Consider the following 57,671-nt stretch of genomic DNA (forward strand, 5'->3'; position numbering starts at 1 on the left):
TGCTTGGTTCTGTACTGCTTTCACTTGTGCTTGGTTCTGTACTGCTTTCGCTCGTGCTTGGCTCTGTACTGCTTTCACTCGTGCTTGGTTCTGTACTGCTTTCGCTTGTGCTTGGTTCTGTACTGCTTTCACTTGTGCTTGGTTCTGTACTGCTTTCGCTCGTACTTGGCTCTGTACTGCTTTCACTCGTGCTTGGTTCTGTACTGCTTTCGCTTGTGCTTGGTTCTGTACTGCTTTCACTTGTGCTTGGTTCTGTACTGCTTTCACTTGTGCTTGGCTCTGTACTGCTTTCACTTGTGCTTGGTTCTGTACTGCTTTCACTCGTGCTTGGCTCGGTACTGCTTTCACCTGTCTTATCATCCGTATCTGTGGCAAGAAAAATTTCATTTGGATCCCAACGGTTTGTTGTGGCATTTAAAGTAACATTTTTCCCAATGATCGTTCCATCCTGACTTTGGTTGACCGTGATATCCGAACAAGGGGCAATAATCGTTCCTTGAAATGGTGCATCAATTGTCAGTTGTCCAGTTTTAGTCCCAAAATTCCAAGAAATATTGGCATCAGAAAAATCTTCTGTTTGATGGTTTGAGCGATCATTATATTGGATTTGTGAATGCACAGTGAAATCTTCTGGCACATCCACAACGTTTATGACAATCACTTTCCCATCAGGATTATTGATTCGCAATGGTGTGTTCTTTGCAAGAACCGAAGCATCCACGTTGATGATCAAAGGTTCATCACCTTCAATACTTGTACAATCGATCACACGATTATTCATGTCGGGAAAATCAGCAGTTGTATATGTTTTTGATGAGTCTGATGTCATCAGCTTATCTGAAGCTTCAATCAATCGTTCAAATTCCTTTTCAAAATCAATATATTGTTGACCTGGTTGATCTTGATAGAATTCATCTTGTGTTAGATGATCCAATCTCGTCCCGTTGACCACAACTTTATCATTTTCACTCGTGACCACATTTCCCGAACCCACAATAAATTCATTCACGCGGGTATCAGAAGCAGAGGTCTCGACTGAACTGCTAATGTTCTCTATAACCTGTGCATAGTTGATCTCGTTGTTTAAATCTCCTGTAGTGATCGAGGTACCGAAATTATTTGTGGCTGATAACACACCCGTTGCTACATTGCCCTCTGTATGCGCATTGATCGTTGTTTTTTCTTTTGCGAATACATGGAACTGAGAAGCAATTCCTAGTAGTCCATAATCACCAGTCAAATCATCATAGACACTTCCTGGATCTTGTGGAATAAATGTTTCGGCAATTACTTGGATTGGAAAACACAGATTGATCACCAAAGCCGATAGTAGGAATAGATTCAAAAACTTGTTCTTAAACATAATTTCATCTCTTTTCATAAATATATGAATTTCCATAACATAAAAACATTTGTTATTATAGTCCTAAAAGTTAATAAAATAAACACCTTTTCTGAAACTTTTCTAGAAATTAACAATTTATTGAAATCTTGTTTATAGATGATTCCTATTCACCACCACTTTTATAGCTATTACTTTGTTATAGTTTAAAAATAATCCAGAAGTTTTTAGCTTTGTTCCATCTATTCAAAATAAAAAAACGAGCGAAATTTTAACATCATACGTCAAAATCACACTCGTTCATCATTATTTATCATAGTATCGTTTCTTACTTTTTTAAAAGCTTTTTATCTTGTAATGTATATATTTCGTCACAAATATTAGCTACGGAAAAATCGTGTGTTACCATAATAAAACTAGTTCTTGTTAATTCAATTCTCTGAAAGATATTTAAAACCATCGATTCAGTTTCAGCATCTAAAGAACCTGTGGGCTCATCCGCTAAGATCAGCTTAGGTTCCGTAATAAGTGCTCGTGCAATTCCCACTCTTTGCTTTTCCCCTCCAGATAGATAGAAAGGATTTTCTAACAATAAATCCTCAATAGCTAGACTTTGGGAAACAGCCTGAACTTTTTGGTCAATTATTTTCTTTTCGATTCCTAAATATTTTAAAGGTAAAGCAATATTATCAAATACATTTTTACTCTCGATCATAGGATTATTCTGGAAAATAAATCCAATATTATTTAAGCGATTGGCGCTCAACTCATTCGCGCTCATTTTTCTAAGGTTTTTATCTTCAAAGAATATATTTCCTGTATCTGCTTTGATAAGACCAGCAATCAATTTTAATAAAGTGGTTTTACCACTCCCGCTTTTCCCCATGATCGCTATTTTTTGCCCCTCGTTTAGATCCAAATTCAGGTGTTGAAATAATTCTTTCTTATTCCGGCCATCTCTTATTTTAAGGGAAACATCCTGTATACTAATCATTTGTAATTCTCCATTTTCTAAGAATAATAGTTGATATTAAAAAGAATAAAAAAAGTAAAAGTAAGGACAAGCTGAGTAAACGAATAAAGAGACCAAGTGTCACTTCCCCTAAATAGTTAGCTAAAATTAAACTTACACATAGAACAAAGGATAAAAGCAATATTTTTTCTCCCATGATATAATTACGAATTTCTTTTTTTGTCGCTCCAAACAACAAATGTAATTGGTATATTCTTTTATCTCGATACATTTCTAAACAACAAAAAACAATAGTTATCAACACTAATATAATTATTGAAAAAGAGACAACTAATTTTAGTAATTCATTGTTTTTAGTGATTGTAAATAAGAGTGACGATAAATGAAATCCTGATTCACCTATTAAATCGACTGTCCCCACTTCATATGTCGCAGAAATATCATTTACTAACTTATAAACTTTTTCCTGAGAGAACGATTCTGGAACTTGAAAGTAGCCATTGATCCCATTTAGAAAATGTTTTTGAAAAAATGAAAATTCTTCTTCACTGATTTTTTGAGGTGCATGTTCGATAAATGGCAAAATCATATAATGGTCTAGCACATAGTCTTCGTACTCGTTAAAAGTAATCCTTTCTCCTTTTTCAACGAAACCAATGACCTCTGCCTCAAATTCTTTAAAAAGATAAGATAGCTGTATGTTATCTCCCATAGAAAAATGATCGGAGTAACTATCCCCTAAGATAACTGAGATTTTCCCACTACTATATTGATAATCATCCTGAGAAAAAGAATCTCCAGTGGCTAGTCTAAGCTTGAAGCGTTTCAACGCATGATCGTTTACCTGTAAAGATTTGAAAGGGATCTCTTCTTTACTCAAACTTCGATCAAAACCAACAATTTGCTCGTAATTTTCGATAAAATGAGTTGGTAAATCTTTATCCTGCAAATAATTGATACTTTGACTACTCACTATCTGATAGTTTCCTATTTGGCTGTCCATTAATTCTTTGTACATAGCATTCAGATAATTAACGCTCTGAAGATTCTTTAAAAAGTTTTCTTCTTTTTCCCCAATAAGCGTGTCTACCAACTTAAAGGTTTTTGTGTTTCCTACAGACAGCCTATGCTCTTCATTATGATTCTCTTGAAACATGACAGTTGAAATAGATAGTGTCAAAAATGAAAATAGTAAAAACAGTCCATAAAAGAATAGCAAATACTTTTTTCTTTTTACAGATTCAAGAACCTCTACTATAAGATTATTTAATTTCATCGATGTTCCTCCAATTCCGTATAAAAAGAAAACTAAACAGAAGGACTGAACATCCCACGATAAGCATTTGCGAAGAAATATAACTAACAGCAAATATAGTTATCGAATCATAAATGGACTGTTTGAACGGTAAATAGACTCCTCCCAAAACAAGAATACTCTCAATTATCCAGAAGAAGAATAAGTGTTTCACTTCTTCTAAGAGCACAGTATTTCTCGATATCCCTATCGTTTTTTTCAGCGATCTTGTCGACTGAGTTAATGTTAAATAAAACAAGACACACATCCCAATTGCTAATAAGCATAGTACTTGAAATGAATATCGCAACACTTGATTATTATTTTCTAAATTATTCGCATTATAGGATCTGGTATCCTCCGAATAAGTAATAGCTGCTATATCATTTATCAGCTCACTTTTTAGCTTTTCCATCGTTGCCTTATTTGAATTGATTTGATACACTCCATTGGTTTGATTTCCTTCTAATGAATTGATATTTACCAAAGCTGTTTTTGATAAATTTTTTGCATAGCGACTGTCTAATATACCAATAACTTCGTACTCTTTTTCTTCAATACGTATAGTTCCTGTATCTGTATTTGCCAATCCTTCCCCAATGATTGCTCTGTTTTTTCCATCATAAAAATCCTCTCGCACAAAACTTCTGCCTTCAATCAGCGGAAGATACCAATCATAATTCGTATAAATAGCTTTAAAATAGAAGTTGCTTTCTAAATTTTTAACAACCAAAATATTTTTTTGATCCTCTAATAATTCTCGCCATTTTTCAGAATCTATCTTTTGGTTAGCGATGAGACGAACTGTGTCTTTAGAAGTAAAATGATTCGATACAAAATCTAAATTTCTTTGATTATAAACATAAAATAAAGAAAAAACATTTATCAAAGTAGCAATCAAAAATATCATATTTATAATGAAAAAGAGTATTTTTTTCAATTCGTTTTCCTCTTTTCTAAAAATCGATGTGTGAAAAATGGTTGCCCTACTATCGTATTTTTATCAGCTAGTTTTTCGCCAATCCCCCTTCTCCTTTCATTCATCCATCAAAAATCCCGAAACTGATCCAGTCGCTAGTACAGATTATGTACAATAAAAAAGCCGAAGCTTATTGCATCTACTAAAACCAACGATCAAATCCTTTTCTCGGTCCGTGAAATTTCCCTAGTAAAAAATCTATACCAATCTTACTGTATCACATAAAAGAAATAATTTTTTACATTGATCAGAAATTACTGCTTTGGAGTCATAATCGTTTCCCCTGATTACCTGCTTCTAGCTGAAAAAAAAGAACAACAAAAAAGGCTGTTTACGGATTTCGTACCAGCCTTTCTTTTCAAACGATTCATTTAAAAAATCACTCGACGATTTTCTTTTGCATATGATCATAAAGATGCCCACTGATCGTACGTTCGCCCACTACTTTGAAGCCATGACGTTCGTATAATTTTCTAGCTTGCGGGTTTTGCTTATCGCAACTTAGTCCAATGGCATCGCGGTTTTGTTTTTTTACGATCGGTGGTAATGCTTCTAGCAAAGAGGAACCGATCCCTTGTCCTCTAAATTCTTCAGAAACACAGATTGAATCTAAATACCATTCATCAGGAAAGGTTTCTCTATCCGCAAACATTTCCACCTGTTCATAAATACCATGTTTTTGCAACACTTTCTCTAATGGTTGATCGATAAACGACTCTTCTTCGTCTGTATAACCATAAGCAATCCCTGCTACCTTGCCTTCTCGCTCGTCAACGATCCCTCTTGTATAGCTGTAGCGATAGTCTGGATCTGTGATTGCTTCTTCTAAGATCTCCAATGTTTTTTCTTCTCCGTACTTTAAAAGAAAGGGTAGATCCATATCTTTCAAAATAACTAAAATAAGCGGAGCAATCGCTGCCGCATCTTCTTTTCTTGCATTACGAATCATTTCTGACACTCCTTTTTTTCATTCTAACACAATGAAATCTAAGAGCAAAACAGCTAATTTAGATAATCCTCGATTTTTTGTGTCACAAAGTACCCATTCGAAACGATTGTTTTCGCTTCAAAGCGGCAATAGGGACAAACGATCGGCATCTCTTTTTTTACGTGTTCTACGATATGGTTTACTTCTTCATAAGTGAATTTTTTTCCACAGTTTGGACAAATCATTTTTTGCATGATTTCCTCAATCCCTTCTTTTTTTTACACTTTTAGCTTACTCTTAACTACCAAAAAAGAGAAGTGAAACCCCTTCTCTTTTAAGCGCTGATCAACACGTCTTCTAAGTGATTCTTGCCATCTACGGCTATCCGATAATACAACTGACCACTTTTTGTTGTGATTTCCCAACTTTTTGCTTTTCCTTGCTGTTTTCCGACTTTATGGACCGCTTCTTTCATAGCAGTCTGCGGATGTTTCACTTGCTGGATCGTTTTTAAACTAAAGAATTGCCCTGGCTCTTTCTGACTTTCTTCCACAACTCTTGACTTTCCTGAGATTGGGTTCACTGTTACGACGCGATCAGGAGTATAAAAAATATACTCATACATTTTTTTGTTACTTTGTTCTTCCTTTAATTGGTTGAACTGGATACGGCTGACTTTCTCTTCTTGGTATTCGTCTCGTAAGATAGTCACTGCTTTTTGCAATGAAACTTGATATTCTTGGTCACTGATGTCATCAAAGGAAAAGTTTGCATCCAATAGTCCTAATAGAGCGGCTAAGCTGACAATGATGGCGATCGACGTTGCAATGATTATTTTTTTCATTCGATTCTCTCCCTGTTTTCTTTTTAGAATAGCAAGAATCATAAAAGAAAAAAATCGAATGAAAGGAAGAAAAAGTGACAAATTTGTTACCTATTCATGTAATTCGAGGGGCAAACCGTCTGGATCAAAAAAGAAGGTCATTTTTTCTCCTGTAAAGGTATCGATGCGGATCGGTTCAGTTTCAATGCCCAGTTTTTGCAATTCAGCTACGGTTTCTTCAATTCTTTCTACTTTGAATGCTAAGTGTCTCAAGCCGCAAGCTTCTGGATAACTTGGTCTTTTAGGTGCATTTTCAATGCCGAAAATCTCAAGCTCCATCTCACCTAATTTCAAATCTAATTTATAATCTCCACGGTCTTCTCGATAATTCTCACGGATAACCTCAAACCCTAATAAATCAACGTAAAAAGTGCGTGACTTTTGATAATCTGACACAATGATTGCGACATGGTGGATCGTTGTTAAATTCATCTCTACACTTCCAATCTCTTTGTTTCCTTTATCTTATCAGGACTTATAGGAAGAACAAAGATTTTTCTCCCTCAACACAAAAAAACAGGAGCCACATCGCGTGGCTTCCCCTGCTTTTTCATCGTTTGTAATGCAAATGTATTTTTTCAGAAAACAATCAAATCGAATAATAACATATATTTTTTTAAAATGAAAGACTAGAAATATTTTTTTAAAGGAATACAATAATTTGTGTTCAGAAAATAATAAAACACTATATATTGTGTTCCAAGGAGTTTTTTACATGCGTAATTATCTAAAATTTTTAACTCATCAATTGAAAGGCTGGCCTCAACAGAATTATTATTTATTCTACTTTAGTTTAGGATGCCAAGTGATGACTCTAGTCAATCAGCCAATCACTTGGTTAGCGATCATTACCTTTATCGGTACTAATTTAGGTGTATTATGTATTTTATCGATCAACGCCGCCAAATCAGTCAATGGTATCTTAGGGATACTTTCTGCTCTTTGTTTTATTATCGTTGGTTTTTCTGCTAAAAATTACTTGAGTATCGGTGAACAGATTGCCTATATGGTTACTTTAGATATCCCTGTATTGTTAAGTAAAGAATGGAACCATAATATGGCTTCTAAAATTCGACAATTTAGTGGAAAAAGTTGGTTGATCGCCATAGCTGGTACTATTTTGGTTTACTTGGCGTCTGGTTATTTGATTGGCACGTATACAGATGATCCTCGTCCTTGGATCGATGCGATTGCTTTTTCAATTAGTCTGTCTGCTGGTATCATTAGCTTCCTTCGCTACAACAATCAATATTATTGGTGGCTTGCTTCCGGTCTTGCACAAATGGTTCTCTGGTATGTCTCATATACTCATGGTTCTGCTAGTTTAGCGATGTTTATCAATAGCTCAGTTTACTTGATCAACGACTTATTAGCCTTTACTGTATCCCCTTGGTACAACAAAAAAGAAAGAGAACGAATGCAACGAATGGAAGCGGAATACTTTTCACATCATGTTTCTTGAGACTTGCACTAGAAATTAATTTGTTCTTTCAAAATCATTAGCAAAGCGAGAAAATCACCAAAAATAGATTGGGACTTTTCTCGCTTATTTCTAGGTATCGACACGTTATGATTCTCTCAATAGTTCGAGACCACTAGAACAATTCCTTGATCAACATTCTAGTCTCTTCATCCATCGTTTGTATCACTGATTCCAATTCTTGGAATTTTTTCAATGCAAGCTGTTGTTCTGAAGTAAATACATAGTTTGCTTGTTCATATGCTTCCATCAAAGAGCGGACGGATTGCTGTTTGAGTTTCTTTGCAAGTTCTTGCCATTCTATTTCTGACACTGTTTTTGTTGCAGCTTGCTGTTTTTCTTCACGTTCCTTGCGTAAAGTCTTTAGAAAACCATTCCTCATTACCCGAGGAATGCTATCGAAAAAACCAGTTGTAAAGCCATAACGTTGATATTGTTGCCAAACAAAATGATAAATTTGTGGTTGGATAAAACGTTGCTCTTTTGCTAATCGGTTAACATCCAAATGCTTTTCTTCCCTTGATCCTTCTCTTAGATCAGCAATAAACTTTTCAAAAAAAGCAACAGAAGGGTGGCTTGCTTCTTCAAATGAAACAGACGACCAATCTTTTTGGAGAAATAGTTGATAATTAGATAAGAAATTCTCAACATCTTTCGTCAATTCTTCTGAAAAGTCCTCAAACAATGTTTTTTTCCCAAGGAATTTTTTCGGCTTATCTTTCGTTTGATATCCCACCTGCTGGATATATTTTTCCATTGCTTGATAGTCTGCTAAATAAATCGGTAATTGCGCTTGGCGAAATTCAGCGATTCGTGTAGTCAGCTTTTTGTCGGGAAGAATGGGCTGTTTAAGGCGCCGATTATGATACAGCATCAAACAATATTCTTGCCAAAGGCGCTCTGGAAAAGCAATATTTTGTTGTTTTAGCCATAGGATCTCATCAAGTGCCAGATCCACTTTCGTCATCCCTTGATTAATAGATGCTGCAACTGTAGGACTAACATGTAAATGTTCAGCAAAATGATTGATTCCTAATTTTAGCTCTTTGCCCGTTTTCGACGAACGAACGATATATTGCACTTTCAATTCACGCCCACATTCACAATACAGTTTCTGTTGCCTTCTTGATGTACGAAAAAAAGGATTGATCTTGAAGTCAGAAAAAACCCAATCTGTAGCTGCCAAATAATTTTCTTCCAAAAAACGAGAATGGATCAAATAGCGGCGATGTTGATCAATGACGATTCGTTGCTCTTTCGTCAACCGCTCGTAGATTTCCCATCGTTGGCTACTTGTATACTGTTTTGAGATTTTTATTGGATAGTGTTGCTTGAGTTCTTTAGGAAACCACTCGTCAAAAATGACTTGCCAACTTTCATTCATCGCTTGCACCTGCTTTTCTAAATAGGGATGTAAAATAAATCAAAAGAGCAACAAAAAAGCCGAAAATAGTGTTTCGGCTTTTCGCTGTCTCATACGTGACATTTCTAAACTAGCGTTCAGTCGCATCAGCCACTTCTATTGATTCAACTTGCGATCAATGAGTTGTTCCTGCATTGCCTGAAATGTCTTCTTTGTTGTTTACTGCCGCTTCTACCGCATAAGTCAATGAAGATGCAATATCATCAAGTGACATCGCTGGTGTCCCTACAGGACGATCAATGACTTGATCTGGTGAAAATGGCACATGGATGAAGCCGCCACGAATCGTTGGGAATTCTGTTTCGATCAAGTGTAGCAATCGATACATGATGTCATTACAAACAAATGTACCGGCTGTATAAGAAATATAAGCTGGTAATCCATGTTCTTGTACATTTTTTGTCATTGCTTTGATCGGTAATGAGGTAAAGTAAGCAGCTGGTCCGTCTGCTTCTAATGGTGTATCAAAAGGTTGGTTGCCTTCGTTATCTGCAATACGTGCTTCTGCAAGATTGATTGCTACTCGTTCAAAAGAAATTGCTGAACGTCCCCCTGCTTGACCGACACAAATCACGATCTCAGGTTGATGTTCTTGGATGGCTTCTTTCACGACTTGCCCACTCTTACCAAAGACAGTGGGAACTTCCAATTTAATGATTTCTGCGCCGGCAATCTCAGACGGCATTTTTTTGACTGCTTCATAGGCAGGATTTACTTTATCTCCACCAAATGGATCAAAACCAGTTACGAGTACTTTCATGTTCCATTCCTCCATTATTCTATCAATTTAATACGTCATTTCATCATCAAAAGATTTACTCAACCAACAAACAAAAATTTGTTAGTTGTGACGCGATCCAGCACTTGGAATCATTCGTTCCTATTCGAATGGTTCAGTGTCTGTCCATTTTAACAAAAAATGGACAATATTGAAATGTTTTGATGTTCGGAAAAAGAATCAATCTTCTCCATATTTAACGGAAATCGTTGATTCTTTTTCGCTCAATAAACTTATTTAAATAAAATCATATATACGATTTGGAAAACGAGCATGAATACAGCAACAAACAATTGATTCTTGATCACGCCGTATTTATCTTTCATTTCCAACATTGCTACTGGTACCACATTAAAGTTGGCAGCCATTGGTGTTAGCAATGTTCCACAGAAACCACATGTCAATGCGACCATTCCGATCAGCGCTGGATTAGCTCCTTGACTAAAGACAAAAGGAGCACCGATACCTACTGTCATGACGGTGATTGCCGCAAAAGCATTCCCCATGATCACTGTAAATAGAACCATTCCTAACGCATAGATGATGATCCCAATATTGACATTCCCTTCAGGAACGATCGTACCGACAGCACTGGAGATCACTGTACCAACTCCTGCACTCGTGAAGACCGCACCAAGTGAAGCTAAGAGCATCGGCAACATACTTAAAGGACCAACTGTCCCTAACATGTCTGATGCATCATCTAAGAAGGTTGTTGGGCGGTTGTCTCTTGAAAAGAACATCAAGATCAGCATCGCTACGAATACCCCCACACCAACACCGACTAAAGCACCTAAATCAGTGAACAGGGCGAATAAAATGGCAAAGATCCCGATACTCAATGCGGGAATAAAGATTTTCATGCCTAACTTGTCTGACATCTTTTCCATATATTCTTTTGATGGCAAACGACTTGCACCCTTGCTCACCTTTTTCGTGATAGCTGGGATCGTCATCGCGAAAATCAATACCCCATTGGCAATTGGCGATATCCAACGACCAGCAGCAATCACGACACCCAAAACTGTCCAGAAAAAGGCAGAACCAAATCGATGAGGGTTACTTTTATCAAAAGCATTACGAAGACCTGTATAGATCAAAACTAGCCCCATCAAGATATATAAGATTTCTAATAATTTTTCACTTAGTAATACTTCAGAATTTGTAAAAAAGTCTAAAAAACCCATCTTATTTCTCCTTTCCTGGATAGTATTTCTTCGCTAATTTCTTTTCTTTTAAATAGAAATAGACACTCGCTACGATCAGCGCAGTGATTGCGACTGGTATTTGCACCAACGCCAACTGACCAAGGGTAACTTCGTAGCCTAAATCTTTCAATGTGGATTGAACCAATAAAGCACCCGCACCACCGATAAATAGCACTTGCCCAAAGAACCAGCAGATATTCTCCATTGCTGAAGACATCCCTTTTAATTCCTCTTCATGTTCAGGATTAACTGTTAATCCTTTTGATTCCACAGTACCTAACGCCATCGGCATGATGATTGGACGGACAAAGCCGGCTACACCACCGAAACTAACGTTGAAGGCTGCAAAGATCATTCGGAAAACACCATAAATATCGATGATCATTCCAGCTGATACCTTCTTGAAACGTTTGATCAACGTTGCAGCAGATTCCTTCAGACCATTGCGTTCTAACGTACCAGTTGCTAACATAATGATAATAAAAATTGCCATTCCTCGGTTATTTACAAAGCTTGTACCTAAAGTTTCTAGCATTCCTTCAAGTCCTAAACCACCAGTAAAAGCTGTCACGACTAACGCAACCATGACGATCAAAATCGAATCTAACTTGAAAGCAAAACCAAGAATAACAATCAGTACGCCTAAAAGGCTAAGATAATTTTCCATCCGTTTTCCTCCTAAAAATTACATGATATTTTTTCATTATAAAATAAAATCGACTGAAAATATAGAGAAATCTTACAAAAAAATTTTTATATTGCAAAAATTCTGTCAATTCTATAACAAAGAAGCCATTTTATGCGTACTCTACGGCTGTTCTCTTCCTTACACTACATAACGACCCTTTGTTATTGACTACTTAACTAAAATATAGTCATTAATATCGATCATAAAAATAAACGAGGAGACTACAAATAGTAAAAAACTATTTCTAATCACCTCGTTTGTTTCATTGAATATAGCTTAGTTGATCAAGGTATAGATCAAGTAAATGATCCATAGATGTATCGGATAGAACAAATAGAAGAAATACTTGTCAAATGCGCGTCCAGTCCCTCCTAGTTTTCCATTGTACAAAATAATGAACGGAATGACTGTTACCATCATGAATTCGTTATCGAACGTCAAAAACTGATACAATGATTGGTAATCAGGCATTTGTGTATAAGATAAGATAGCTAAGCAAAATAGAATCAGCGTATATACAAAAATACCTACTATCAATTTCCCGTGTTCTTTTTTCTCACGGAAGAAGTACATCAGCAACAACATCGGAACTAAATAAATGCCCCCTTCAGAAAAAGCCACAGTGATGAACATCAACACAAGTGCTGCTACTGAAAGTATTACCTTTCTCCAAATCGTCCCATTCATTATAGAAAGAACCCACATCAAGCAAAATAGTAAGAATAATGTCAAAAAGATATTATGTGGCCCTAAAAATAAAAAATAGTTTGGCTGATTATTGTACGAACTAATGTAATTTCCTGTTGCTAAATTATAGATAACATTTCCAATAGCCACTACAAAAGCCGCCATTCCTAATCGTTTTGCATATTGATATTTACTGTGCGTATACTTGAAACCTTCAACTAATAAAAACACAAATAATGGCGCAACGAAACGTCCTAACCATGAAACCCAACTAGGCAACCCTAATTGCATCCCGAAATAACTATTGATATGATCAACGACCATAAAGACAATCGCTATCCATTTCAATTGATAGCTCGTCAACCCTTTTACCCTCATATATTTCCTCCTTTTTTCTGTGACTCACAAAACAAGTATAGACAATCGTCTTATCTTTCGACCATCTTTCTCTCAATATTTTCCCTTACAAAATTGTTTGTTTGATCAATCATTACAATCGTCCTGAGAACGATCCTTCTTTTTATCCTTTTATCGGGTAACAGACACGAAAAAACATCTGAGAAATGACCATGATCTGGACAATCTCTCAGATGTTATTGAGTAAAACAAAAATAGTAACTTAACTTTGCTCTAAAGATGTAACACTCCAGTCGCAAATAATGCCGCTGCTACTATCCCAAAAATCGATACTAATGAAAGCAATAGATAATCAAGTTTTGTCTGTGGAGTAGCTTGTTGTTTTTCTTTTCTTGCTTTGAGATAAAACAAGATACCTGGTAAAAACAATACAAGAACGAGCATCACTTCATTGAAAGCGACAAATAACATCGCCCAAACTTGAAAAGCACTTGCTAATAGCCCAACAAAGAACTGGACCCACTCTTTTCTTTGATAAGAAAGTTTCATTTGATACAATCCTAAAAACAGCCATGTAAAGAAGATCGCTGCTGTTCCGAGTGTGTAAGCAAAGTTATAGGCACTATCGGTAAACAATAGAGAAAGTAAAAAAGCATTTGTACATATAGTCGTTAATACGATCGCATATGTTGGTGCCCCTTTTTTATTGACTTTCCCCCAGCGTGCCGGCAATAATCCGTCATCCGCCATATTGCGCATCGTTTCGATCGGTAGGATCGTCCAAGACAACCATACACCGACCAAGGAAATGATCAAGCCACCATTGATCACGATGGCGCCCCATTTACCAACCATCATCTCAAACACATAGCCCATCGCAGGTTGCGTTTGTATCGTCTGTAGTTCCTGCATCGACATCGTGCCATAAGGTAACATGGAAACTAACACATAGATAACAATCAAGCCAAAAATACCTAAAATCGTGGCTTTTCCAACATCTGATTTTTTCTTTGCTCGTGAACCAACAACAGAAGCTCCTTCGATCCCTACAAATACCCATAGCATCACCATGATACAACTGAGAATCTGTCCTGAGAAAGGAACCGGTTGTCCATTCGCATTCAAGATGATCTCACTTGAAAAATTATTGATAAATTGTTGCAGTGAGAAGGTACTGATTGCAACGATAATAAATAAAAACAGAGGGACTAACTTACAGATCGTCACGATTGCATTGACGTAACTTGCATTTTCGACGCCGCGATTGACAAGCCAAGCATATCCCCATAAAAAAATCGTACTGACAATGACTGAGGCAATATTTTGCCCGCCATCAAATATTGGAAAGAAGTAACCTAGCGCACTCATCAATAAAGTAGCAAAGGCCACATTTCCTAACCAACAAGTCAGCCAATACCCCCAACCACTGATAAATCCTGCAAATCGACCAAAACCAGCTTCGGCATAACTAAAAATACCACCTTCTAACTCTGGTCGTTTTTTATTGATATTATTGATTGACAACGAGAGCATCATCATGGCAGACCCAACTAACACCCAGCTGAATATTGCCGGGCCACCAGCCGATCCTGAGATGTCGGTCATAATACCGAAAACGCCACCTCCAATCGCCGACCCAATCACTAAGGCCGCTAACGGGATCAACCCAATACCTTTTCTCTGTTGCTCTGTGTCCATGTACCCATCCTCCAAAATAAAACGCTTTTATATGCAAAGTATAGCAAATCTTCGTTCCATTTATTTCTTTCAAAAAAATTCTAATTGAAATTTAATTGTAACTACTTTTTTCTAATTATACAAGGAAAGTGAATGCTCATTTCATTTTTCTTCCCTACCTAAGAAACAAAAAAATGCTATACTAGTTAAGAATGATTGGAGGACGAGATCATGAATATCTTATATATCTCAATTTCTGGTAATACCCGAGGATTCGTCAAAAAATTAGCGGCATTTGCTGCGGAACAGCATGACATAGATGCTTCACTTCCCTTAGTCGATTTGAAGGAGATCCATGAAAATAGCGACTTTGAAAAAGAAACTGAACCTTTTTTTACCTTTGTACCTACTTATTTAGAAGGAGGTAATGGCATCGATAGCGGTGATCAGGAGATTTTGACAGAGACTATGCGTGAATATTTGGAATACCAAGAAAATCATACGCTTTGTCTTGGTGTCATCGGTAGTGGGAACAAAAACTTTAATCATCAATATTGTTTGACAGCAAAACAATATGCTGAACAATTTGGCTTCCCTATGGTAGAAGACTATGAATTACGTGGTACACCAACAGATGTCGAAAGAATCTATCGGGCCTTAGTTGACCGTTATAAAGCATAACAAAAAGCGCAAAATCGAAAGGATTTTGCGCTTTTTGTTATTTCACACTTTCAACATCCATTACTGGTGTTTTTGCTTTTGCTTCACCTGTATGTGTCAAAACAAACGTATGGACATGTTCCATATTAGTCAATAGAACCATCATAGCGGTTTCTTTTCCGGCATCTTTGATCGCAGCTAGATCAACTTCGGCTAACAACGTATCTTTTGTCACAGACTGTCCTTCACTCACTTTTATATCGAATGGGACTCCACCTAATTCAACCGTATTGATGCCCATATGCACCAAGATCTCTAACCCATCAGAAGTGGTCAATCCGATGGCATGTTTCGTTGGGAAAATCGAGCTGATGACCCCTGAAGTTGGGGCATAGATCTGACCGTTGATCGGTTCAACGAAATAACCTTCTCCCATCATCTTTTGAGCAAAAACAGGATCACTCGCCTGTTCGATTGGTTGCACCGTACCGTCCGCTACTGCATATAGTTGAACTGCTTGTGTTTGACTAGGCAAAACAGTCGAAGATTCGACATAATCAGAAGTTTCTTCTGCGATTTCTTCTTTCAGCAATTGTTCTTTTGGAATACCGAAAAAGAAAGTAGCTAAAAATCCGCCAGCATAAGCGGCCAATAACCCAAGAACGTAGCCAAACCATTTGCCATTTGAAATCAAAGGAATCAACGCTGCACCAGAAGGGCCAATGGCAATCGCACCAATATTTCCGATCAAACCGATCACCGCACCACCGATACCGCCTCCGATACAAGCAGTGATAAACGGACGGCCTAAAGGTAACGTTACACCGTAGATCAACGGTTCACCGATTCCTAAAATCCCAACAGGCAAAGCCCCTTTGATCATCTCAGTCAATTCTTTGTCTTTTTTACATCTAACCCATAATGCTAAAGCTGCCCCAACTTGTCCTGCACCTGCCATCGCCAAAATAGGTAATAGTAATGTATAGCCTGTTTGATCGATCATCTGTGCATGGATCGGAGTTAAAATCTGATGCAAACCAAACATCACCATTGGTAGGAACAATGTACCTAACACAAATCCGGAAAAGGCTCCGCCCACGCTAAGTACCCAATTGATTCCACCAACCATGCCATCTGAGATAAAGCCTGCTAATGGCATGATCAAGAATATCTCGATCAAACCAATCACGATCAATGAAAGGGTTGGTGTGACAATGATATCTACCGCATCGGGAACGATTTGGTGCAATTTCTTTTCGACGATCGAAAGCAACCAAACCGCAAAAATCACTCCAAGGATACCACCTTGTCCCGCAGCTAAGGGCTGACCAGTGAATAAGTTCGTTAAAGGCGCTTCTGGATTCATTCCCAACAACATAACAACCGCACCGATGACACCACCAAGCGTAGGAGTTGCGCCAAATACTTGAGCCGCATTGATCCCAGTGTAAATGACAAGATAACTAAACATCCCGTTTTTAAGAATGTTCATGATATCGATGTACTGTTGCCAAGTCGCACCATCAATTGTTCCAGCTGTTACGAGATTGGTCAATACCGCAGCAATCCCCGCAACGATCCCTGTACCAACGAAAGCTGGGATCATTGGGACAAATATATTAGAGATATCTTTTAAAACTGATTTGATTTTCGATGGCTTCTGTTTTGATTTTTGCGCATTTTTCATCGCTTGCGCCCGTTCATTGACTTTGTCTTTCCCTGATAAGCCAACAGAAGAATCAGGGGTTCCAGGGATTTTTTCTCCTAATTTTACACCAGCTTGATCCACCATTTCTTGTGCGACTTTGTTCACTTTTCCCGGTCCGATGATCACTTGTAACTGTTCATCCTCTACTACTCCCAGCACTCCTGGTATCGCTTTCAACTCTGATACATCAACAAGCGATTCATCGATGATCTTCATGCGAACTCGGGTCATACAATGGACAACGCTGTCTACATTGTCCATCCCACCTGCTCCAGCATAAATTTGTTTTGCCAGTTCTGCTAAAGTCAATTCATTTTTTCCCATTTCCACTTCCCCCTTACAACGTTCGTTTTACAAAGCCGTCTGCCTCAGCTAGTTTTCTTTTTGCTGTTTCTTTGTCACTATTCGTCAATAACATAACGATGGCTAGTTTAACATTTTGTTCCGCTTCATGAAAGTATTTTTCCGCTGTTTCATAATCCGCTTCTGTCGCTTCCATGATGATCCGTTTCGAACGTTCGACTAATTTTTCATTTGTTGGCTTAACGTCGACCATGAGATTATTGAATACTTTTCCGATACCGATCATACTGATTGTAGAAATCATATTCAAAATCAATTTCTGAGCAGTTCCAGATTTCAAACGTGTCGAACCTGTTAAAAATTCTGGTCCGGCATCCACTTCAATCGGAAAATCAGCATGTTGACTGATTTCAGCCTCTTTGTTACAAGAAATCGTCGCTGTTTTTGCACCAATCGAACGGGCATAATCTAGCCCGCCAATCACATAAGGCGTACGACCACTAGCAGCGATACCTACGACTAAATCATTTTCCGTTAAGTTCAACCGGATCAAATCTTCTTTCCCTAATTCAAGTGAATCTTCAGCGCCTTCAACTGCGACAGTCATAGCCGCTTCGCCACCTGCAATCAAACCAACGACCATTTCAGGTGAAACGCCAAACGTTGGTACACACTCCGCAGCATCCAATACGCCTAATCGACCGCTTGTCCCAGCACCCATATAAATCAAGCGCCCCTCTTTTTTAAAAGAAGCAATCGCTGCTTCAATCACTGGTTCAATACTTGGTAATTCTTTTGCGACTGCCTTAGCAACTTCGTGGTCTTCTTGATTCATTAAACGAGCCGCTTCTGCAACACTCATTTCATCTAAGCCAAATGTTTTTTGATTTCTACATTCTGTTGTTAATTTATCTAAATCGATATTCATTTCTCAATTCCTTCTTTACATATAAATTTATAGATCGTCCCTGCGTGGATATGTTGGATCAATGGTAAATCAGCCGAGATCACTCGTGCCACACAATTGACCTTTTCATCTGCTGGTAAATCTTCTTTCATCAATTGGATTTCTCCCATGTAGCGCAGATACCTTTCATTATCTAACGTGATCGTCCCCTTTATCCGCTCATCAGTTTGACGAACAGGAATATGAGGAATTTCCTTAAATCGAGCATCCGCGCTACGCACGACTGATTTAGCTTCATCTTGTCGATTCGTATGTGTGCCTAAAATGGTTGGTCCAAATTGTGTATCCAACAATGCGACATGCAATAAGATACCGCCTGTTTCTTGATAATAGGCAAATTGTTCGCGCACAGTCAGTGAAAGTCCGCCGTCCCCAATATAGATCAGATCTGTTCCGCATGAAGCCAAGTCTAGTGCGGCTGCTAAAGGATGTTGATTACGATGCTCTTCTAACGTCGGAAGTCCTTTGTATAGCGGTCCTCTCAACACCTCATCACCAGGTACAAAGCCTTGGACTGTAAATCCTTGCTCTACTAACCATTGATTTTTTCGCTTGTACCAAGATTTGTCCAAACCTGTTTCCGGACGTGGATAATAATTGTGCCAAGCTTCCATCTGATTAAAATCAGCACCCGCTTCTTTTAACTCTTGCACATCTTGTTCAGTGATCGTACTTGCATTCAAACTGATTTTTAATTGATGCGACCACTTCGCAATCTGCTCATTCGATAGATGATAATCCATCCGCAGACCTGTCACACCAATCTCTTTTAGTGGCGCAAGATTTTCTAAGGAGAAACCTGCCAACTCTAATGCCTTCCCCGATATATCGACCATCAATTCCAATCCGTGTGATTTCGCTACTTTTCCAAGTTCCGTCAAACGCCTTTTATATGCTGAAGCATCATCTTCTGGAATATGCATCGAGGTAAAAATACCGATAAATCCTTTCTCCGCCATCTCATGGATATACACTTTCGTTTCATCAGACATTTCTTGATTCATAAATACAGAAAATCCAAACATGTACTCCCCCCATTCATGTATCCGCATTCATTTATAAACTGATTATACTTCTTGTGAAATGATTTTTCAACCTAAATATAAAATATGTTAAATTTTATTTCTTTCGAGTGTAAAAAATAAAGACTATCCAACGAGATCCTATAACAATTCCACACAAAAAAAGTGTCTGGAACAAAAATAAAATTCATTTTTGATTCTAACCTTAAAAACGAATAAATGGTTTTCCAGAAGCAACTCCTTCAGAAATAAGCCGAGAAACCCAAAAATTTGAAGAACAATTTTCGGGTTTCTCGGCTTATTTCTCAGAGTTCGACACTTCTGTCACAACCTCTTTGATCGATTATTCAGTTGATTATTTCTAATAGAATCCTTTTTCAGTTTATGTAATTATAAGATGATTGTATTTCTTTGACTAACCCTTGTCTAACGCTTTTTCTTGTTCATCCAAAGCTAACGACACTTTGTCGCCGAATTGCCCTTTAAGCGCCTCCTTCAATCCCTTATTTGCTGAAGAAATCGTGCGTTTTGCTCTATTGGTTTCGTTCTTTCCAGATTGATTTACGCTTCTCCTTCTGCCCCCCTTCTCACTTTTCAGTGCGATTCCAAGTGAACGAGTTAGGTATTTCTCCATATCTTTCTGATAATTCTCCCACCATTGATCAATCATTTCAAACATCTCAAGACCTCCATTCTTTTAATTCAATTGCGCCAGTTTCTTACGATAGCTCTGCTCATTATCTTCTAAATCAAGCTGGATTTTTTTTCGCTGATGGATCAATTCCGTCGCCAGATCCTCTTCTAAACGAGAAATCATGATACGACCATAATTTAGCGCCTCTTGTGGTTCAGAAAAAGATTGTAAAATCAATCGGAGATCTTTATAAGTCACTTCTGCTAGCTCATGGACTTTTCTTTCTGTTGTAACCAATACTTCTTCTTGCTCTGATAATCTTCGTTTCGTTGCTTGATATGTTTCATAAAGCTGTATTTCCTTACTCAATTTTCCTCTCCTCCTTTTATACGCCAAACAATTGATTCGCTAATTCTTTGTCACGTGCCACCATCTCATTGATTTTTTGGGTAATTTCATCAGCAAGCGATTGAAACTGTTCCGACAGCTGATCGATCTGGCGGATTTTATCCCTAAATTCCTGGGTTGGCTCATCGACGATCTCCCATTTTGTACAATCAACTTCGGCTAATGTTTCAATTACCTCGTTATACGTCAAATGGGGCGTATAATTGCGTATTCTTCCCAACCAGTCATTCCACAACTCTTCCAACTCCGTGATCCCGTTTTGGTAAATCACGCGAACATTAACCATCGCCTCATCAAATTTACTTGCTGCGGTCCGCACTACAGCCAACGCTTGACTATCCTCTAAATAAATTTTTTCTGATTGAGAAAGCCCGCCGCCACTTCCAGTCAGCTTCTGCCGTAACTCTTGTAATGTCAAGAATTCTTTGATTTGAACTTTAAGCCACTCATTTTCTTCTTTCAAACGCTTGATTTCATCTAGCGTATGCTCGCCACTGACTGCTAGTAGTTTGATCCTTGCTTCGTTTTTTAAAAGTGTTTGTTGCCACAAAGTTGGGGCTAATAAGATATCTCCATTGGCATCGACGTATACGATGATCTGGCCATGCTTATCGATATAATTTCCCTCTTCATCAGTTTTGAATTGGTCCAGCGAATGGCCAAATGTTTCCCAGCCCGAATTATCGATTCCAATACTATTGATTTGAAGCATCCCTTTCCCACCAGTCAAAATCCCACTCGTGACAACATCCGAGGTGTCGTAGATATTGATCAAAGTACCGGGATGATTATCCAATAATGCTAGCGCAAGCCCTGGTCCTGCCGCACCGTACGTCACGCTGTCATAACCATTGAGTCCTGCGACAAAAAGTGCTTTAGCTCCACCTAATGAGTGCCCCGTCGTTGAGATCGTGTACCCCTCTGACTTAGGATACTGCTTTTCAATTTCACGGGCATAGTTCAAAGCGGAAAAAAATGCTCCATCTGGATGTTTATTACTTCGACCAATTTCCTCAAGGTTTGTATGCCAATCTTTGAGCGAAGTCGTGCCAGCATAGGCAATCGTAAGGTTTTTGGTGATGACGGAGTCGGGGAAACCAGGTACTTTTCTTAATTGCTGTTCAGTATAACCAAGATATTCCTCTTTTATTTTAGCAACTACCATTGCTTGCATACTATTTTTCTTTGGCTTAGATTCATTGCCGATTTTGTCTTTATTTGTATCTACTGTGTTTATAACTATATAGGGGATTTCTTTTACTAGATGATTTACTTTTATTAATCCATGTTCAACTTCATATACAGAGTCAGATAGCCACCTATTTGGTTCCATCAATCTATCCCTCCCTCGTAATAGACAATTTGCTCATCTGCCAGAATCGAATTTATTTTTTCTTTTCTTTTTGTTATATAATAAGGACCATTTCCAGTACTATCAGAAATCATGTATATAGGTTTATTTGTTTCTGCAGAAATAGTACTTAAACTTACCTCCTCCTCATATACTCCATTTACTGTGAAATAAATGGTCAAGAAATTCATGGGGCTGACCGAATAACCCGTAAACTCAATTTTAGTTATCGCAGAATACTCTCTGACCTCCAATAATGCTTTCAAGTATTCTTCCGTTGTCATTTCTCCTTGTCCATAGTCATATTTCCTGAAGACTTCTTCTTCTTTCTCCCGGTTGTTTATATAGAGCCAATAATTGTTATACACATAATTCGCCAAATCTTTCTGTATTTCCAGCAATTCTTGGCGATCTTCTTCTCTTTTATCCATCTGCATCTTCCCTCCGATTCCTCCTAAAATAATGATTACTAACACACCTAGCCAATGCCATTTCTTCATATATCTTCCTTTCAGATTTCATTTAGTTTTATATATGATCAGAATAAGCTTCTTACTTATTCTGGAATTTTTTTATGTTAGATATAACTCTTTTTATAGTTATGTATGGCCACATAAAAATTAATTATTTTAGTAAGTACTTTGTCATTGCCTTTGATTGTTGCGACAAGAAGTGTGCTTAGCTCCACCTACTGAGTACCCTGTCGATGAAATCGTATAATACTCTAACTTTGGGTAACGACGGAGTCGGGGAAGCCAGATAATTTTCTTAATTCATTATCATTAAGTTTTTTGAATTCTTCTTTAATTTCTGCTACTACCATTGCTTGCGTACTATTTTTCTTTGATCGAGATTCATTACCGATTTTGGCTTTATCTGTATTTAAAGTTCCTATAACGATATGGTTTGTTCCAAGAGGTCTATCGCCATAATGTACATTGCCACTTTCTAATTGATATATAAATTTAGATAAGTATCTATTTTGATCCATTAATTTATTCCTCCTGTATAATAAACAATTTGATCATCTGAGATATCTAGTTTTTTTTCTTCCTTTCTTTCATCAATAAAATATGGTCCTTTACCTCTGCTACTAGTTATTCTGTAAATAAACTTATCTGTTTCTGCAGATTTCGTATCTAACCATACTTCTTCTCGATAGACATCATTTACTGTGAAATAGATAATTAATGAATTCATTGGGTCAATAGAATATCCAGTAAATGTTATTTTGTTTATATCAATATATTTCCTAACATTGACAACTTTTTCTACATATTCTTCTGTTGTCAGATCTCCATTACTATATTGTTGTGTAAATCTATCAGTTTCCTTATCATTCGTCGTATATAACCGATAGTTATTGTACACATAATTCGCCAAATCTTTCTGTATTTCCAGCAATTCTTGGCGGTCTTCTTCTCTTTTATCAATATATATCTTTCCTCCGATTCCTCCTAAGATTATGACCACTAACACACCTAGCATAAGCCGTTTTTTCATATATCCTCCTTTCAGACTTCATTTAGTTTTTTATATAATCAGAATAAGCTCCTTACTTACTCTGGAATTTTTTTATGTTAGATATAATCTTTTTTATTGAACACTCTGATTTTGATAGTTATGTATGGCCACGATAAAAATTAATTATTTCAGTAAGTACTTTGTCATTGCCTTTGATTATTGCAACAAGAAGTGTGCTTTAGCTCCACCTACTTATCACCATGTCGTTAAAATCGTATCCCCCCTCTAACTTTGGGTAATGCTTTTCAATTTGGCGACATAGTTCAAGGTGAAGAAAAATACTCCATTTGAGTGTTTATTGTTCTCCCAAATTTCCACGAAGTTTGTATGCCAATCTTTGACCGAAGTCGTGCCAGCATAAGCAATCGTAAGTTTTTTGGTGATGACGGAGTCGGGAAAGCCTTTGATTTTCTTTAGATCTTCATTATCAAGTGCCTTATAACGATCCTTAAGTTCAGCAACAACCATTGCTTGTGTACTATTTTTCTTTGGTTTAGATTCATTGCCGATTTTGTCTTTATCTGTATTTAAAGTTCCTATAACGATATGGTTTGTTCCAAGAGGTTTATCGCCATAATTTACCTTGCCACTTTCTAATTGATATATAAATTTAGATAAGTATCTATTTTGATCCATTAATTTATTCCTCCTGTATAATAAACAATTTGATCATCTAAGATATCAATCCCTTTTTCTTCCTTTATTTCATTAATAAAATAAGGTCCTTGACCTCTGCCACTAGTTATTCTGTAAATAAACTTATCTGTTTCTGCAGATCTTGTGTCTAACCATACTTCTTCTTGATAAACATCATTTACTGTGAAATAGATAATTAATGAATTCATCGGGTCAATAGAATATCCAGTAAATTCTATCTTTTCAATATCTGAATACTCTCTGATACTCAACATTTTTTCTAAATATTCTTCCGTCGTTATTCCTCCTTCTTTTTGATATTCCTCTACGATTTCCTCTTGTTTCTCACTATCTCTCGTATAAATTCGATAGTTATTGTACACATAATTCGCCAGATCTTTCTGTATATCCAGCAATTCTTGGAGATCTTCTTCCCTTTTATCCATATACATCTTCCCACCGATTCCTCCTAAGATAATGACCACTAATACAACTAGCCAAACCCGTTTCTTCATATATCCTCCTTTATTTAAAAGCATCTTTTACTCCATATTATTTTCTAGCATCGAGTTATCCTCTTTTTAGTTATGTACGTCTTTTCTACTGAATCGTTTTTATGTAATCTTTCTCACGATTCATAAGTTCGTATCGCTAGGATTGATATCAAATGTTTTTTAATAAAAAAAGACATCTAAAACAGAAGGATTTCTGCTTTAGATGTCTTTATTACAATCTGATTATTCGCTAACTGTTACGTCGCCTGTTACTGATGCGTCGTTTTCGTCAAGTTTTGCTGAATCTTGGTATTCTTGTTTTTCAAATGTTACGTTACCTTCAACTTTTGCTCCGTCTAATACAAAGCCATTTGCTTTAACTAGTACGTCACCTTTGATTGTTCCGTGAACGATATTTGTGTTTTCTGATTCAACGATCAATGTCGGAACAGTCACTGTGTATTCAGCTGTTACGTTACGGTCATCGTCTTGTGAGTACAATGCGATTTTACGGTAGATGTCTGCACTTGCATCGTCTTTGTCATGGAATTCACCCGCGATTGTTACATCGTTTGAGAATGTCACATCACCTGTTGCTGCAACGATCCAGTTGCCGTCAGCTGACATTGCTTTTTCTAAAACAGTTGGGTCATCACTGATTGAAGCAGTTGATACAACATCTGCTGAGCTTTCTGTTGTACTTACTTCTGTTGTTGATGAAGCTGAGCTAGAATTAGATGAATCATTGTTGTCAGCACCACACGCTCCTAAAGCCAAAAGTGCTGTTGCAGTTAAACCTAATAAAGATAATTTTTTTGATAGCATGAAATTTCTTCCTCTCTTTTTGTATTCCTATGGAATTATACCATGAAAGCGTACTTATGTGAAATAATCTTCATGGAAAGAAAAAATAAATTATTTTAGAAAAAAGTTTTACGATAACATTCTCTAGTTATTTTGTTACATCCCTGATAAATTACAGCTATTCAAAGGTAACCAGTTCCGTATTATCAACAAAAAAGTCAAAGAATGTATCATTCGGCATAGGGTGAAAATACGCATTGATGATTCGGATCAGTGCATTATGGCAGACAAGCAAGTAAACATTTTCCTCGTCTTCTAAGCACTCTTTTAGTAACGGTGTGATCCGTGCATATACATCTAAAACCGATTCCCCGTTTGGGAACCGTACTGCAAAATTTTGGCGAGCTTCTTGAAAGTCTTTGTCTTCGCTAGGACGTCCGTCGTAATCGCCAAAGTCCATCTCGATCAAACGATCATCCACTGTCATTGGTAGATTGACTTTTTTTGCTACCGCTTGCGCAGTATCGCGCGCGCGTTGTAAAGGGGAATGAATGATTTTTGTGATCGGCACTTCCAATCCTGCCACTTTCTCAGCAAGTTTTTCTGCTTGTTGTTTGCCTTTTTCAGTTAATTCGATATCTGCATGACCACAAACTAACCCTTGAGCATTCCAAGTTGTTTCTCCGTGTCTAGTGATATATAACATTAAATAACTCTCCTTTGTTTTATGCTCATTCAATTCTATCATACAATCCCGATTGAAATGAACCATCCGCTTAGAATCGGTCTCGGTTAAGCTAGTACCAGTTATTTAATAGTATCTTTATTTTATTCTTTGTAAGTCGATCCTTTGCGTAGCAACTTTTTCTAAAAATCGCTGATCATGGTCGACGATCAACATCGCTGGTTTGACTTGCAATAATAATTGTTCGATTTGTTCTTGATTGAAGACATCTAAATAATTCAATGGCTCATCCCAAATGTAAAGATCAGTGGATTGCGCAAATGATTTGGCTAATTCGACTTTTTTTCTTTGACCCATACTCATGTTTTCAATGCGCGTATGGAATACGTCTCTTTCCATTCCTAATTTACGTAGATTATTTAAAAAGAGTTCAAGGTCTAGCTGATGGTTTTGTGCAAAGCTTGTTAATGTACCGGTATTATCTTCATAGTTTTGACGAACGTAACTGATACTAACTGTTGCTGGACGCAGGACTTCTCCCTTAGCTTGACCGTTAAAGTCTCCTAATAAATACTGGATGATCGACGATTTCCCACTACCATTAGGCCCAGTTATTGCGATACATTGTTGCTGCTCGATACTAAAGCTAACGGGTTCAAAAAGCATCTCTTCATAACCAAGCTGTAGATTTTCCACGGTCAATAAGCGTTTATGATGAGACTGATTCGGAAACATATTCAATGGATCGATATACTCTAAATCTTTTAATAATTTTTCTTTCTCGCTAATTTGGTTCTCCATACGATTCACGATCGCCTTGGATCGTTTCATTGTCCGTGCAGCATCCGCTCCGATTGAGCCACGGTCGACTCGCCGTGCTTCGGTATCAATAAAACCGACACGTTTTTTTGTTTTATCTCCTTCACGTGAACGTGACCACTCAGCTTTTTCAGCTGCCGTTTTCTTCAAGCGAGTGACTTCTTTTTTGATTTTTTGATTTTGAGCTAATTCAAATTCGTCTTTTCTACGCTTTTGTTCTTCATAGATCGAATAGTTTCCTTGATAGATTTCTAACTGACTTTTTTCGATGACCAAAATATGATCGACAACTTCGTCGATAAACTGGCGATCATGACTGACAACGATAAAGCCTTGTTTTTTCTTATGCAAGTATTCTGCTACTTGACGGCGACCAAGGACATCGAGGTGATTCGTTGGTTCATCGATCAGTGGGAAATGTTGATCATCCGTAAACAAGAGCGCAAGTAATACTTTTGTTTTTTCTCCACCAGATAAGGACGCATACGGCCGCCAGAGTATTTCGGGATCAGTTTGCATCAACATCAATTCACGTTCGATCTCCCACAGCTCACAGTTTGAGAGTTCTAACAAGACATCATAGGTCAGTTGGTTTGTTTCCTTTACCTGTTGCGGAAAATAAACAAATTCTTGTTGATGGATCACTTGTCCCTGATAGGGTAATTTGTTTTGTAAAATGTTCAGTAAGGTTGTTTTCCCTCGACCGTTTCGACCAATCAGCCCTAGTTTCCATGTCGTATCAATATTTAGCTCAGCTTGATCGAATAGCATATTTTCTTGGCTATCATAGCCAAATGTTAATTGTTTTATTTCGATTTTAGACATTTATCTTCACCTCGTTATAAAAAAGACCAGTCCTATTTTCAGAACTGGTCAAAGAAGATGAGTACAAAAAAGAGACCCACTCATTGAAACTAGCCAATTCTGAAAATCTGCATACTACGCCCTTGATCGAACAAGGTATAGTTAAAATGCAGCTTCAAACAATTGACTTAGTTTTTCAATGCGCGGATCCCTCACTTTGTCTTTATTTGCCATTAGATTACCACAGACGTTTTAAGACTGTCAACTGGTAGATCATCGAAATATTCCGCTGATTGCTTGTGAGAGTAATCTGGCGCTTTCTAATGTTTCCTGATGATCCAATGCTTTTTCAAGAGAGATCGGGCCTGTCTGAATACTAAATACACTGGGAAGAACCGACGCTAGTTCACCTAATTCTTTCTCACGGCTTCCGCAGATCGCCACGATTTTTTTGCCGTGTTTTTTAGCGAGCAATGCTACACCGTATGGCACTTTTCCATGGATCGTTTGTTGATCGATTCGGCCTTCTCCTGTGATCACGATTTCTGACTCTTTGATTTTAGCTTCTAAGTCGACTAATTCAGAAACAAGCGTGAAGCCCGATTTCATCTCGGCTCCGACAATCGCTAAAGCGCCACCGATCCCACCAGCGGCACCACTGCCAGCTAGCTGATTCAAATCGATTGCTGTCTTTATTTTGATTTGTTCAACGATTTTTTCTGCTTGTTCTTCTAAACAAGCTAATGTCTCTGGTGATCCGCCCTTTTGTTTGCCAAACATTTGGGTAGCGCCTTGTCCGCCAGTATAAGGATTCGTTACATCTGCCGCAATCGTCACAGTTTGATTGATTTTCATTAATTGCGACAAGTCGAGTTCATTGATCGTTAATAGAGGATTCCCTTCTGTGACACCATTTAATTTGGCTCCTAAAGACTGTAACAGACCTAAGCCGCCGTCAGAACATCCACTTCCGCCTAGTGTAACAATGATCTCATCGACGAACTGATTCAAGGCATCTTTGATCAGCTCTCCTAACCCAAAACTAGAGGCTAGTCGGATCGTTTGATCGGTGGGTTTGGTCAGCAAGTCTAAGCCAATCACTTCTGTGGATTCAATGATCGCTAATTTACGGTTCTTTTTTTGTGTCAACAAGTAGCGGCACTCTTTTTTCCGAAAAAGTAAATCTGGACAAGAAAGTGTTCGCCACTCACCACCTAATGTAGCGTAAATGGCTTCAGCAGTTCCTTCACCGCCATCAGCAATTGGTTGATTGATTTTTTGTTCTGCCTCACCCCAACCTTCCAATACTGCTTGGTTGAGTTCTTTTGAAGTTGCACTGCCTTTGAATGAATCGATCGCCGCAAGTAATTTCATACTGAAACTCCTTTTTTCGTGATTATTGAATGAAGTGTTTTCTTTTACTATATCATATCTAACGTGCTTCAATACCACTGTACTCATAGATTGAAAATACTTCAGGATCAACATCAACAAAGCGCTGTACCCAATTTTCCGCATCAAAAAATTCAATGATTTCGCGATCGACGGTTTGATAAGGGCTACTTAAAAACGCCGGAAGTTCTTCCAAGTTTCTTTCTCCCAATAAGAAGATATTTTGTGGGTTATAGAAACGATAACCAGAAATCGCTTTGTTATCAGTAACTAATTTTTTATTGAAGAAAATTGATTCGAATGTTCTTAAAGTTACACCGCTTTGACCTTCCCGCAACAATTCCAAGATCCCTTTAGAACCATTCGTCTTTTGCAAGTATTCTGTATAGGTCAAATATCCCTCTTGATCATTTCCACGACTTGGTAAAATATAAAAATTGGTTGAGACACCTAACTGTTCAAATGCTGATCGGTAATCATCTGCTCGTTGTTTTCTGCCGTTATCAGTGGCTCCAAAAAATAAATCAGTCGTGACTTCAGCTTTTGGCAAAGGCATGTCTTTTGAATAAAAAGAACTGTTATGCTTGATTCCCAATTTTTTGGCTTCTAAAATATCGAAATGGAAAATGTCATCAATTGCTGTTTCTGCTTCCGCTTTCTTCAATAACTGATGATGCTCTTCTTTAAAATGGTTCCAAAAGAATAGAATGATCTTCGCCTGTGTGTGTGGCCGAATACGAGAAGCAAATGCGACATCAAACCCATAATCTAAAAAGATAATTAGTTTATATTGCTTGAGTTGCTGTTGGAACGATGACATAAATGAATCATCCATTAAATCTTTCGCTGAGATGACATCCATCGTTTGCAAAGATGGGAAAAAATATAATGCTTTATTTTTCGCTACAAGTAATCGTTCGTGTTGGGTCATAGTCATCAACTCCTTATTTATACTTCCTTGAATCAAACCGATTAAGTATGGGTTTCCTCTAATAATAGCCCTGTATGAAAGGAAAAAGCGAATGAAACGCTTTCGTTTTAAGTGATTTCCCATAGAAATATAACAATAATTATCTAAACAAATAAGAGTTCTATGATTTTTTCATTAAAAGATACAAAAAAGTTTTCAGAATAGTTGTAATTGTCAGATAATTTGTTATGATAGACAATATTATTTTACGACCGATTGATTTTTTTCATTCATGTTTTAGAAAAGAGGATGTTTATGGAAAGTACAGAACAAACAAAGTTAAAAAAACAACTTAGTTCCAGACATATCACCATGCTTGCCCTTGGTGGCGCGATTGGTGCTGGTTTATTTAAAGGAAGTGGAGAAGCCATTGGTATCGCTGGTCCTGCTGTTTTATTTGCTTTTTTGATTGGTGGCGGCATTTTATTTATTGTCATGAGTGGCCTAGGTAAGTTGGTTTTAGACGGTGGCGATACGCAACATGGTTTATCTGGTTTGATTCGTCCTTACTTGGGCAATCATTCCGCAGACTTCGTTGACTGGGTCTATTACTCGATGTGGATGATCAATATCATCGCTGAAGCTGTAGCGGCGGCATCATTTTTACAATTATGGTTTCCGCATGTCCCCGCTTGGTTTTTCATTTTACTTTTGGCGATTTTAACAACTTTGATCAATCTTTACTCCGTTCGTTTGTTTGCTGAAACAGAGTATTGGTTAGCTTTTGCGAAGATCAGTGTCATTGTTTTAATGATTCTTTTTGGTCTTTATCTCGTTGGACAACAAATGCTGGGAACTGGGATTTTTCCTACATTAAGTCAGCTGACTGATCACGGTGGTTTCACTCCTCACGGATTAAAAGGGGTTGTTAGTTCTTTACTTGTAGTCATCTATTCATATGGCGGATCAGAATTGATCGCAATCACAGTCAGTGAAGCAGATGATCCTAAAAAAGCGATACCTAAAGCAATCAAAGGCGTTATGGGCCGAATCGTTTCCTTCTATATTATTCCACTTTTCTTATTACTGATTCTTTTTCCTTGGAATACTTTAGCTGGTTCATCGGTTAGTCCTTTTGTCTTAGTTTTTGAACAGATGAATATCCCTTTTGCTAGTGATATCGTGAATTTTGTCATTGTCTTGGCACTATTTTCATCAATCAATTCGGGGGTTTACGCCTCTTCTCGGCTATTGTTTTTCCGTTTGAAAGACAATAAAGGATCAGCTAAAAAGCTGGCAAAATTGAATAAGCATTCGGTTCCGCAGCGTGCTGTACTATTTTGTACAAGTGTTTTATACCTTGGCGTTATCCTTTCTTATTTCGTTGGTGATAAACTCTTTAGTTATTTAGCTGGTTCCCTTTCTTATACGGTACTGGTGATCTGGTTGATGATCAGTGCAGCCGCCTTTCGTTTGGCTTTAAAGAAAGGCACTTGGAAAGCAAAAGGCTTCAACCTATTTGCTTTAGTTGCATTGACCTTGATTTTGATAGGGATCCTAATGACAAATTCAATCGGTGTGACCGTACTAACTGCTCTACTATATGCTGGTATTTTCTTTAGCTATCAAAAGAAAAAGGATGTCTTTGTCATAGATAATGAACCCTTCTCTTCTATTTAAACAGCTGAAATATGATTAAAACTTCCCCTTGAACGAGCCAGGACTATCAAAAGTCAGTCACTTGACTTTTGATAGTCCTGACTTCTTTATAGGCAAATCAACAAAAAAACTGCTCGCTCATTTTTTGTGTGCACTTCATTTGCTTTGTGCATTTATTGCTGAGATGATAGTCTTGTAAAAAGTAAAAAGGGGTTTTATTTATGAAAAAGTACGGGAAATTTTTGTTAATGATCATTGTTTCAACAGTTATTATGTTTGGGATGATGTATCTAAATGTTTATTCGATCGACCATCTCTTCTTTAGTCGGACAAGGGTCTTTATGGCATTGATGATGGGTGCTGTCATGGCAATCATCATGTTACTTTTCATGTGGAAAATGTATGAACATAAGAAGCTGAATATCATGATCTTAACGATCAGCTTGTTGGTGTTTGGTGGTTCGTTATTCATGGTCCGTAGTCAAACGACGGTTGATGATGTGGCATGGATGAAAGCAATGATCCCTCATCACTCTATTGCTATTTTAACAAGTAAGCGTGCCAATCTAGAAGATCCTGAGGTCAAAAAGTTAGCAGAAAAAATCATCGAAGCACAAGAAAAAGAAATCGATGAAATGAAGGAATTGATTGATCGCTTGGATTGATATAAAAATAATTATTCCTGTCAAAAAAACAGCCACCTGATCATACTGGTGACTGTTTTTTATTTTATTTTTTTACATCGTATCCTTCACATCGCTCAAGTTTCCCTTTTCTTCTTTCTTTTTAGCAATCCCTAGTCCAGTCATTGCACTAACCATTGAAAAGACTGGAGAAAGCAAGCTGAAGAAGACGAATGGTAAGTAAGTCATGGTTGGGATACCAAACGTGCTGGCGACAAAACTGCCGGCAATGCCCCAAGGAATGAGGTAGTTGATGACTGTTCCTCCATCTTCTAACGTACGACTCAAAACAGTTGAATCAAGGCCTGCTTTCTTGTACGTTTCTTTAAAGGCATTTCCTGGTAGAATCACCGATAAAAATTGTTCGCCGATAAATAAATTCACACCGATACTTGTCATCAGTGTCGTAAAAATCAATCGAGGAGTCGTTGTCATTTTTTTCGATACGACCTCCATCACCGTAGAGATCAAGCCGAATTCAATCAATAGTCCACCCAATGAAAGCGTAAGAATAATCAACGAAACAGTCGGCATCATACTTTCGATCCCCCCACGACTAAGTAACGCATCGATTTGTGCGTTTCCAGTCTCCGAAAGAAAACCAGATTCAAGAACTGTTGCTAAGCGTGTAAATGAAGTGCTTGGTGTCTGGATAAAGATCATTCCAACGGCGACAGCTACATTCAATAGGATCGTTAAGATTGCTGGCACTTTTTTCCATGCACAAATCAGCATCAAGAATAAAGGTAGTAATGACCAGACTGAAATCGTAAAGTTGTTTTCTAAAATCGTGGTCACATTTTGGATTTCCGCCAAACTCGCACCTTTATCTGTGTGCCCTAGAAATGCAAACAGAACCAAAGAAACAAAAAATGCGGGAAGCGTTGACCACATCATATGTTTAATATGTTTGAAAAGGTCGGCATCAACGATTGCTGCTGCCAGATTGGTCGATTCAGATAATGGCGACATTTTATCTCCAAAAACTGCCCCAGACACGATGGCACCCACTACTAATGCTGGATTCAATCCCAAAGTTGTACCGATTCCGAAAAAGGCGATCCCGATCGTTGACATGACTGTAAAGGCACTCCCAACTGCACTTCCGACGATCGCACACACAACAAAAACTGATGGCACAAACCAAGGAACGCTAATGATTTTAAACCCATAGACCATCAATGTTGGAATGATACCAGCTTGGATCCAAACAGCGATCAATGCGCCGACTAAAATAAAGATAAAGATCGGAATGATACCCGGTTTTAGTCCGTTGATGATTCCTTCATGCAACATATCTGTTGGATGCTTTTTCACTACTGCATACACCATCACCATACCAATGGCAATCAAAATCGCGATATTCGGTGAAATCTTAAATCCTACTACTCCAATTGCAATCGTTGCTACGATAATTATTAATACACTTACTGCTTCAATAAAGCTAGGTTTTCTTATTTTTTCCATATCCATTCTCCTTTTTTAAGTTACTTAAGTCTTAAAAAAGAGTAGATATCGAATGACTCCGCCACAATTCATTTTGCGTTTCCTCCCTAATAAAAATACAAAAAGATCTGTTTTCAACTAAGGACGAATTTCTCCGCGGTACCACCTTAATTAAAAACAGATCTGTTTTTCACTTTGATTTGAATGATTTAATTGTTAAAACTTTTCCTGTAATTCATAAATTTGGCTTGATCGGTTCGCAGCAACCACCGACTTTCTGAACAAAACACCAAACCTACTACTGGATGAAAAGTGAACTTTCATGAAGTTTACATGTATCTTTGCAATTTGTCAATCTAAATGTTTTTTTACAAATGTTTTGATTCACGTTCATCCAATAGCTATCTTCTCTTATTTCGTTGCAAGGATTGCTTGATGTTCCTGTTTGATTTTCTCTAGCAATTCTGGCTTTTCAAATAGATCCAAAGCAGTGTTTGCCAACAATTCAGCAGCAATCGCAATGGAAGCTAACCCTTTTTTACTGCGAGCAGCCGCTTTGAATTCTTCGGAGTGACCGGCGATATATTCATCAGAAATCGACACGGTTGGTTGGATCGTCGGAATCACATGGCTCACGTTCCCAACATCAGAAGAACCAAGACTTGTCTGTTCTTTCGTTTCGATTTCTTTATCAGGTACGCCCGCTGTATTGGCATGACTGAAAAACAGTTCATCAAAGGATGGTGTCACGATCACATCATCCACAGAATTTTGGAATAACCCAAATTCATAACTTGTTCCCGTACTTAAAGCCGCGCCTTTTACAATATTTTCGACTTTTTGATACACTTCATTCAATGTCTGACGATTTTTTGCTCGCAAGTAAAATCGTCCTGCGGCATATTCGGGGATCACATTCGCAGCTACACCACCATCGGTGATGATGCCATGGATATTGACGTCTTTTGGCAGTTGCAAGCGCAATGCATTGATACCATTAAAGACTTGGATCAACGCTTCCAAAGCATTCACTCCTTTTTCCGGTGCTGCAGCAGCATGGGAAGCTACGCCATGAAACTTGATATCCACCGGATCATTAGCTAATGATTCAGTCGTTTTACCATAACGGTAAGCTGGATGGACACATAGAGCCGCATCTACATCTTCAAAAAAGCCTTCTCGAACAAAACTTCCTTTTGCAGAGCCGTTTTCGCCACCCTCTTCTCCAGGTGTGCCATAGACACGGATCTCTCCACCGATCTCAGCGATTCGGTCCCGTAAAACACTTGCGGCTAATACAGAATAGGTGCCAAATAAGTTATGCCCACAAGCATGACCGATCCCTGGTAACGCGTCAAACTCTGCTAAAAAAGCAATCGTCGGTCCTGGTTTTCCTGAACTGTATCGAGCATCAAACCCTGTTCGATGACCAGCAACATCTTTTGTAACAGAAAATCCTTCTTTTTCCAGTTGTTTGATCAAAGCGTCTGAAGAATAAAACTCGTAGTTGCTTACTTCAGGATGGTCATGGATATCTAAAGCTAATGCTTGATATTCAGCTAACCGTTGATTGATTGCTTCCTTAAATGAATGTGTGGTTAATGTAGATGTTGTCATAGTAACTTCCTCCAGTTCGATTTTTTATTTTTTACCAAATGTTTCCCAAGCGGGTACGCTCGACCCTTTTGATGTTTCTTCGATGACTTTAGCTGTTTCTTCGGTTTGATAAGTGTCAACGATCTTCTGATAGATTTCGTTATTTTCATCTTCTTTTCTTGCCACAATGATATTGACATATGGTCTAGCACTGTCATCTACTGGTTCTAAAAAGATCGCATCACTTGTTGGTGTCAAACCTGAATCTACTGCGACACCACTATTGATCACTGAAAGATCAACGTCGCTCAAGGCACGAGCTGTCTGTGACGCATCTAATTCAGAAATATCTAAGTTCTTGGTATTTTCAGTAATATCTGAAGTGGTCGGCGTTTGTTCTTTTGCTGGATCTACTTTGATCAAACCAGCTGTTTGTAGCAATAGCAACGCACGTCCTCCGTTTGTTACATCGTTAGGAATAGCTACTTTTGCACCATCCTTTATATCATCGATCGATTGGATCGTGTTTGAATAAATCCCTAAAGGTGCATTCACTGTATTACCGATCGAAACGAGATCTGTTCCGTGTTCTGTATTATAGTTATCTAAAAAGAACTGATGCTGAAAAGCATTGAGATCGATCGAGCCATCTGCTAATGCGGCATTTGGTTGATTATAATCCGTGAACTTCACATACTCGAGTTCAATGTCTTCTTTTGCTAACCGTTCTTTGACATCATCCCAAACATCGGTATCTTCTCCGATGACTCCAAGCTTCACTGTGGTTTGTTTAGTTGTATCTGTTTCGGCATTTCCTTGGCTACATCCCGCCAACCAAATAAGTGCAACAAAAGCGAGTACTGTATAACGAATGATTTTTTTCATGATGATTCCTCCAGTTTAATGTGATATTTTTTTGATCAATAAATTGCTGATCCACTGACTTAAAAAAACAAGGATCAAGATCAGCAACGTCGCAACGATGGTCACGTCGGTTTGAAAACGATTATACCCTCGAGAGATAGCTAAGTTCCCTAAACCACCAGCACCCACTGCACCTGCCATGGCCGTCAAACCAATGACGTTGATGATCGTCAACGCAGAGACACGAATGATTCCCGGTAATCCTTCGATCAAGTAGACTCTAAAAACGATCCCTAAAGGACTTGTTCCCATCGCTTCTGCGGCTTCGATGACTCCAGGGTCCACTTCAAGTAATGCATTTTCCACTTGGCGAGCAAAAAATGGGACAACCCCAAAGATCAAGGGGACTAAAGCAGCCTTAGCACCGATCGTCGTACCAACTAAAAAGCGGGTCGTCAATGCTAGTAAGGAAAGTAAGATGATAAAAGGGATCGAGCGGACAACATTGATGACTTTGTCTAAAAGCTCATAAAGCAGCCGATTTTCAAGCAGTCCTTTGGGGCGTGTCACGACTAGGACGATCCCAAAGCCAAGACCAATCACGCCTCCGATCAAAGCGGTCCAAAAAGACATATACAACGTCTGTTTCGTCGCTTCAATAAATTCATCCGGTATCGAGTAGACATTCGGTAAATAAGTTTCAAAAAAATTAGTCATATCAGCGGCCTCCTTGGATAACTTTCATTTCTTTACTTGCACCATTTTTTTGCAGGATCGTCGCTTGTACTCCTGAATCTATGAGATAAGTCAATGCTTTTTCTCGTTGATGGACTTCTCCTGATAAAGTGACGATCAAACGTCCTAATGGCGTTTCTTGTAACAGTTCGACATTTCCATATAAAATATTCGCACTGACTTGATATTTGCTATAAAGTTGCGCGATCAACGGTTCATTTGTCTGTGTACCGACATAGTTTAATTCGACTAACCATTTATTGGTCAACTGATCTGCGAAAGCACTGTGTGAGCGAATCGTTTCTAATGCTTGATCAACGTGAGTAGCTGTTCGAATAAACTCTTTCGTCAAGACTTCTTTTGGTGCGCTGAAAATTTGAACACTACTTCCTTGTTCAATCACTTCGCCATTTTCCATCACAGCGACTTTGTTGCAGATTTCTTTAACCACTTGCATTTCATGTGTGATCAAAACGATCGTCAAGCCTAATTGCTGATTCAATTTTTTCAATAAAGCTAAAATCTGGTGAGTCGTTTTTGGGTCTAAGGCACTCGTTGCTTCATCACAAAGCAACACTTGTGGATCGCTGGCTAATGCTCGAGCAATGGCGACTCGTTGTTTTTGTCCTCCTGAAAGTTGTTTTGGATAAGCCGTCGCTTTTTCTTCAAGTCCGACCAATGCCAAGAGTTCATTGACTTTTTGACGACGCTCCTGTTTCGATTTTTTCGTGTATTTCAACGAGAAATCGACGTTGTCAAAAATCGTACGACTTTCCATTAGGTGAAAGTGTTGAAAAATCATCCCGATCGATTTTCGTTCTTTTCGTAATTCTTTCGGAGATAGTTTCCCTAACTCTGTGCCATTGATAATAACTTTGCCGCTTGTGGGTTTTTGCAAAAGATTCATGACCCGGACCAACGTACTTTTCCCTGCACCTGAATACCCAACGATGCCGTAGACATCTCCTTTCGCAATCGAAAGATCCACGTTTTTCACTGCTTGGATCGTCTTTTCTTTTTGTTGGAAAGAAACATTTATTTCTTGTAATTCAATCATTTTTACTCCTCCTTCGATTTGACGATAAAAAAGGCATCCTCAAGAAAATGACTCATCACTTTCTTGAGGACGCCTTTTTGCGTGTTACCACCTCATGTTCAAGTTACACTCACATGTAACTCCTTTTCAAGTACAAACATACTCTAGCAAGCTAACGGTTGCGACCGTCACCGCCTTACAAAGTTGCTCGGGGTGAATTGCTCAATAGCCATTTTCCAAATCTTCCACCTTGCTTCTTCTCAGCTACCGAAGCTCTCTGTTAAAGGTTTTTGTATCTGTACTTACTATTTCAACGCAAAAAATATATAAAAAAAATCCTTTTATCAGCAGATATATCTGCTGATAAAAGGACGACGTATCGTGGTACCACCTTTATTCGGAAGTTTCCTTCCCTCAATCCAACATCTCTTAACGAGAGATTGGCTGTTCGTTTTAACGGTCGAACATTTCCGAACTTGCCTACTTATCGACAAGTTATTCTCCAAGGCCATTTTTCAACTTTTCTTACTTGACTCTTTACACCAACCAGAGTCTCTCTTTGAAGTTTCCAAGCTTACTTTCCTTATCAACGAATCTATACTTTGTTGTTGAGAACACTTTATCTAAGTAAAAACAAAAAGTCAAGCAAGAAATTTAAAAAAAATCATTTGCTTGATCTATAAATGGATAAAATCCTTGATAATACTACATTTCCAGCATTTTAATTTTTTTCTTTTTGCTTCTCTAACATCTCCAACACTGTCAATAGATCCTTGCCTTCCGCTAAAATAGACAAATCTGCCTTTTCACTTTCAGTATAGGCTCGATCAAAGCTTGAATCTGGAATCAAAACGACACCCATTCCTGCTCGTGATGCTGAGGTTGCGCCAACTAATGAATCTTCGACTGCAAATGCTTCTGACGCTATTAATCCAGACCGCTCTAAAGCAGTTAGGTAAGGAATTGGTGAAGGTTTATTTTCAGACACTTCATCCCCAAAGGTATATGTATGAAAATAAGGCTTCAAAGAAAATTGATCCAAAATATTTGTTGCTCGTTTTGTAACTGTTGTGGTTGCTAAACCAAGGATAAGTTTTTGTTCCCTCAATTCTTTTAGTACTTCTTTTGCATAAGGTTTTAGCTGGATTGCGCCACTATGCAGTTGTTGATAAAAATACTCTTCTCTTTTTTCACGAACGTTTTGCACCATCTCTGGTGTTCCCGCCATTTTTATCAACAGATCATAGCTTTGTTTCCAATTTTTTCCGCCCCACGAATCAACGACTGCTTTAGGTATTTCAATGTCAAATTGCTTGAACCCCCATAACCATCCGTCGCGGTAAGTCTTTTCTGTATCAACTAATAATCCATCTAAATCAAATATTGCACCCTTCATATCCACTGATCCTTTCAAAAAACAATACATCTAGTGTATCATGTTTTCACATCCAAACCAATGGACTTCGTAGCATTTTTGTTATGGTCGATCATTACGCCAGTCAAGAAAATCAGTTATTCAGATTCATTTTAGTTATTTTATTTCTACGTATCCTTAATAATTGATTCGTAAAATTAGCCCAATCGACTGCTCGCGGAGGAACTAACCAAATGATCTGGAACAAATCCCCAGAAGAGCAGATTTCTTTATCTGTTAAAAGAAGGTCAGTTTCTTCATCTGCTTTCGTTTGATAGATGATATTCAAATCCGAGATTTTCTGGATGTTGCCTTTGATCAACGCATTGAACTGGGGACCAAAAGAAAAATCAATACAAATCCGAAGTGGTTTCAGTTGTTGATCGATCGGTAATGTATCCATCATGACTAGCACATAGTGGAAAAACAGAAATTCTTTTGCCGCCCAGATTTGCTTATTCGCTTTATGTTTTTGAATATACTCTCGACAAAACAAAAAGTACTCTGGATACATTTCATAAAAATAAGTGACGTCCAAATTGTTATTGTCATCCACATTTTCCTCTTTGAAATATTTGATTTTCAAATGTAAGACCGTCAACTGTCTTCTGATTTCCTTTAACTGATTTTCTGATAGAATAAATGATTGCCCAAGTTCTTCAAGAAATAACTCGTTCAACGCGAGTATTTCCTTTTGCGCTACTCCCTCAATAAGTTCAGGATCATTGATGGCTCCTTCGACAACAAGATAAGCAAAAATTTGTTGTGCTTCAATCAACCGCTCTTTTTCCGTGTCGATCTTCGCCTCTTTTTCCAGCCAAGAATAAATGATCCCAAAGAAATCATTTTTTTGTAACGTTTTTTTATTGAACGTCAATCGAGCTTTTTTATTATCGGACATTCGCCAGCCATTCTTTATGCGAATCAAACTCACTGAAAGAAAATGCTGAAGTTTGGATTCACTAAACCCAGTAAATGAAGCGGCAAATTTCGGCTCTAGTGCCCGAATCAATTCTTCTACTTGTTTCGTGATTTCTGCTGGGTATTGAGAATAAGACCGTCCGTATAATTTAGTGAAATAAAACGTCACTAATCCACGTACAGCCCCTTCTTCTCCACTTAACAAAAATTTCTTTGTGACCGTTAAATCTTTAGCGTCTAGTCGTGTGCGCATGTCTTTCAATTTTTGATAGACGAGCGGATGACTGATATAATTTTTGATCGCATAGTCGTTCACAGATTCGAACGTCTCAAAAAAGATTTCTTGCAGCATCAAAAAACCGAAGGAATGACGAACATACATTTCACCTAGAATCGTCGAATTTCCTCGACCACTCTCGATCAGTCTCACATTATTTCCTTCAAAAAATAATTGAAATTCATCCGTTAGCCCATAATCCACGAAATCATGCGACAATTCTTCCATTGACTTATTCAGCAAAAAATAAGAGATATCCAATTCTTCTAACACTTTTTCATGATTTTCAACTAAAAGCGGCTTTGTTTCCAAATAACGTAGCAACTCTAACTTGCGTTGTGCTGACTTATCTAAAAATAGTTTGAACATTTTGATTTCCTCTACCTTCTGGTTTTTCTCCATAGAGTATCGTACCTGAAAATAAATAACTCATTGCTGCCAATTGACCATTCTCTGAATTAGCGGAACCAGCCCCACTTGACTGCGGTAACATCACTTGATTATATGGGTGGTTATCAGAAAAAAAATCATCATCTAAGGTTATTTTACGTGATGTACTAGCTATTTGGCTAATAATATTATTCTGGTTATCCAATAATTTTGGTCTAGGTGATTTTTTTTCTTTAGGGATTGAAAGATTTGGATAGAACAATTCATTTTCTTCTTGTTTTTTCACTTCTTGCTTATCGTTATTTATAATTGCAATATCTTGTGATTGTTCAGTTTGTTCAACTTCCGTCTCTTCCTCGTCTGTCACAGGTAATTCGGGAGTGAATGGTTCAATTTGGATATGTTCTGTCGGATTCAATGGATCATAAATGATCGTTTCTGCATGTGTGTATACTGAAGATTCGAAGTAGACGACAGCAAATAAAAGTGTTCCTAATATCGCGATTTTTTGTCTTTTCATTTTTTCTCCTCTTTTTTGATCAGTCGTCTTAAATAAATAAAATTATGTGATTCAAGCAAAAATTGTCTGACTGATCTTGTCCATTTGATCAGTCAGACGTTTTTTTATCAGGGATTGATATTATTTATTTTCAGATTTCTCTTCATCTTTTTGTTTTTTTCTTTTCCAAATAATAAAAATCAGTAAAAGAAGCAATAATAATAAGATACCGAATAATACATACATCCACGTATTGTCTTGTTCGATCGTCACATCTTTTTCATTTAACTCTCTAGCCACTTCGCCTTTTATTTCAAAGTCTTTTTCAAATTCCCATTTATATTTATAGGTTTCCTCAGTTCCGCTAGAAGTTTTAACTTTATACTCCCCGTCTTCTGCTTTTTCACCGTATGCAGTCATCTTCATCGTATACTTACCCGCTTCCAACTTTTCACCGTTCAATGAAATCGGATAATCAAAGTGAGAATTAGGTGCCATTTGCATGCTTTCCGTTTGACTCTCATATAGCGTTTCATCTGATCCTTGTTTCGTGATCGTTGTTGCTACATTCAATTGATTCAAATAAGCTGCTTCAGGATTTTGCAAATGAACATTGATCACATTTCTAGCATTGACTTGTGCTGGTTCCACTTTCGTTGCTTTCAGGTCAGGTTGGACTGCTGTCATCGTTTGACGAATCAATAACGCCACCACATAAGAGTATTCATTTTTGATCGCTAATCCCTTATCTTCTGACGAAGAATCTTGGGTATCATCAGACTTTTCTTTAAAAGTGATCCCGCCTGCCATAACGCCATCAAATTTTTCTGCTGGCATAGTCACAGTGATTGGCACTGTCACCTCTGCATGTTTTGGTAAAGTTACTTCAGGTTCAGCTTTCGCATAATCCTTTAAATTATAAACTAAACTGTCATCGGGTTCAATTTTATTTTCACCATACTCCACCACACCATTCAAGTTGGTCGTTGCACTATTGATGGTCGTTTCGATCGTTAAATCTTTGTCTGTATCATTGCGTAATTGGACTTCGATTGTTTGCTGCTTATCTGGCTCCATCAATAAATCAAAATAGGTTTTTTCTTTATCGATCTGGTTTTCCGGAATGACTGGCGTCACGGCAAAATTAAATTCTGAGGCAAAAGCTGATTGACCTGGTAACACACTTATCATGGCAACAAAGAGACTGACAATAAGGATAAATCTTTTTTTCATAATTTTTTTAACTCCCTGATAAATTAGATGTTAGGTGAGGGTATAGAAGAAGTGTCTAGCTCCGAGAACGGCAACTTCTGGCACTTCTTCCTCTCGCCGTGATTAAGGTCAAAACAAGTCTTTTACACTTGTTTTGACCACGATTATTTCTTTTAGTTTCCTGGTGCGTCTGTTAAAGTCCAAGTGAAAGTTGTTTTGTAAGCTTTCGCGTATTTTGTTGTTGAACCTGGCACTTCTAATGCAATACTGTTTTTTGCAGTATCAACTGAATTTCCCCAGTCCATCAAATACGTTCCGGCACCTTCACCGTCTTTTGCGCTCATAACTAATGATTCACTACCGCTTGGGTCTAAGCTGAAAGTTGCAACGCCTGTTGGTTTTGCTGATTGTGAACCAGTCACGACATTACCGTTTGATAATGTGATTTTTGCACCAGTCAATTCTTGATCTTCTGCTGTTTTGAATTGTGCATTTTGTTTCACTTTCAATGTCCAACCTGTTTCAGTTCCGCGGTTGTCAGATACTTGAACAAAGTTTGGTCCTTCTTTTTCAACATCACTTGCATCTTTATATTTTTGTGCTGCAGCATAGTATGTTTGTGTTGTAGATGTGATTTTTTGTTCCCCAAATGCTAGACTTGAAGCAAAGTCGATTGACAATGGACCGTTTGTACCTGGTTCTGGTTTACCGTCTGGTGTTGTTGGGTCAACAGGTGTCACCGGTTGTTCAGGATCAAGTGGATCAACTGGATCAGTTGTATCTGTATTTGGTACATAATTGATGACACCGTTTGATGTATATTCCCCACCATCAGCTGCTGCTACGCTAACTGTGCTGAATACTCCGCCTAATAACATTGTTGATAATAAGATCATTTGTGATTTTTTCATTTTGATTTTCTCCATTCTTAATTTCCTGGTGTATCAGATAGATTCCAGGTTAATATTGTTGAATATGTGACCGCATCTTTTGGTGTTTTACCTGGGATGGTCAATGACACACTTTTTGTGATCACTGAGGACACATCTTTATTTCTTTGGTCTTTTGTTGTGACTGTCTCCACTTTGTCACCCCATGCTTCGATCCATGTCCCTGAACCAGCATCTGATTCTGCACTTAGTACGATCGATTCTGCCCCATTTGGATCTAAGGCGATTTCAGTGGTAGCAGTTGGTGCAGCTACACCTTCTGCATTTGATTTAACGACTGGATCCAGTAATTGGATCACTGCACCAGTCAAAGTTTTGTTTAATGTTTCATCATTCTGGAATTGACCGTTTTGACATACTTTCAATGTCCAACCGGCATTGTTGCCTCGGTGATCAGACACTTGAACATAATCCGGTGTCACTAGATCAGAAAGTGAGCCATCGTCATTTACATACGTTTGTGCTTTGGCATAATACGTTTCTGTTTTGTTCGAGATCTTATTCATACCGAAATCAAAGCTTGAAGCAAAGTCAATCGATAGAGGGCCTTTGGTTCCTGGTTCTGGATCCGTTCCATCTGGATTGGTTGGATGAACCGGTTTATCTGGATCTGGGTCTATCGGATTGACTGGCTCAGTTGGATCAGTATCCGGTACAAAATTAACGGTACCATTACTTTCGTACTTCGCCTGATCGACCGCTTGGACGGTAGTCGTTACTCCTGTCAAAAGACTAATGATCATTAAACCACTTACTGTTTTTTTCATGCGATCCTCCAAAGTGATTTATTTCCTAAGTCTTTTGGTTTATGGTGCAGGAGTAGATTTAAGGCTCCATGTCAACGTTGTGCTATATTCTTTCGCCAATTTGACTGTTTTACCTGGTACATTAAGTTTTACAGCACTTGCACCTTCTGTAGAATCTGTACCAAATTTGTAGATCCAAGTCCCCATTCCTTTACCTGCATCCGCAGTCATCAAAACTGATTCGCTACCAGGTGTCAATGTGTTTTGAGTCACTAGGTCTGGTTTGTATTGATCATCCATGATCGATGCGCTTGCGCCATTACTTAATGATAGAACCGCGCCAGATAATTCTTCGTCTGCGGCAGTTTTGAATTGGCTGTCTTGAGTCACAGATAATGTCCAACCTTCTTGTGTTCCACGTTTGTCTGTTACTTGCACGTAGTTTGGACCGTCAGTACCATCTTTGAATGTTTGGATCTGTGCATAGTAGTCTTTAGTTACAGTAGTGATTTTTTGTTTCCCAAATTGAAAGCTTGAAGCAAAATCAATTGATAGAGGTCCATTTGTACCTGGCTTTGGTCCAGTTGGATCAGTTGGATCAACTGGCTCTACCGGATTTGTTGGATCAGTTGGGTCAACTGGATCAGTTGGATCTGTATCTGCTTCAAATGCGATCACACCGTTTGTTTCATAGCTTGCAGTTTCATCTGCAGCAAACACTGTGCTTGTTCCTAATAATGTACTGAATAAAATAATCCCCGCTGTTAACATCGTTGTCTTTTTCATTTTTCTCTTTTTCTCCTTTTCATAACAATAATTAGCAATACGATCAATAGAAGGAAGCTTCCAATCATCGTAAATTGTTTACTCACATAATCCCCAGTTTTTGGTAACTGTTTGCTATCTCCTTGCGACACTTCATTTGGATTCGCATTTATTTCATTTTCTCCAGAAGGTGATTGATTTTCTTGGGAAGAACTAGGCGAAGTAACATCACCTACTCCTTCTTCAGAACTTGAACTGCTTTCATCCTCTGGATATTCGTAAGTGCCATAAAAACCTGTAACACCTTCACTTTTGATTGATTGATCCTCTTCTGCGAAACCAATTGGTGTCAGACTGAAAAGTAGTCCTAACATCAAGAGGATCTTCCACCTTTTTTTCTTCATTTTACCCACCTTTTTCTCTAACGTTATGCTTTTTCCTATGGATTACCTGGTGCTGAAACTAACGACCATGATAATGTTCCTTGGTAACTTCCGACTTTTTGTTTTTCCGGAGGAACAGTTAACTTGATCCCTTTGTTTTTCGCTTGATCCCATTCTTGATTCACAAGATATTCGCCATTTGTCGTTAATGTCTTTTCTTCCACGATCACTGCATTTGGTCCAAGCACTGTATTTGTTGTCCCATCTGTGAATGAAAGTGCGTTAGAAAGTTGGGTGTTTCCAGAAGTCAAAGGTTGTTTTTCAGTGACTGTCAATTGCCAGTTGTCTCGTTCGGAACCTCTTGTATCTTTTACAATCAAATCACCTTCGATCAGTGGCCAATAGGTTTGAGTCGTTGACTTGACTTTTTGCGTTTCGAAATTCATCGTTTTTGGTACTTCTTTTAATTCCAAAGTGCCGGTAATTGCTACATTGACTGTTTTTTCAGCCGTTATGCCATTTAATTGATAGCTATACGTCGTTGAAACATTTTTTAAGACTTCTGCTTCGGTCGTATTCTTGATCGCTGAAAACGTCGCGTCCGCTAACGTTGGCACTTGATTGGCACTACCATCTGCTAAAATGACTTGCGCCATGGTTCGTTGAGCCAAATCTTGTTGTGCCGACAAAGCATTGGCATCTGCTAAGCTCATACGAACATCCTTTGCATAGACTGCAAAATAGCGATCGCTTGAAATCTCTGCTTCATTTTTCACAACGATCAAGTTTGCTTGTTGTTCCTTTTCATTTCCAGTCGTGCCGACTTTGTAATCAATGACATGTTTTCTTGAAACTTCATCTGTCGCTAATGGCTGTTTGATTTCATCCATCACATCAGCTGTGATTGAATCGGTAAAGAACGGACGCCCTTTGGCTTCCATTAGTGATAAGATGGATTGTTCATCAACTAAATCGGCTGCTTCTTTTTCAGAAATGATCACATTTCTAGCTGAAAGCTCTGCTTCATTTGAATATTTTACTTTGACTTCATAGCTGTATTCGCTATCTGGCGATTGCCAATCAATCGTTGAAGAATCTTTTTGTTCCCCAATCGTTGTAGGCGCCTCACCATTTTTTGAACTAGTGATTTCAGCTTGGTACAACCATGAACCAGTTGCTTGTGTTTCAGGCTCAAAGCTCAATTTTGGCGTAATACCCTTTCCTGAGGGAATCAGCAAACGTCCTTTTTGAACTTTCGTACCCGCCGTTTCGGTTCCCCAAGCATTCAAGACTAACGGTGCATTTCCTTCTTTCACTTCACTGACATTGTGGAAAATGCTTCCTTCACCTTGCGCAATTCCTGGATTTTCTACTTCATAATCGATGATCGAACCAGGAATCGCGATACCATAACCACTACCCGTTTTCGAAACATCATTATCCCCGATGAAGCTTTTTCCAGTTGCTTTTTCCGTCCCTCTAAAATTCAAAGGTGTAAGTTTCGTGGCATTCGCAATCGTTGGATTGATCGTCAAGACTTGATACGCTTTATTTGCACCGAACCACGTACCGGTACTATCTACTTGTGTTGCTGAATCTCCAGTAGTTGGTTTGATCCAGACTAATTCATCTTTTGCTGGATCAGGAAATTCGATATCTGAAATATTGACTTTTCCTGTTCCCGGAATCGTTTCTAAAGTAGCTTCATCTTCAATAGTCAATTTAGCTGCTGAAACTAAATTACTAGAATTTGACACGCCGATCCCTGCATTTTTTGAAAGATGGATATCCCCAAATGAATGATAGGTCGTTGCATGATTGGCTGCCGTAGCAGATAACCCATTTTTGATATTTCCGCCGTTTGCCATCAATTTCAATCCGTTCGTGACGTTTAGTTCAGTAAAATTGACGATTCCTAAGCCAGTAAGATTGAGTGGATCTGTTTGATATTTGCCCGTACCGTCCACATTTTCACCAAAATTGAACACTACTTTGTTTGTGCTGGCACTAGCAATCGTATTTGTAAAGTTATCACTTGCTGAACCACCAGATAAACCATTGATGCTAGCAGCACCTTGAACATTTGCCGTAACATTTCTCAAAATTTTTCCACTGCTGATGTTTGAATATTGTGTAGCATAGAGATTACCGATACTAGAACCGTCCGCTTGGATATTCATCTTGATCGACCCATTTTTAGTGTAAGTAGCGTTCGTTCCGCCATCACCATAAATGCTCGCACCGTTTAATGAATCAACACCTGGTTTGGTAAAAATATTCAAGGTAATCGTATTATCGGTATTGGTTCCCAAGGTCGTGTTTTGTCCATAAGGTCGCCCACCTGTAATATAGGTGTTACCCGGTAATTTGAATTCACCATCATAGTTTCGTAAATCAATGAGTAGACTTGCATTTCCAAGTAGTGTACCAGAGTTCGTAATACCGCCGGAAAATCCATTAGAACCCGTCCGCGGAGTACCAGAGAAGTTACCACCATAGATTCGATTATCTGAATTCCCAGTAATCGTATGATCACCACTAGCTCCATATGAAGCACCCATCGATGCATTGATGACTCCTTCATAGACTGTGACACCAACATTCCCTATATCTTTGGCATCATTCCAACCACCGCCGGATAAGAACCAGTCTACTTGCCCATTATAAACAGTCGTTTGTCCGTTGCCGTATACACGAGCTCCGTTATATCCAGTACCTTCCAATGTATCTGTGATCCCGCCATTCAGCGTATTAGAACTATTTCCTTCGATAACTCCAGAATAAGAGCCCCCATACGTCCAACGTGCGATCGTATTATTCAAAACTGTTTTGGTATCTCCTTTGATGTAGATGTCCCACGTATTGTTCGTAGCAGGGTAGCCACCGCCACCTACAATATCCCAGCCAGAGTTATTTCCTCGACTTTTATTTGTTGTCGAATAATCAAAGCTAGTTGGTCTAGAACCAGAATAAGCTAAGCCATCTCCTCCGGCAGAACCATCCGCATTCGCTGTACCTACTTCAATCGTTGTGTTTCCTTCTATATAACCACCACGCCCAGCTGCTGTTGAATAGATAGAAGAATTATTAAACGAACCACTAACTAATTTTGAAGTAATATTTCCAAATACTTTAAATGTAGCCGCAGCTTTTGCTAGATTGGCTCTTTGATCCGGTGTGTAGGCGTCATAGGTTGCCTCATTCGATGCTCCAATACCGCTTTTATTAAACTTTTCGACATTGTTTCCCGCTCCTCCGTTAAAATCATTGATTCCACCGGCAGATGAGGTGCCTGCTTTGATCGTATTCGTGATATTCCCAGTGACCGTACCGCTGTAACGATTGCCACCTTCAAATTCTGCCCGTCCAGCACTATATGAGCTGCTATCTAAATTCGTTTCGATTCCGTCAGTTGAACGATTGGTACCGATATTTCCTCGAGAAGATCCACCGATAAATCGCTCGCCATTTCCATACCAGCGACCATAACCAGAAATGTTGTTCGTTACTTTTCCACCAATGTCCCCATAGATGACACCGCCATAATAAGTACTTAGTTGAAAGGCTGTCCCACTATTCTTGATAGCAATATTCGTGGATACATTTCCAGTAACATTCGCTGTATTCGTCGTACTTGTTCCATTTCCACCACCGTATAGATTCGTGATCCGTCCGCCAGCATTATTGATCACAGTAGAGACGTTACCATCAACGGTCCCGATGTTCGCTCCCCCAGCCAGTGTAGCGATACCACTGTTCGTGTTGTTGATGATGATGCTCGTGTTTCCTTTCAGCGTTCCACCATTTTGGTTTCCACCAAAGATATTCCACGTACCTGAACCTGTCGTATTGACCGTAATGACCGGATTTCCTACGACATCCCCTGAGTTTGCTCCACCATAAATTGAAATACCGTTACCGACTGATCCGCCGTTTAGATTCAAGCTATGCCCGTTCATATAGAAGTAAGTGCCGGTATAATTGATATTTCGTAAAGTGATTGTTGAACCAAAGTAAGCATTCGCAGTAAAAGCAAGTGTTTTTGCGCCAGATGGCACGGTTAAATCTTGTGTGATCGGATCGTCTGAATGTCCAGTGATCACTAAGTTGTTCACTTTATCTTTTAATGAAGCAAATGTAGCATTTGTTGCATCAACTGTACTTGGAATCGTGTTCGCAACTGTACCAGCTGTTAAAGTGACGTTTGCCCCGACATACATGACATAATCTTGCATATTGCCTGCCTGATACAAATCATTTAACGCCGTTTTCACTCCAGCATCTGATGCTGCATAGGTTTGGTACGGCTGAGTAGCATCTGTCGGACTTGGTACAACGAGTACTTTTGTCTTATCTGCTGTTGCAATCGTATCTTTGATTGAAGCATCTGTACTTGTCAATGCACGGATTGCTTGCTGTTTGAATATCGCTTTTAGTTGGAGATCCTTCGTCACCGTTACTTGGCTAAGTTCTTCATTTGTGTAAAGCTTGCCATCCATTTCCCAACCACTGAATGATTGTTCTGCTGACAAACTTGGTATATCACTACTTGAAATTTTTTCGTTTTCCTTAACTGTCAGTTCTTTGACTTCATCACCTGATTCGAATAAATGATTGCTGTCTGTTGTGAATGTTAAAGTAAAACTTTTTTCTTCAGTCGTAGATTCTTGTGTCTGTTCCTCTGAAGAAGGTGACGTCTCTGACTGTTTCACCTCCTCTTTTACTGTTTCTGTTGTCTGTGTGACTGTCTCTTCACTTTGCATAGTCGAATCAACTGACTCATCTGTTTGAGTTGTGGGTGATTGAGTAAGTTGAGTATTTTCAGTATCCACTGCCTGTACGACTGCCGGCAATGGAGAAGTTACCCCTGCAAAGAGAAGCATTGCGGCAACACACATAACAATATTTTTTTTCATTTTATCTTCCCTTCTGCTTCACACAACAAGATCAACTTGTTGATAATTATTATTGCTTGCTTGATTCTTTTTGTATTGTATACTGTTGGATCTGGTTATTTTTAAAAAAAATTTCTCTGTTTCAGAAAAACGATTAATTTTTCTTTGAGCATATTATTTGACTTTTAAAAATAACAAGTGATTTTTAAAAGGGTAAAAAAATATAAAAAAAGCTGATATATCAATATTTACCGAACATGGTGAATATGCTATATTTTTAATTTCCTTCTTATTTAATTTATATTCATGAAAACAAAATGATAGTTTCATGAATAATGAAGGATTAATTTACAAATGAATTTTTTAACCACAGATTTTTTTGATAAGTTTCTGTTGTTTTTTTATTCAATTTCAGCATTGTTATGTTACTCTTTTTAATCAATAATTTAAAAATAACCATGATACCTCTTCTAAGAATCTAGAGATTCACTCAAATAAACATAAGGAGACAGCCAAATCACTTTCAGCATTTTTCTTCGGTTGATTGCTATTTTTCTAAAAATCATCCATCAGCCCCTATCTTTAAACACAATACACCATTTTAGAAACAAGGATTTCAGAAATAAGCCATCATTCATAAAAATTTGTAACACACAATTTTTCATGAATGATAGCTTATTCCGTTTGGATACTTCAACGTCAAGCTCATATGCTCAACCTTTAATCTCTGACGTTCTTGACTCAAATATTTGTAAATACCTTTTCACACACATGTTGCAGAACGTTTCTCTGCTATCTAAACAAACAGACGTAATCAGTAAAACCTATTAAAACTATTTGTGTCCGTATCCCCAAATACACTCACTAATAGCATCTATTCTAATCGATACATCATTCCCGCCTTTGCCGAATAACCGATTTCAAGCATACTCTTGCTATTGTATCTTCCAAGAGCATTTCCCCAATGGATTTCTTCGTTTTATCCGCCCTTCACCTCCTTGTCCCGTTGCGAGTAGAGACATGAGACAAATGATCTATGTAATACAATGGTTGATCTAGTTGCTGATATCAATGGTTTATGGTTATCTAGCGTTTTTTTAAATTAAGCAATTTGATCATTCATCGCATAATAGATTGTTTATCCAACTTAGCAATAGCTGGCAACGGGTAATATTTGATTGTGTTTATACAATCGCTCAAACATATTGTATAACGCATGTTTCCATTATATTTAAATATAATTTATCAATTTTTTTAAAAATCATTTAAATATAACTATTGAAAACGCTTGACTTTTATAATAAGGCGGATAAAAAAATAGATTAGGCATCTAAAATACCTAATCTATCAGCTTTTTATTTTGAAGTTATCCTGTCACATTCCACGAAACTCTATATATAATAAGTGAGATAATCAAAATGAGAATCGTCTTTTCACTAGAAATACATCTAAAAATTCTCTTTTTTTGGACAAAAGCACAGAATATGCTTTTTTATAGTAATTCGCCAAATTTATTGATATAGATTTTTTTGATGAATGTAACTAATCCTAAGTAAGCGATGACGGTCACGATCAACCAAATCCAATAGTTTGCTGGTAATGGTAGTAAACCTAGTCCTTGACCAAAATTAGTAAACGGTAAAACAGAACCGACTAGAATACCTAGTGTGGTGATTGAAAACATGATAAAAGTAGCATTACTTTGTAAGAATGGCACTTTAGGTGTACGTAACGCATGCAATACAAGGGTTTGAGTCCATAAAGACTCAACGAACCAGCCCGCATGGAACAATGCGATAAATAGGACTTGTTGTGAACCTGTCAATGTATGGTAACTGCCACCAACGACCGCTGGACAAATCACAAAGTACATCAATAGATACGTCGTGATGTCAAAAATAGAACTCGTCGGTCCGAAGTATACCATGAATTTTCCAATACTTGATGCTTCCCATTTTTTAGGTTCATGCAAATACTCTTTGTCCATTCTATCCCACGGTAATGAGATACAAGAAACATCATATATCAAATTCAAAAATAGGATTTGTAGTGGGAGCATAGGTAAAAATGGAAGGAATGTGCTCGCAACTAAGACAGAAAACATATTTCCAAAATTTGAACTAGCTGTCGCTTTGATATATTTCATAATATTACCAAACGTTTCTCTACCAGACAGTAACCCTTTTTCTAAGATCATCAAATCTTTTTCTAATAAGATGACATCTGCTGATTCTTTGGCAATATCTACGGCTGTGTCTACTGAAATTCCAATATCCGCAACTTTCATCGCTGGCGCATCATTGATACCATCTCCTAAGAAACCTACTGTATGCCCATTATTACGCAACGCTGTCGTTAACCGAGCTTTTTGTTGAGGATTCAATTTAACAAAGACATCATGCGCTTCAGCTACTTTTCCTAATTCCTTGTCAGACATCTCAGCAATTTTCTCACCAGTGATCAATTCATTGATTTGCAAGCCTACTTGACGACAAACAGAGCGGGTGACTAATTCGTTATCACCTGTTAGTACTTTGACAGCAACGCCATGATCTTTCAACGCTTTCAACGCTTGCTTAGTTGTTTCTTTTGGCGGATCTAGGAAAGCAAGATAGCCAATCAAGACCATCTCTGATTCGTCTTTCACTGAAAATTCCCCAACTACACTTGGATTCGTTTTTTGTGCAACACCGATGACACGTAAGCCATCTTCATTTAAATCTCTAACTTTTGCCAAAACTGTTTCTCTTTGTTCTGCGGTCAATGGTTTGACTTCACCACCAAGGTCGATATAAGAAGAGATGCTTAACATTTCTTCGATCGCACCTTTTGTGATCATTTGGGTTTTCCCAGCTGGATCTGCTACCACGACACTCATTCTTCTGCGTTCAAAATCAAAGGGGATCTCATCTACTTTTTGGTAACGGATCTGCTCTGTATCTAACGACTCAACAGCTTCGTCAATAATCGCAACATCTAAAAGGTTTTTTAAGCCCGTTTGATAGTAACTATTCAAATAGGCGTGGCGCAATACGCGCTCGTTTTCATTTCCTTCACAATCCATGTGATATTCTAAAATAATCTTGTCTTGCGTCAATGTTCCAGTTTTATCTGTACAAAGTACATCGATCGCACCGAAGTTTTGAATGGCATTCAGATTTTTGATGACTGTTCCTTTTTTCGCCATCGCACTAGCACCTTTCACAAGGTTTGTCGTAACGATCATCGGCAACATTTCTGGTGTTAAGCCAACAGCGACTGACAAACCAAACAAGAATGCTTCTAACCAATCTCCTTTTGTAAAACCATTGATCACAATGACAGTTGGTGCCATCAACGCCATAAATTTGATCAACAACATCGATGTTTTTTGGATACCTAGTTCAAAGCTTGTTTTCACAGGTTTTTGTGATAAGTTTTGCGCCACATGACCAAACATCGTATCGTTTCCAACAGAGATGATAATGCCTTCTGCACTACCACTGATTACATTACTTCCCATAAATGCAATATTTTCATAACTTGTTTCACTTTGTGTTCTTCCAGAGCAAACAGTTGCATGCTTTTCAACCGGATAGCTTTCGCCAGTCAATGCAGCTTGTGAGATAAATAAATCTTTGGCAGAAAGTAACCGCATATCCGCTGGGATCATATCCCCTGCAGATAAACGTACTTGATCCCCACAAACGATTTCTTCCATGGGAATTTCTTTGTATCCACCATCTCGTTTAACTGCCGCTGTTACCTTGACTAATGATTTCAACTTTTCAGCAGCTTGGTTTGAACGGACGGATTGGATCAAAGTCATCGTGCCGCTGACTAGCACCATCGCGAAAATGATGATCACACCAAACAAATCTTTATCTGCTGGAGCGGCTAATACATACTCGGTGATATAAGAAATAATTCCTAATGCAATCAATACTAACGTAAAAGGGGTGATAAACGCTTTGATCGCTTCTACAATAAAAGGCGTTTTCTTTCCATATGAAATACTATTATTTCCATAAGTTTCTCTTAGACTTTCGACTTGTTCTGAAGACAAGCCTTTTTGTGTTGTATGAAATAAGTCGAATAACTGTTGCTTGTTTTTACTAGCAAAACCAGCATAGACTTTTCTTGTTTCTTTCTTTTTTTCCATCTTGTGATTCTCCTTTGATCTTTAGGTTGTGAGAAAGCCGTTCAGTTTCAAGTATTAAGGCAGGAATTGAGAAAAATAGCTGCTCGCATTTTTTCAATTTTAGACTTGATATTGAAAGAACTGACTTCCAAACACCGTTTATTTGGTTTTAAGAGACAAACAAGACTGATGCCCCTGAACCATTTTTACTTAATCAACGGAGACAGAGTGTTTCAAAGGCGCTGAGAACAGATAGATAATAGTCTCAACAGACCAACGCTTTGTCTCCTTGTACTCCTGACTGTCATCCATTTGTTCTCATCTCCTTTCGTTTACTAACTTTACTTCCTTGTCTGATTACTTGATACTTCAACTTCCCAACTAGATCACCCTCAAACACTTCTTTATTTGAAAAACTGGTCGGTGACAAACAAAAAACCTTTCGCCAAAACTCAGCGAAAGGTCAAAAAAGTGCACAAAAAAAAGCGTGGTTGATCTACTCGTTGAGTTTTGGCACTATACAACGTAAAAAGCAAAAGAGCTTTTAGCTACCTTATGAAAAGCCTTATCTCGACAATTCCTGTTCTACCCATTGGCGTCTCTCGACATTTTTGGGCAGTAGCCTATGTTTGTATAGGAGCCTCACCTAACAAATCTTATTCAGTTTTTCCTCACCTAATGTAACAACTATTTGACGGAATGTCAAACACATTTTCAAAAAAATAAATGAAAGTATAAGGGATTCGTTTGTCATGCTTTCTTTCTCTAGGTATAATGAGCATATCACAACAGTTAGGAGTGAAGGATATGGAACGTACACTTGTTATTATCAAACCTGATGGGGTAAGACGTCATCTGGTCGGTCGAATCATCCAGCGATTTGAAGAAAAAGGATTCGCCATAGCTGAAATGAAATTCGCTACGATGACTGAAAAACTAGCGAAAGAACACTATCAACATCTCTCTGGTCGAAGCTTTTTCGAGGACTTGATCGACTACATGACTTCTGGACCAGTCGTTTTTCTGGTATTAACAGGTGAAGATGTGATCGATCTCGTGCGTAAAATGGTCGGTGCAACAAAAGCAGCAGATGCCGTTCCTGGGACGATCCGGGGCGATTTTGCCTTACCTGGTACAGAAAACATCATCCATGCTTCGGATTCACGAGATGCAGCGAATACTGAGATCACACGTTTCTTTCCACCATTCGATACGAAAAAAGTAGAAGAGCCAAAAAAATGAAGTCTTTGGCCGTTGACTGCTTGATTTCGTGAAATTTATTTTTGTTTTTTACCAGTACTTCTGAGATAGGTCACGCTTAACACGTTCAGTGAGAGCTTTGACTTAATACTAGAGGTACTGGTTTTCCTTTTGCATTAAGCCAAATATCCACTTGGATCTACTCTCTCTAACGTCCTATCGTTTGGTTTGGATCGACAATAATTTCTTTTCCAACTCTTCTCGTTCTTCTTTTCCTAAAGTATATTCGATCACCGCAAACAATGACTGACATTCCGCTTCTTCCGTCGGTTCCCCTAATGCAGTTGCGATCAAATGCCGATAGTAATCAGACATCAAACTCTCGTAAATAGCTGCTCTTTTGGGTTTTAAAGCTAAGCAACGATACATATCCTCGTTGATACTTCGAGCTTTTTTGTATCTTTTTTTGTCGATATAATAAACAGTCAAATTCTTCAAAAAAAGGAACAAACACTGATCATATCCTGACTTCATGGCTTTACGCATTCTTTTTTTGATTTTCAAGTAATTGTTTTCGATAAATGAATCACTGAAAATAAACGGAAATTCTGCTAACAAGTCAAGTTCATATCGACCAAATTCTTTCATTTTCATAAAATAATCTTCGATCATCCGTATCTCATATCCTAAAAACTCCACTTGGATGTCTGGCTTCACATGTGATTTCCAATACATATGTATATTCAGTACGAGATAATACAGATCAGCTGTCCGTTTGAATTGCTTGCGATTATCTGCGATTTCTTTGTAAGGATCAAAATCTTCCTCCTGTACCTTGTTCAACAAATTGCGTGTTTTTCTCGTTTTACGTGGTTCTTCCAATTGGTTTCTTAGAGATTCATATTCTGTCAGCGTGATATTCAATCGATCAAGAAAAGCCATTAGCGTTAAAAAAGAAATTTTTTTGATCGTCCGACTCTCGATGCCAACTAGTGAAGTTTTTGAACAGATCCCCTCTGCCAATTGTGACTGTGTCAGCTTCCGACTCACCCGTAATTTTTTGATTAATTCTCCATCGTGCATAAGATGATGCCTCCTTTTGTGTGTGCATTTTTCAATAAGATTCTCTTAGTAAGATCAACGATCGAAAAAAGAAAAGAACTATCGAAATATTTATTGCATTCACTAATTAAGTACGCATAAATGAAAAAATATTTGAATATCAATAAAAAAACTTCTAAAAAGTGAGAAAACTCAACTTTTTAGAAGTTTGGTAAGGTTGTGAGAAAGCCGTTTATCATAGGTTGTGAAAGGAGCGGTTTGACCTGAGCAGTAAGATAGAAAAACAGAAAATAGCTTTTCATATTTTTTGTTTTTCTAGCTTAGTGTTGAAGGTCAGCTCCTTGAGCACCGTTTATCATAGGTTGTGAAAGGAGCGGTATTTATCCGAGTCTAAGGATTATCCACTGCCCCATTATCTGCTGGGTATAGGTTCGTTGTCGTCTGATCATGATTTTTAGAATAGACACTCGTTGAAGCGGAACCCTTTTCTTTTTCGATTTGTTTATTTCGTTCAACTTGGTTCTTATAGTCATACTGTGTAGGATCGATTGTTTTAAACCCATTTGGCACATAGAAGCGCAAGAGATTTTCTTGGTTGAGTTTATCCGAAAGACTCAAAGCTGTTTTTACTTGGTTTTGTTCTTTTTCTACCTTTTGTTCGGCTGTTTGATTCGCTTCAAGCAGCTGTCCTGTTTTCGTATCGTAGATTTTCCCACCTAGTACTGTGTAGTCTGGAGCAACAAAATTCCCATTTCTAAATGCCACGACTTGATCATGTTGCGGTGAAAGCAGATCCGTACCGAAATGGATGTAATTATTGTCTTCGACTCCTAGTAAGTGGAGTAAAGTTGGTAGAACGTCGATCTCGCCACCATACTCATGGTTAACTGTTCCTTTTGTGTAACCTGGGATATGGAACATCAACGGTACTCTTTGCATTTGGGCATTGTCGAAATCACCCCATGTTTCTGGATCTTTCCCCAGTGCTGAAGCAAGGTCT

52 protein-coding genes, 1 riboswitch and 2 other annotated features (1 of these 55 running past the window's edge) are annotated in these 57,671 nt (G+C 38.1%); of the genes, 5 read left to right on the forward strand and 47 right to left on the reverse strand.

Features of this window, described 5'->3' with window-relative positions:
• The 8 genes from JZO83_RS12005 to JZO83_RS12040 all read right to left on the reverse strand — a co-directional run.
• The coding region (locus tag JZO83_RS12005) for a choice-of-anchor A family protein (protein ID WP_207115884.1) at positions 1-1,363 on the reverse strand (1,363 nt) is incomplete at its 3' end.
• A 307-nt stretch (positions 1,364-1,670) separates the two neighbouring features.
• A complete protein-coding gene (locus JZO83_RS12010; RefSeq protein WP_207115885.1) occupies positions 1,671-2,336 on the reverse strand; it encodes an ABC transporter ATP-binding protein in 666 nt (221 codons plus the stop codon).
• A complete protein-coding gene (locus JZO83_RS12015) occupies positions 2,329-3,591 on the reverse strand; it encodes a hypothetical protein (protein ID WP_207115886.1) in 1,263 nt (420 codons plus the stop codon). Before JZO83_RS12015 ends, JZO83_RS12010 begins: the two co-directional genes overlap by 8 nt.
• The gene (locus JZO83_RS12020) at positions 3,578-4,549 is read right to left on the reverse strand and encodes an ABC transporter permease (protein ID WP_207115887.1); all 972 of its coding nucleotides are present in this window, start codon (positions 4,547-4,549) and stop codon (positions 3,578-3,580) included. The genes JZO83_RS12015 and JZO83_RS12020 overlap by 14 nt, the downstream gene beginning before the upstream one ends.
• Positions 4,550-4,967: 418 nt before the next feature.
• A complete protein-coding gene (locus JZO83_RS12025; RefSeq protein WP_206853965.1) occupies positions 4,968-5,537 on the reverse strand; it encodes an N-acetyltransferase in 570 nt (189 codons plus the stop codon).
• A gap of 53 nt (positions 5,538-5,590) precedes the next feature.
• Positions 5,591-5,770: a hypothetical protein gene (locus tag JZO83_RS12030; RefSeq protein WP_019723704.1), complete on the reverse strand. Its 180-nt coding sequence runs from the start codon at positions 5,768-5,770 to the stop codon at positions 5,591-5,593.
• An 80-nt stretch (positions 5,771-5,850) separates the two neighbouring features.
• The gene (locus JZO83_RS12035; RefSeq protein WP_206853967.1) at positions 5,851-6,360 is read right to left on the reverse strand and encodes a hypothetical protein; all 510 of its coding nucleotides are present in this window, start codon (positions 6,358-6,360) and stop codon (positions 5,851-5,853) included.
• A gap of 90 nt (positions 6,361-6,450) precedes the next feature.
• Positions 6,451-6,831, reverse strand: coding sequence for a VOC family protein (locus JZO83_RS12040; RefSeq protein ID WP_206853970.1), 381 nt, complete (start codon positions 6,829-6,831; stop codon positions 6,451-6,453).
• 283 nt (positions 6,832-7,114) lie between these two features.
• Here JZO83_RS12040 and pnuC point away from each other — a divergent pair, with 283 nt between their 5' ends.
• Positions 7,115-7,861: a nicotinamide riboside transporter PnuC gene (gene pnuC, locus JZO83_RS12045; RefSeq protein WP_206853973.1), complete on the forward strand. Its 747-nt coding sequence runs from the start codon at positions 7,115-7,117 to the stop codon at positions 7,859-7,861.
• A 133-nt stretch (positions 7,862-7,994) separates the two neighbouring features.
• On the opposite strand, the gene JZO83_RS12050 is transcribed toward pnuC, so the two are convergent.
• From JZO83_RS12050 to JZO83_RS12075, 6 genes are all read right to left on the reverse strand, one after another.
• Entirely contained in the window at positions 7,995-9,263 is a 1,269-nt protein-coding gene (locus JZO83_RS12050) for a hypothetical protein (RefSeq protein WP_207115888.1), read from the reverse strand.
• 154 nt (positions 9,264-9,417) lie between these two features.
• Positions 9,418-10,062 carry a pyroglutamyl-peptidase I gene (gene pcp, locus JZO83_RS12055; protein WP_206853976.1) on the reverse strand — a complete coding sequence of 215 codons (645 nt, stop codon included), beginning with the start codon at positions 10,060-10,062 and terminating at the stop codon, positions 9,418-9,420.
• 251 nt (positions 10,063-10,313) lie between these two features.
• The gene (locus JZO83_RS12060; RefSeq protein WP_206853979.1) at positions 10,314-11,267 is read right to left on the reverse strand and encodes a DUF979 domain-containing protein; all 954 of its coding nucleotides are present in this window, start codon (positions 11,265-11,267) and stop codon (positions 10,314-10,316) included.
• Position 11,268: 1 nt separating this feature from the next.
• A complete protein-coding gene (locus JZO83_RS12065; RefSeq protein WP_104776690.1) occupies positions 11,269-11,955 on the reverse strand; it encodes a DUF969 domain-containing protein in 687 nt (228 codons plus the stop codon).
• Positions 11,956-12,252: 297 nt separating this feature from the next.
• A complete protein-coding gene (locus tag JZO83_RS12070) occupies positions 12,253-13,041 on the reverse strand; it encodes a TraX family protein (RefSeq protein WP_206853981.1) in 789 nt (262 codons plus the stop codon).
• Between the two features lie 252 nt (positions 13,042-13,293).
• Entirely contained in the window at positions 13,294-14,718 is a 1,425-nt protein-coding gene (locus tag JZO83_RS12075; protein ID WP_206853984.1) for a basic amino acid/polyamine antiporter, read from the reverse strand.
• A 210-nt stretch (positions 14,719-14,928) separates the two neighbouring features.
• Between JZO83_RS12075 and nrdI the strand changes: the two genes are divergently transcribed.
• Complete coding sequence (nrdI, locus tag JZO83_RS12080) at positions 14,929-15,378, forward strand: class Ib ribonucleoside-diphosphate reductase assembly flavoprotein NrdI (protein WP_206853986.1); 450 nt, start codon at positions 14,929-14,931, stop codon at positions 15,376-15,378.
• A gap of 37 nt (positions 15,379-15,415) precedes the next feature.
• Here the strand turns inward: nrdI and JZO83_RS12085 are convergent, their stop codons facing one another.
• The 16 genes from JZO83_RS12085 to JZO83_RS12160 form a co-directional block, all read right to left on the reverse strand.
• Positions 15,416-17,389, reverse strand: coding sequence for a glucose PTS transporter subunit IIA (locus JZO83_RS12085; protein ID WP_207115889.1), 1,974 nt, complete (start codon positions 17,387-17,389; stop codon positions 15,416-15,418).
• 13 nt (positions 17,390-17,402) lie between these two features.
• Positions 17,403-18,296: an N-acetylmuramic acid 6-phosphate etherase gene (murQ, locus tag JZO83_RS12090; RefSeq protein WP_206853989.1), complete on the reverse strand. Its 894-nt coding sequence runs from the start codon at positions 18,294-18,296 to the stop codon at positions 17,403-17,405.
• Positions 18,293-19,360: a MupG family TIM beta-alpha barrel fold protein gene (locus tag JZO83_RS12095; RefSeq protein WP_207115890.1), complete on the reverse strand. Its 1,068-nt coding sequence runs from the start codon at positions 19,358-19,360 to the stop codon at positions 18,293-18,295. Before JZO83_RS12095 ends, murQ begins: the two co-directional genes overlap by 4 nt.
• A gap of 412 nt (positions 19,361-19,772) precedes the next feature.
• Complete coding sequence (locus tag JZO83_RS12100) at positions 19,773-20,036, reverse strand: hypothetical protein (RefSeq protein ID WP_207115891.1); 264 nt, start codon at positions 20,034-20,036, stop codon at positions 19,773-19,775.
• Between the two features lie 18 nt (positions 20,037-20,054).
• Positions 20,055-20,360: a hypothetical protein gene (locus tag JZO83_RS12105; protein WP_207115892.1), complete on the reverse strand. Its 306-nt coding sequence runs from the start codon at positions 20,358-20,360 to the stop codon at positions 20,055-20,057.
• Positions 20,361-20,376: 16 nt separating this feature from the next.
• Positions 20,377-21,732 carry a triacylglycerol lipase gene (locus JZO83_RS12110; RefSeq protein ID WP_207115893.1) on the reverse strand — a complete coding sequence of 452 codons (1,356 nt, stop codon included), beginning with the start codon at positions 21,730-21,732 and terminating at the stop codon, positions 20,377-20,379.
• Positions 21,732-22,250, reverse strand: a complete 519-nt coding sequence (locus JZO83_RS12115) for a hypothetical protein (protein ID WP_207115894.1) — start codon at positions 22,248-22,250, stop codon at positions 21,732-21,734. The genes JZO83_RS12110 and JZO83_RS12115 overlap by 1 nt, the downstream gene beginning before the upstream one ends.
• 224 nt (positions 22,251-22,474) lie before the next feature.
• Positions 22,475-22,741, reverse strand: coding sequence for a hypothetical protein (locus JZO83_RS12120; RefSeq protein ID WP_207115895.1), 267 nt, complete (start codon positions 22,739-22,741; stop codon positions 22,475-22,477).
• The gene (locus JZO83_RS12125) at positions 22,741-23,253 is read right to left on the reverse strand and encodes a hypothetical protein (protein ID WP_207115896.1); all 513 of its coding nucleotides are present in this window, start codon (positions 23,251-23,253) and stop codon (positions 22,741-22,743) included. Before JZO83_RS12125 ends, JZO83_RS12120 begins: the two co-directional genes overlap by 1 nt.
• Positions 23,254-23,499: 246 nt before the next feature.
• Positions 23,500-23,910, reverse strand: a complete 411-nt coding sequence (locus tag JZO83_RS12130; RefSeq protein WP_207115897.1) for a hypothetical protein — start codon at positions 23,908-23,910, stop codon at positions 23,500-23,502.
• Positions 23,910-24,449 carry a hypothetical protein gene (locus JZO83_RS12135; RefSeq protein WP_347401522.1) on the reverse strand — a complete coding sequence of 180 codons (540 nt, stop codon included), beginning with the start codon at positions 24,447-24,449 and terminating at the stop codon, positions 23,910-23,912. Before JZO83_RS12135 ends, JZO83_RS12130 begins: the two co-directional genes overlap by 1 nt.
• A gap of 198 nt (positions 24,450-24,647) precedes the next feature.
• Complete coding sequence (locus tag JZO83_RS12140; protein ID WP_206854009.1) at positions 24,648-25,229, reverse strand: polymer-forming cytoskeletal protein; 582 nt, start codon at positions 25,227-25,229, stop codon at positions 24,648-24,650.
• 157 nt (positions 25,230-25,386) lie between these two features.
• Positions 25,387-25,914, reverse strand: a complete 528-nt coding sequence (locus tag JZO83_RS12145) for a histidine phosphatase family protein (RefSeq protein ID WP_206854011.1) — start codon at positions 25,912-25,914, stop codon at positions 25,387-25,389.
• Positions 25,915-26,031: 117 nt separating this feature from the next.
• Positions 26,032-27,537, reverse strand: coding sequence for an Lsa family ABC-F type ribosomal protection protein (locus JZO83_RS12150; protein WP_207115898.1), 1,506 nt, complete (start codon positions 27,535-27,537; stop codon positions 26,032-26,034).
• A gap of 252 nt (positions 27,538-27,789) precedes the next feature.
• Positions 27,790-28,890 carry a glycerate kinase gene (locus tag JZO83_RS12155; RefSeq protein ID WP_207115899.1) on the reverse strand — a complete coding sequence of 367 codons (1,101 nt, stop codon included), beginning with the start codon at positions 28,888-28,890 and terminating at the stop codon, positions 27,790-27,792.
• Positions 28,891-28,948: 58 nt separating this feature from the next.
• Complete coding sequence (locus JZO83_RS12160; RefSeq protein ID WP_207115900.1) at positions 28,949-29,839, reverse strand: oligosaccharide biosynthesis protein Alg14; 891 nt, start codon at positions 29,837-29,839, stop codon at positions 28,949-28,951.
• 294 nt (positions 29,840-30,133) lie between these two features.
• Between JZO83_RS12160 and JZO83_RS12165 the strand changes: the two genes are divergently transcribed.
• Positions 30,134-31,498 carry an amino acid permease gene (locus tag JZO83_RS12165; RefSeq protein ID WP_206854020.1) on the forward strand — a complete coding sequence of 455 codons (1,365 nt, stop codon included), beginning with the start codon at positions 30,134-30,136 and terminating at the stop codon, positions 31,496-31,498.
• A gap of 200 nt (positions 31,499-31,698) precedes the next feature.
• Complete coding sequence (locus JZO83_RS12170) at positions 31,699-32,142, forward strand: DUF305 domain-containing protein (RefSeq protein WP_206854022.1); 444 nt, start codon at positions 31,699-31,701, stop codon at positions 32,140-32,142.
• A gap of 72 nt (positions 32,143-32,214) precedes the next feature.
• On the opposite strand, the gene nhaC is transcribed toward JZO83_RS12170, so the two are convergent.
• The 15 genes from nhaC to mgtA all read right to left on the reverse strand — a co-directional run bounded on the left by nhaC (position 32,215) and on the right by mgtA (position 54,430).
• Entirely contained in the window at positions 32,215-33,627 is a 1,413-nt protein-coding gene (nhaC, locus tag JZO83_RS12175) for a Na+/H+ antiporter NhaC (RefSeq protein WP_206854024.1), read from the reverse strand.
• A 390-nt stretch (positions 33,628-34,017) separates the two neighbouring features.
• On the reverse strand, positions 34,018-35,223 hold the full coding sequence (locus tag JZO83_RS12180; protein WP_207115901.1) for a M20 family metallopeptidase: 1,206 nt from the start codon (positions 35,221-35,223) through the stop codon (positions 34,018-34,020).
• A gap of 24 nt (positions 35,224-35,247) precedes the next feature.
• A complete protein-coding gene (locus tag JZO83_RS12185; protein WP_207115902.1) occupies positions 35,248-36,087 on the reverse strand; it encodes a MetQ/NlpA family ABC transporter substrate-binding protein in 840 nt (279 codons plus the stop codon).
• 15 nt (positions 36,088-36,102) lie between these two features.
• A complete protein-coding gene (locus JZO83_RS12190) occupies positions 36,103-36,783 on the reverse strand; it encodes a methionine ABC transporter permease (protein ID WP_206854032.1) in 681 nt (226 codons plus the stop codon).
• 1 nt (position 36,784) lies between these two features.
• Positions 36,785-37,858, reverse strand: coding sequence for a methionine ABC transporter ATP-binding protein (locus JZO83_RS12195; RefSeq protein WP_207115903.1), 1,074 nt, complete (start codon positions 37,856-37,858; stop codon positions 36,785-36,787).
• A 62-nt stretch (positions 37,859-37,920) separates the two neighbouring features.
• Positions 37,921-38,160 (reverse strand) — a binding site (T-box leader).
• 41 nt (positions 38,161-38,201) lie between these two features.
• Positions 38,202-38,436 (reverse strand) — a binding site (T-box leader).
• Positions 38,437-38,558: 122 nt separating this feature from the next.
• Positions 38,559-39,233: an HAD family phosphatase gene (locus JZO83_RS12200; protein ID WP_206854037.1), complete on the reverse strand. Its 675-nt coding sequence runs from the start codon at positions 39,231-39,233 to the stop codon at positions 38,559-38,561.
• 112 nt (positions 39,234-39,345) lie between these two features.
• Positions 39,346-40,818, reverse strand: coding sequence for a helix-turn-helix domain-containing protein (locus tag JZO83_RS12205; RefSeq protein ID WP_206854039.1), 1,473 nt, complete (start codon positions 40,816-40,818; stop codon positions 39,346-39,348).
• Positions 40,796-41,359, reverse strand: coding sequence for a hypothetical protein (locus JZO83_RS12210; protein WP_207115904.1), 564 nt, complete (start codon positions 41,357-41,359; stop codon positions 40,796-40,798). The genes JZO83_RS12205 and JZO83_RS12210 overlap by 23 nt, the downstream gene beginning before the upstream one ends.
• 120 nt (positions 41,360-41,479) lie before the next feature.
• Complete coding sequence (locus JZO83_RS12215; protein WP_206854042.1) at positions 41,480-42,571, reverse strand: DUF916 and DUF3324 domain-containing protein; 1,092 nt, start codon at positions 42,569-42,571, stop codon at positions 41,480-41,482.
• Positions 42,572-42,723: 152 nt separating this feature from the next.
• A complete protein-coding gene (locus JZO83_RS12220) occupies positions 42,724-43,461 on the reverse strand; it encodes a WxL domain-containing protein (RefSeq protein ID WP_207115905.1) in 738 nt (245 codons plus the stop codon).
• 17 nt (positions 43,462-43,478) lie between these two features.
• Positions 43,479-44,267, reverse strand: coding sequence for a WxL domain-containing protein (locus JZO83_RS12225; RefSeq protein ID WP_206854046.1), 789 nt, complete (start codon positions 44,265-44,267; stop codon positions 43,479-43,481).
• Between the two features lie 39 nt (positions 44,268-44,306).
• Positions 44,307-45,032: a WxL domain-containing protein gene (locus tag JZO83_RS12230; protein ID WP_207115906.1), complete on the reverse strand. Its 726-nt coding sequence runs from the start codon at positions 45,030-45,032 to the stop codon at positions 44,307-44,309.
• Positions 45,029-45,415 (reverse strand): LPXTG cell wall anchor domain-containing protein, encoded by a 387-nt coding sequence (locus JZO83_RS12235; protein WP_206854052.1) that lies wholly within the window; start codon positions 45,413-45,415, stop codon positions 45,029-45,031. Before JZO83_RS12235 ends, JZO83_RS12230 begins: the two co-directional genes overlap by 4 nt.
• 35 nt (positions 45,416-45,450) lie before the next feature.
• Positions 45,451-50,310, reverse strand: a complete 4,860-nt coding sequence (locus JZO83_RS12240) for a hypothetical protein (protein WP_207115907.1) — start codon at positions 50,308-50,310, stop codon at positions 45,451-45,453.
• Positions 50,311-51,781: 1,471 nt separating this feature from the next.
• Positions 51,782-54,430, reverse strand: a complete 2,649-nt coding sequence (mgtA, locus tag JZO83_RS12245; RefSeq protein WP_207115908.1) for a magnesium-translocating P-type ATPase — start codon at positions 54,428-54,430, stop codon at positions 51,782-51,784.
• 467 nt (positions 54,431-54,897) lie between these two features.
• A riboswitch (M-box (ykoK) riboswitch) is annotated at positions 54,898-55,070 on the reverse strand.
• Between the two features lie 146 nt (positions 55,071-55,216).
• On the opposite strand from mgtA, the gene ndk reads away from it, so the two are divergent.
• Positions 55,217-55,651 (forward strand): nucleoside-diphosphate kinase, encoded by a 435-nt coding sequence (gene ndk / locus JZO83_RS12250; protein WP_206854059.1) that lies wholly within the window; start codon positions 55,217-55,219, stop codon positions 55,649-55,651.
• Between the two features lie 174 nt (positions 55,652-55,825).
• Here the strand turns inward: ndk and JZO83_RS12255 are convergent, their stop codons facing one another.
• Both JZO83_RS12255 and JZO83_RS12260 read right to left on the reverse strand, forming a co-directional pair.
• Positions 55,826-56,692, reverse strand: a complete 867-nt coding sequence (locus JZO83_RS12255; RefSeq protein WP_207115909.1) for a helix-turn-helix transcriptional regulator — start codon at positions 56,690-56,692, stop codon at positions 55,826-55,828.
• Between the two features lie 369 nt (positions 56,693-57,061).
• Positions 57,062-57,671: the final stretch of an LTA synthase family protein gene (locus JZO83_RS12260; RefSeq protein WP_206854066.1), read on the reverse strand. Its footprint extends 1,469 nt past the window's final position; 610 of the gene's 2,079 nt are visible here — the last part of the coding sequence; its start codon lies off the right edge, out of view — the gene reads right to left on this strand; it ends in the stop codon at positions 57,062-57,064.

The organism is Enterococcus sp. DIV1298c, from assembly GCF_017316315.1.
GTDB lineage: Bacteria > Bacillota > Bacilli > Lactobacillales > Enterococcaceae > Enterococcus_B > Enterococcus_B mangumiae.

Coding starts and splice junctions, on each gene's coding strand:
- JZO83_RS12040 (WP_206853970.1), bottom strand. CDS start 6,831: ATGAATTTAACAACGATCCACCATGTCGCAATCATTGTGTCAGATTAT.
- JZO83_RS12130 (WP_207115897.1), bottom strand. CDS start 23,910: ATGGATCAAAATAGATACTTATCTAAATTTATATATCAATTAGAAAGT.
- JZO83_RS12085 (WP_207115889.1), bottom strand. CDS start 17,389: ATGGGAAAAAATGAATTGACTTTAGCAGAACTGGCAAAACAAATTTAT.
- JZO83_RS12100 (WP_207115891.1), bottom strand. CDS start 20,036: ATGTTTGAAATGATTGATCAATGGTGGGAGAATTATCAGAAAGATATG.
- JZO83_RS12155 (WP_207115899.1), bottom strand. CDS start 28,890: ATGAAATTACTTGCGGCGATCGATTCATTCAAAGGCAGTGCAACTTCA.
- JZO83_RS12115 (WP_207115894.1), bottom strand. CDS start 22,250: ATGAAGAAATGGCATTGGCTAGGTGTGTTAGTAATCATTATTTTAGGA.
- JZO83_RS12170 (WP_206854022.1), top strand. CDS start 31,699: ATGAAAAAGTACGGGAAATTTTTGTTAATGATCATTGTTTCAACAGTT.
- ndk (WP_206854059.1), top strand. CDS start 55,217: ATGGAACGTACACTTGTTATTATCAAACCTGATGGGGTAAGACGTCAT.
- murQ (WP_206853989.1), bottom strand. CDS start 18,296: ATGAATATCGATTTAGATAAATTAACAACAGAATGTAGAAATCAAAAA.
- JZO83_RS12060 (WP_206853979.1), bottom strand. CDS start 11,267: ATGGGTTTTTTAGACTTTTTTACAAATTCTGAAGTATTACTAAGTGAA.
- JZO83_RS12030 (WP_019723704.1), bottom strand. CDS start 5,770: ATGCAAAAAATGATTTGTCCAAACTGTGGAAAAAAATTCACTTATGAA.
- JZO83_RS12255 (WP_207115909.1), bottom strand. CDS start 56,692: ATGCACGATGGAGAATTAATCAAAAAATTACGGGTGAGTCGGAAGCTG.
- JZO83_RS12235 (WP_206854052.1), bottom strand. CDS start 45,415: ATGAAGAAAAAAAGGTGGAAGATCCTCTTGATGTTAGGACTACTTTTC.
- JZO83_RS12230 (WP_207115906.1), bottom strand. CDS start 45,032: ATGAAAAAGACAACGATGTTAACAGCGGGGATTATTTTATTCAGTACA.
- JZO83_RS12010 (WP_207115885.1), bottom strand. CDS start 2,336: ATGATTAGTATACAGGATGTTTCCCTTAAAATAAGAGATGGCCGGAAT.
- JZO83_RS12065 (WP_104776690.1), bottom strand. CDS start 11,955: ATGGAAAATTATCTTAGCCTTTTAGGCGTACTGATTGTTATTCTTGGT.
- JZO83_RS12160 (WP_207115900.1), bottom strand. CDS start 29,839: ATGACCCAACACGAACGATTACTTGTAGCGAAAAATAAAGCATTATAT.
- JZO83_RS12205 (WP_206854039.1), bottom strand. CDS start 40,818: ATGTTCAAACTATTTTTAGATAAGTCAGCACAACGCAAGTTAGAGTTG.
- JZO83_RS12195 (WP_207115903.1), bottom strand. CDS start 37,858: ATGATTGAATTACAAGAAATAAATGTTTCTTTCCAACAAAAAGAAAAG.
- pnuC (WP_206853973.1), top strand. CDS start 7,115: ATGCGTAATTATCTAAAATTTTTAACTCATCAATTGAAAGGCTGGCCT.
- JZO83_RS12165 (WP_206854020.1), top strand. CDS start 30,134: ATGGAAAGTACAGAACAAACAAAGTTAAAAAAACAACTTAGTTCCAGA.
- JZO83_RS12110 (WP_207115893.1), bottom strand. CDS start 21,732: ATGGAACCAAATAGGTGGCTATCTGACTCTGTATATGAAGTTGAACAT.
- JZO83_RS12015 (WP_207115886.1), bottom strand. CDS start 3,591: ATGAAATTAAATAATCTTATAGTAGAGGTTCTTGAATCTGTAAAAAGA.
- JZO83_RS12070 (WP_206853981.1), bottom strand. CDS start 13,041: ATGAGGGTAAAAGGGTTGACGAGCTATCAATTGAAATGGATAGCGATT.
- nhaC (WP_206854024.1), bottom strand. CDS start 33,627: ATGGAAAAAATAAGAAAACCTAGCTTTATTGAAGCAGTAAGTGTATTA.
- JZO83_RS12240 (WP_207115907.1), bottom strand. CDS start 50,310: ATGAAAAAAAATATTGTTATGTGTGTTGCCGCAATGCTTCTCTTTGCA.
- JZO83_RS12180 (WP_207115901.1), bottom strand. CDS start 35,223: ATGACAACATCTACATTAACCACACATTCATTTAAGGAAGCAATCAAT.
- JZO83_RS12075 (WP_206853984.1), bottom strand. CDS start 14,718: ATGGACACAGAGCAACAGAGAAAAGGTATTGGGTTGATCCCGTTAGCG.
- JZO83_RS12150 (WP_207115898.1), bottom strand. CDS start 27,537: ATGTCTAAAATCGAAATAAAACAATTAACATTTGGCTATGATAGCCAA.
- JZO83_RS12145 (WP_206854011.1), bottom strand. CDS start 25,914: ATGTTATATATCACTAGACACGGAGAAACAACTTGGAATGCTCAAGGG.
- JZO83_RS12210 (WP_207115904.1), bottom strand. CDS start 41,359: ATGAAAAGACAAAAAATCGCGATATTAGGAACACTTTTATTTGCTGTC.
- JZO83_RS12095 (WP_207115890.1), bottom strand. CDS start 19,360: ATGTTTGGATTTTCTGTATTTATGAATCAAGAAATGTCTGATGAAACG.
- nrdI (WP_206853986.1), top strand. CDS start 14,929: ATGAATATCTTATATATCTCAATTTCTGGTAATACCCGAGGATTCGTC.
- JZO83_RS12050 (WP_207115888.1), bottom strand. CDS start 9,263: ATGAATGAAAGTTGGCAAGTCATTTTTGACGAGTGGTTTCCTAAAGAA.
- pcp (WP_206853976.1), bottom strand. CDS start 10,062: ATGAAAGTACTCGTAACTGGTTTTGATCCATTTGGTGGAGATAAAGTA.
- JZO83_RS12200 (WP_206854037.1), bottom strand. CDS start 39,233: ATGAAGGGTGCAATATTTGATTTAGATGGATTATTAGTTGATACAGAA.
- JZO83_RS12120 (WP_207115895.1), bottom strand. CDS start 22,741: ATGGATCAAAATAGATACTTATCTAAATTTATATATCAATTAGAAAGT.
- JZO83_RS12190 (WP_206854032.1), bottom strand. CDS start 36,783: ATGACTAATTTTTTTGAAACTTATTTACCGAATGTCTACTCGATACCG.
- JZO83_RS12220 (WP_207115905.1), bottom strand. CDS start 43,461: ATGAAAAAATCACAAATGATCTTATTATCAACAATGTTATTAGGCGGA.
- JZO83_RS12035 (WP_206853967.1), bottom strand. CDS start 6,360: ATGAAAAAAATAATCATTGCAACGTCGATCGCCATCATTGTCAGCTTA.
- JZO83_RS12125 (WP_207115896.1), bottom strand. CDS start 23,253: ATGAAAAAACGGCTTATGCTAGGTGTGTTAGTGGTCATAATCTTAGGA.
- JZO83_RS12140 (WP_206854009.1), bottom strand. CDS start 25,229: ATGCTATCAAAAAAATTATCTTTATTAGGTTTAACTGCAACAGCACTT.
- JZO83_RS12135 (WP_347401522.1), bottom strand. CDS start 24,449: ATGCTTTTAAATAAAGGAGGATATATGAAGAAACGGGTTTGGCTAGTT.
- JZO83_RS12185 (WP_207115902.1), bottom strand. CDS start 36,087: ATGAAAAAAATCATTCGTTATACAGTACTCGCTTTTGTTGCACTTATT.
- mgtA (WP_207115908.1), bottom strand. CDS start 54,430: ATGGAAAAAAAGAAAGAAACAAGAAAAGTCTATGCTGGTTTTGCTAGT.
- JZO83_RS12025 (WP_206853965.1), bottom strand. CDS start 5,537: ATGATTCGTAATGCAAGAAAAGAAGATGCGGCAGCGATTGCTCCGCTT.
- JZO83_RS12215 (WP_206854042.1), bottom strand. CDS start 42,571: ATGAAAAAAAGATTTATCCTTATTGTCAGTCTCTTTGTTGCCATGATA.
- JZO83_RS12225 (WP_206854046.1), bottom strand. CDS start 44,267: ATGAAAAAAACAGTAAGTGGTTTAATGATCATTAGTCTTTTGACAGGA.